The organism is Brenneria sp. hezel4-2-4 (assembly GCF_013155275.1).
Classification (GTDB): domain Bacteria; phylum Pseudomonadota; class Gammaproteobacteria; order Enterobacterales; family Enterobacteriaceae; genus Brenneria.
This window is the reverse complement of sequence record NZ_JABJXS010000016.1, coordinates 1-57,671: the sequence shown is the minus strand read 5'-3', so window position 1 is coordinate 57,671 and position 57,671 is coordinate 1. Positions and strand designations below refer to the sequence as shown.

The 57,671-nt window shown below is 54.3% G+C and carries 53 protein-coding genes, 2 tRNA genes, 2 rRNA genes and 2 pseudogenes (1 of these 59 running past the window's edge); 27 read left to right on the top strand and 32 right to left on the bottom strand.

Annotated elements, in window-relative coordinates; genetic code table 11:
* The 5 genes in view from tssG to tssB are tightly spaced (at most 32 nt apart) and all read right to left on the bottom strand, a layout consistent with a single transcriptional unit that may run on beyond the window.
* Positions 1–436, bottom strand: partial view of a type VI secretion system baseplate subunit TssG gene (gene tssG / locus HOY33_RS19305; RefSeq protein WP_172291691.1) — the 5' portion only. Its footprint begins 563 nt before the window's first position; 436 of the gene's 999 nt are visible here — the first part of the coding sequence; it begins with the start codon at positions 434–436; its stop codon lies beyond the left edge, outside the window.
* On the bottom strand, positions 400–2,166 hold the full coding sequence (gene tssF / locus HOY33_RS19300; protein WP_172291690.1) for a type VI secretion system baseplate subunit TssF: 1,767 nt from the start codon (positions 2,164–2,166) through the stop codon (positions 400–402). Before tssF ends, tssG begins: the two co-directional genes overlap by 37 nt.
* 2 nt (positions 2,167–2,168) lie before the next feature.
* Positions 2,169–2,600, bottom strand: a complete 432-nt coding sequence (gene tssE / locus HOY33_RS19295) for a type VI secretion system baseplate subunit TssE (protein WP_172291689.1) — start codon at positions 2,598–2,600, stop codon at positions 2,169–2,171.
* A gap of 5 nt (positions 2,601–2,605) precedes the next feature.
* Positions 2,606–4,084 (bottom strand): type VI secretion system contractile sheath large subunit, encoded by a 1,479-nt coding sequence (gene tssC, locus HOY33_RS19290; RefSeq protein WP_172291688.1) that lies wholly within the window; start codon positions 4,082–4,084, stop codon positions 2,606–2,608.
* A gap of 32 nt (positions 4,085–4,116) precedes the next feature.
* Positions 4,117–4,620 carry a type VI secretion system contractile sheath small subunit gene (gene tssB / locus HOY33_RS19285; RefSeq protein WP_172291687.1) on the bottom strand — a complete coding sequence of 168 codons (504 nt, stop codon included), beginning with the start codon at positions 4,618–4,620 and terminating at the stop codon, positions 4,117–4,119.
* 1,003 nt (positions 4,621–5,623) lie between these two features.
* Between tssB and HOY33_RS19280 the strand changes: the two are divergent.
* Positions 5,624–6,397 (top strand): annotated as a pseudogene (locus HOY33_RS19280) (PTS transporter subunit IIC); the annotation flags it as partial.
* 136 nt (positions 6,398–6,533) lie between these two features.
* The gene (locus HOY33_RS19275) at positions 6,534–7,106 is read left to right on the top strand and encodes a DUF1349 domain-containing protein (protein WP_172291686.1); all 573 of its coding nucleotides are present in this window, start codon (positions 6,534–6,536) and stop codon (positions 7,104–7,106) included.
* 95 nt (positions 7,107–7,201) lie between these two features.
* On the opposite strand, the pseudogene HOY33_RS19270 reads toward HOY33_RS19275, so the two are convergent.
* From HOY33_RS19270 to gpt, 7 genes and pseudogenes are all read right to left on the bottom strand, one after another.
* Positions 7,202–7,324: pseudogene (locus HOY33_RS19270) on the bottom strand (Arm DNA-binding domain-containing protein); the annotation flags it as partial.
* A gap of 175 nt (positions 7,325–7,499) precedes the next feature.
* A tRNA-Thr gene (locus tag HOY33_RS19265) sits at positions 7,500–7,575 on the bottom strand.
* A 190-nt stretch (positions 7,576–7,765) separates the two neighbouring features.
* Entirely contained in the window at positions 7,766–9,019 is a 1,254-nt protein-coding gene (proA, locus tag HOY33_RS19260; RefSeq protein ID WP_172291685.1) for a glutamate-5-semialdehyde dehydrogenase, read from the bottom strand.
* Positions 9,020–9,029: 10 nt separating this feature from the next.
* The gene (gene proB, locus HOY33_RS19255) at positions 9,030–10,133 is read right to left on the bottom strand and encodes a glutamate 5-kinase (protein ID WP_172291684.1); all 1,104 of its coding nucleotides are present in this window, start codon (positions 10,131–10,133) and stop codon (positions 9,030–9,032) included.
* Positions 10,134–10,258: 125 nt separating this feature from the next.
* Positions 10,259–10,633, bottom strand: coding sequence for a sigma factor-binding protein Crl (gene crl / locus HOY33_RS19250; RefSeq protein WP_172291683.1), 375 nt, complete (start codon positions 10,631–10,633; stop codon positions 10,259–10,261).
* Positions 10,634–10,692: 59 nt separating this feature from the next.
* Entirely contained in the window at positions 10,693–11,943 is a 1,251-nt protein-coding gene (gene frsA / locus HOY33_RS19245) for an esterase FrsA (RefSeq protein ID WP_172291682.1), read from the bottom strand.
* Between the two features lie 204 nt (positions 11,944–12,147).
* A complete protein-coding gene (gpt, locus tag HOY33_RS19240; protein ID WP_172291681.1) occupies positions 12,148–12,606 on the bottom strand; it encodes a xanthine phosphoribosyltransferase in 459 nt (152 codons plus the stop codon).
* 232 nt (positions 12,607–12,838) lie between these two features.
* Between gpt and HOY33_RS19235 the strand changes: the two genes are divergently transcribed.
* Complete coding sequence (locus HOY33_RS19235) at positions 12,839–13,201, top strand: hypothetical protein (RefSeq protein WP_172291680.1); 363 nt, start codon at positions 12,839–12,841, stop codon at positions 13,199–13,201.
* 274 nt (positions 13,202–13,475) lie between these two features.
* Positions 13,476–14,936, top strand: coding sequence for a beta-Ala-His dipeptidase (gene pepD / locus HOY33_RS19230; RefSeq protein ID WP_172291679.1), 1,461 nt, complete (start codon positions 13,476–13,478; stop codon positions 14,934–14,936).
* Positions 14,937–14,980: 44 nt separating this feature from the next.
* On the opposite strand, the gene dinB is transcribed toward pepD, so the two are convergent.
* Entirely contained in the window at positions 14,981–16,039 is a 1,059-nt protein-coding gene (gene dinB, locus HOY33_RS19225; protein WP_172291678.1) for a DNA polymerase IV, read from the bottom strand.
* A gap of 327 nt (positions 16,040–16,366) precedes the next feature.
* On the opposite strand from dinB, the gene dpaA reads away from it, so the two are divergent.
* Positions 16,367–17,098 carry a peptidoglycan meso-diaminopimelic acid protein amidase gene (gene dpaA, locus HOY33_RS19220; protein ID WP_172291677.1) on the top strand — a complete coding sequence of 244 codons (732 nt, stop codon included), beginning with the start codon at positions 16,367–16,369 and terminating at the stop codon, positions 17,096–17,098.
* Here the strand turns inward: dpaA and HOY33_RS19215 are convergent.
* Both HOY33_RS19215 and lpcA read right to left on the bottom strand, forming a co-directional pair.
* A complete protein-coding gene (locus tag HOY33_RS19215; RefSeq protein ID WP_172291676.1) occupies positions 17,069–17,836 on the bottom strand; it encodes a class II glutamine amidotransferase in 768 nt (255 codons plus the stop codon). The two genes, dpaA and HOY33_RS19215, sit on opposite strands and share 30 nt — an antisense overlap.
* A 41-nt stretch (positions 17,837–17,877) precedes the next feature.
* On the bottom strand, positions 17,878–18,465 hold the full coding sequence (lpcA, locus tag HOY33_RS19210) for a D-sedoheptulose 7-phosphate isomerase (RefSeq protein ID WP_172291675.1): 588 nt from the start codon (positions 18,463–18,465) through the stop codon (positions 17,878–17,880).
* A 302-nt stretch (positions 18,466–18,767) separates the two neighbouring features.
* Between lpcA and fadE the strand changes: the two genes are divergently transcribed.
* Both fadE and yajD read left to right on the top strand, forming a co-directional pair.
* Positions 18,768–21,218 carry an acyl-CoA dehydrogenase FadE gene (gene fadE / locus HOY33_RS19205; protein WP_172291674.1) on the top strand — a complete coding sequence of 817 codons (2,451 nt, stop codon included), beginning with the start codon at positions 18,768–18,770 and terminating at the stop codon, positions 21,216–21,218.
* A 145-nt stretch (positions 21,219–21,363) separates the two neighbouring features.
* Positions 21,364–21,714 (top strand): HNH nuclease YajD, encoded by a 351-nt coding sequence (gene yajD, locus HOY33_RS19200; protein WP_172291673.1) that lies wholly within the window; start codon positions 21,364–21,366, stop codon positions 21,712–21,714.
* A gap of 35 nt (positions 21,715–21,749) precedes the next feature.
* Here the strand turns inward: yajD and mtnK are convergent, their stop codons facing one another.
* The gene (mtnK, locus tag HOY33_RS19195) at positions 21,750–22,952 is read right to left on the bottom strand and encodes an S-methyl-5-thioribose kinase (protein ID WP_172291672.1); all 1,203 of its coding nucleotides are present in this window, start codon (positions 22,950–22,952) and stop codon (positions 21,750–21,752) included.
* Positions 22,953–23,095: 143 nt separating this feature from the next.
* Between mtnK and mtnA the strand changes: the two genes are divergently transcribed.
* A complete protein-coding gene (gene mtnA, locus HOY33_RS19190; protein WP_172291671.1) occupies positions 23,096–24,124 on the top strand; it encodes an S-methyl-5-thioribose-1-phosphate isomerase in 1,029 nt (342 codons plus the stop codon).
* 193 nt (positions 24,125–24,317) lie between these two features.
* Here the strand turns inward: mtnA and HOY33_RS19185 are convergent, their stop codons facing one another.
* The 3 genes from HOY33_RS19185 to HOY33_RS19175 are packed head-to-tail and all read right to left on the bottom strand — an operon-like array spanning position 24,318 to position 26,175.
* Positions 24,318–24,863 (bottom strand): acireductone dioxygenase, encoded by a 546-nt coding sequence (locus HOY33_RS19185; RefSeq protein WP_172291670.1) that lies wholly within the window; start codon positions 24,861–24,863, stop codon positions 24,318–24,320.
* On the bottom strand, positions 24,860–25,564 hold the full coding sequence (gene mtnC, locus HOY33_RS19180; protein WP_172291669.1) for an acireductone synthase: 705 nt from the start codon (positions 25,562–25,564) through the stop codon (positions 24,860–24,862). The genes HOY33_RS19185 and mtnC overlap by 4 nt, the downstream gene beginning before the upstream one ends.
* Positions 25,561–26,175 (bottom strand): methylthioribulose 1-phosphate dehydratase, encoded by a 615-nt coding sequence (locus tag HOY33_RS19175; RefSeq protein ID WP_172291668.1) that lies wholly within the window; start codon positions 26,173–26,175, stop codon positions 25,561–25,563. The genes mtnC and HOY33_RS19175 overlap by 4 nt, the downstream gene beginning before the upstream one ends.
* A 151-nt stretch (positions 26,176–26,326) precedes the next feature.
* Between HOY33_RS19175 and HOY33_RS19170 the strand changes: the two genes are divergently transcribed.
* Complete coding sequence (locus tag HOY33_RS19170; RefSeq protein ID WP_172291667.1) at positions 26,327–27,484, top strand: pyridoxal phosphate-dependent aminotransferase; 1,158 nt, start codon at positions 26,327–26,329, stop codon at positions 27,482–27,484.
* A complete protein-coding gene (locus HOY33_RS19165; RefSeq protein ID WP_172291666.1) occupies positions 27,472–28,239 on the top strand; it encodes an amidohydrolase in 768 nt (255 codons plus the stop codon). Before HOY33_RS19170 ends, HOY33_RS19165 begins: the two co-directional genes overlap by 13 nt.
* Here HOY33_RS19165 and hpxK read toward each other — a convergent pair.
* The 8 genes from hpxK to HOY33_RS19125 all read right to left on the bottom strand — a co-directional run bounded on the left by hpxK (position 28,229) and on the right by HOY33_RS19125 (position 34,915).
* A complete protein-coding gene (hpxK, locus tag HOY33_RS19160; protein ID WP_172291665.1) occupies positions 28,229–29,503 on the bottom strand; it encodes an allantoate amidohydrolase in 1,275 nt (424 codons plus the stop codon). The two genes, HOY33_RS19165 and hpxK, sit on opposite strands and share 11 nt — an antisense overlap.
* Positions 29,500–30,744, bottom strand: coding sequence for an alanine--glyoxylate aminotransferase family protein (locus HOY33_RS19155; RefSeq protein ID WP_172291664.1), 1,245 nt, complete (start codon positions 30,742–30,744; stop codon positions 29,500–29,502). Before HOY33_RS19155 ends, hpxK begins: the two co-directional genes overlap by 4 nt.
* A 175-nt stretch (positions 30,745–30,919) precedes the next feature.
* Positions 30,920–31,663 carry an amino acid ABC transporter ATP-binding protein gene (locus HOY33_RS19150; protein WP_172291663.1) on the bottom strand — a complete coding sequence of 248 codons (744 nt, stop codon included), beginning with the start codon at positions 31,661–31,663 and terminating at the stop codon, positions 30,920–30,922.
* Positions 31,644–32,297: an amino acid ABC transporter permease gene (locus HOY33_RS19145; protein ID WP_172291704.1), complete on the bottom strand. Its 654-nt coding sequence runs from the start codon at positions 32,295–32,297 to the stop codon at positions 31,644–31,646. Before HOY33_RS19145 ends, HOY33_RS19150 begins: the two co-directional genes overlap by 20 nt.
* On the bottom strand, positions 32,297–32,965 hold the full coding sequence (locus HOY33_RS19140; protein WP_172291662.1) for an amino acid ABC transporter permease: 669 nt from the start codon (positions 32,963–32,965) through the stop codon (positions 32,297–32,299). The genes HOY33_RS19145 and HOY33_RS19140 overlap by 1 nt, the downstream gene beginning before the upstream one ends.
* Positions 32,966–32,977: 12 nt before the next feature.
* Positions 32,978–33,763, bottom strand: coding sequence for a transporter substrate-binding domain-containing protein (locus HOY33_RS19135; protein WP_172291703.1), 786 nt, complete (start codon positions 33,761–33,763; stop codon positions 32,978–32,980).
* Complete coding sequence (locus HOY33_RS19130) at positions 33,705–34,076, bottom strand: hypothetical protein (protein WP_172291661.1); 372 nt, start codon at positions 34,074–34,076, stop codon at positions 33,705–33,707. The genes HOY33_RS19135 and HOY33_RS19130 overlap by 59 nt, the downstream gene beginning before the upstream one ends.
* The gene (locus HOY33_RS19125; RefSeq protein ID WP_172291660.1) at positions 34,076–34,915 is read right to left on the bottom strand and encodes a MurR/RpiR family transcriptional regulator; all 840 of its coding nucleotides are present in this window, start codon (positions 34,913–34,915) and stop codon (positions 34,076–34,078) included. Before HOY33_RS19125 ends, HOY33_RS19130 begins: the two co-directional genes overlap by 1 nt.
* A 228-nt stretch (positions 34,916–35,143) precedes the next feature.
* Between HOY33_RS19125 and HOY33_RS19120 the strand changes: the two genes are divergently transcribed.
* From HOY33_RS19120 to emrB, 13 genes are all read left to right on the top strand, one after another.
* Complete coding sequence (locus HOY33_RS19120; protein WP_172291659.1) at positions 35,144–36,730, top strand: gamma-glutamyltransferase family protein; 1,587 nt, start codon at positions 35,144–35,146, stop codon at positions 36,728–36,730.
* 24 nt (positions 36,731–36,754) lie between these two features.
* A complete protein-coding gene (hpxX, locus tag HOY33_RS19115) occupies positions 36,755–36,952 on the top strand; it encodes an oxalurate catabolism protein HpxX (protein ID WP_172291658.1) in 198 nt (65 codons plus the stop codon).
* A complete protein-coding gene (locus HOY33_RS19110) occupies positions 36,949–38,325 on the top strand; it encodes an AtzE family amidohydrolase (protein WP_172291657.1) in 1,377 nt (458 codons plus the stop codon). Before hpxX ends, HOY33_RS19110 begins: the two co-directional genes overlap by 4 nt.
* A gap of 27 nt (positions 38,326–38,352) precedes the next feature.
* Positions 38,353–38,739: an oxalurate catabolism protein HpxZ gene (hpxZ, locus tag HOY33_RS19105; RefSeq protein ID WP_172291656.1), complete on the top strand. Its 387-nt coding sequence runs from the start codon at positions 38,353–38,355 to the stop codon at positions 38,737–38,739.
* A gap of 774 nt (positions 38,740–39,513) precedes the next feature.
* Positions 39,514–40,716: a glycine betaine/L-proline ABC transporter ATP-binding protein ProV gene (gene proV, locus HOY33_RS19100; protein ID WP_172291655.1), complete on the top strand. Its 1,203-nt coding sequence runs from the start codon at positions 39,514–39,516 to the stop codon at positions 40,714–40,716.
* Complete coding sequence (gene proW / locus HOY33_RS19095) at positions 40,709–41,947, top strand: glycine betaine/L-proline ABC transporter permease ProW (RefSeq protein WP_172291654.1); 1,239 nt, start codon at positions 40,709–40,711, stop codon at positions 41,945–41,947. Before proV ends, proW begins: the two co-directional genes overlap by 8 nt.
* Before the next feature lie 97 nt (positions 41,948–42,044).
* A complete protein-coding gene (gene proX / locus HOY33_RS19090) occupies positions 42,045–43,049 on the top strand; it encodes a glycine betaine/L-proline ABC transporter substrate-binding protein ProX (protein ID WP_172291653.1) in 1,005 nt (334 codons plus the stop codon).
* A 357-nt stretch (positions 43,050–43,406) separates the two neighbouring features.
* On the top strand, positions 43,407–44,615 hold the full coding sequence (locus HOY33_RS19085; protein WP_172291652.1) for an MFS transporter: 1,209 nt from the start codon (positions 43,407–43,409) through the stop codon (positions 44,613–44,615).
* 99 nt (positions 44,616–44,714) lie between these two features.
* Complete coding sequence (locus tag HOY33_RS19080) at positions 44,715–45,464, top strand: AzlC family ABC transporter permease (RefSeq protein WP_371734394.1); 750 nt, start codon at positions 44,715–44,717, stop codon at positions 45,462–45,464.
* The gene (gene ygaH / locus HOY33_RS19075) at positions 45,461–45,790 is read left to right on the top strand and encodes an L-valine transporter subunit YgaH (protein ID WP_172291651.1); all 330 of its coding nucleotides are present in this window, start codon (positions 45,461–45,463) and stop codon (positions 45,788–45,790) included. The genes HOY33_RS19080 and ygaH overlap by 4 nt, the downstream gene beginning before the upstream one ends.
* A 188-nt stretch (positions 45,791–45,978) precedes the next feature.
* Positions 45,979–46,494, top strand: a complete 516-nt coding sequence (mprA, locus tag HOY33_RS19070) for a transcriptional repressor MprA (RefSeq protein ID WP_172291650.1) — start codon at positions 45,979–45,981, stop codon at positions 46,492–46,494.
* A 296-nt stretch (positions 46,495–46,790) separates the two neighbouring features.
* Entirely contained in the window at positions 46,791–47,966 is a 1,176-nt protein-coding gene (gene emrA / locus HOY33_RS19065) for a multidrug efflux MFS transporter periplasmic adaptor subunit EmrA (protein WP_172291649.1), read from the top strand.
* 17 nt (positions 47,967–47,983) lie between these two features.
* Positions 47,984–49,519 (top strand): multidrug efflux MFS transporter permease subunit EmrB, encoded by a 1,536-nt coding sequence (emrB, locus tag HOY33_RS19060; RefSeq protein ID WP_172291648.1) that lies wholly within the window; start codon positions 47,984–47,986, stop codon positions 49,517–49,519.
* A gap of 39 nt (positions 49,520–49,558) precedes the next feature.
* On the opposite strand, the gene HOY33_RS19055 is transcribed toward emrB, so the two are convergent.
* The gene (locus HOY33_RS19055) at positions 49,559–50,002 is read right to left on the bottom strand and encodes a DUF3574 domain-containing protein (protein WP_172291647.1); all 444 of its coding nucleotides are present in this window, start codon (positions 50,000–50,002) and stop codon (positions 49,559–49,561) included.
* A gap of 94 nt (positions 50,003–50,096) precedes the next feature.
* Positions 50,097–51,257, bottom strand: coding sequence for a tRNA/rRNA methyltransferase (locus tag HOY33_RS19050; protein WP_172291646.1), 1,161 nt, complete (start codon positions 51,255–51,257; stop codon positions 50,097–50,099).
* Positions 51,258–51,528: 271 nt separating this feature from the next.
* Between HOY33_RS19050 and trxC the strand changes: the two genes are divergently transcribed.
* From trxC to pssA, 4 genes are all read left to right on the top strand, one after another.
* A complete protein-coding gene (gene trxC, locus HOY33_RS19045; RefSeq protein WP_172291645.1) occupies positions 51,529–51,948 on the top strand; it encodes a thioredoxin TrxC in 420 nt (139 codons plus the stop codon).
* A gap of 127 nt (positions 51,949–52,075) precedes the next feature.
* Positions 52,076–52,774 carry a tRNA-uridine aminocarboxypropyltransferase gene (locus HOY33_RS19040; RefSeq protein WP_172291644.1) on the top strand — a complete coding sequence of 233 codons (699 nt, stop codon included), beginning with the start codon at positions 52,076–52,078 and terminating at the stop codon, positions 52,772–52,774.
* A gap of 50 nt (positions 52,775–52,824) precedes the next feature.
* Complete coding sequence (locus HOY33_RS19035) at positions 52,825–55,473, top strand: bifunctional acetate--CoA ligase family protein/GNAT family N-acetyltransferase (RefSeq protein WP_172291643.1); 2,649 nt, start codon at positions 52,825–52,827, stop codon at positions 55,471–55,473.
* 165 nt (positions 55,474–55,638) lie between these two features.
* Positions 55,639–56,994 (top strand): CDP-diacylglycerol--serine O-phosphatidyltransferase, encoded by a 1,356-nt coding sequence (pssA, locus tag HOY33_RS19030; RefSeq protein ID WP_172291642.1) that lies wholly within the window; start codon positions 55,639–55,641, stop codon positions 56,992–56,994.
* 170 nt (positions 56,995–57,164) lie between these two features.
* Here pssA and rrf (HOY33_RS19025) read toward each other — a convergent pair.
* From rrf (HOY33_RS19025) to rrf (HOY33_RS19015), 3 genes are all read right to left on the bottom strand, one after another.
* Positions 57,165–57,280 (bottom strand): 5S ribosomal RNA (gene rrf / locus HOY33_RS19025).
* Between the two features lie 38 nt (positions 57,281–57,318).
* Positions 57,319–57,394, bottom strand: a tRNA-Thr gene (locus HOY33_RS19020).
* 156 nt (positions 57,395–57,550) lie between these two features.
* Positions 57,551–57,666 (bottom strand): 5S ribosomal RNA (rrf, locus tag HOY33_RS19015).
* Positions 57,667–57,671 lie beyond the last annotated feature (5 nt).

The following is a 57,671-nucleotide window of genomic DNA, read 5'->3' as shown; positions in this document are numbered from 1 at the left end:
CTTCGCCATCATTCTGGAAACGAACGTGATAGCGATATTTGCGCCAGGCGCGATGAAGCAGCGTCAGTAATCGGTGGTGAAAGAAATCGAGAAACACCCCCAGCTTTTGCTCGCCTTGCGCATATTCCCAAGCCAGCTCTTCCAGGTAATAACCAGGCATCGGCGACTGACTGCCGTGCAGCCCCAGAAAAGCGACTTCCAGCTCCTGCCGACCGTCCTTATCGCTGCCCACCCGCAAAACATCGCTGGGATGGAAACCGATCGAGGCGGAGGATCGAAAACGCAACCGTTCCTGATCGGGCCGAAAATCCAGTTCCTGCTCCAGATCCACACCTTCCAATTGGTTAAGCAACTCCACCAGTTGGAAGAAGTTAAAATGCGAGACGTCCTGGCGGAACGTCACATCATCGAGTGCTGACCTATCTGCACCGGCCATCGGTAGCGCTCCTTGTTATCGATGTTAACCACCTCCAGCAGGTGGAAAGCGTTGACGCTGGCGTACAGCGAGAAGAAATGCGCCAGTACCGTGCTGAACAGATACAGTTCTCCTTCACTGGAAAAGGCCGATTGCCGAACCGACAATATCGATTTCAGACCGCGAACCGGCATCCCCCGCACCAGTCGATCAATCGGCGTGGTTTCAATAGATTCGATCCCCGCCAGCCGTTTGCGCGAGGCCTGCTCCGCCTGCTTGTCATGCAACGCCGGGAAATCATAGGTACGGAGGATCTGTACCAGCGCATCGCGGCGCAGTAGCGAAACATAGTTCAATGACAGGTTGGAAATCAGCGTCCAGTGCAGGCTACCGTCCATTGCGGGCCTCAGCGGACGCGTCGGCCGGGTCAGATTACGGAACGTGGCGAATGACGGAGAATTCCCGGTCGGCACGCAGATCGACCCAACCGGCAATTGCGCCGCGCGAGAACGATTGGTGCAGGTCAGACTGACGGAAATGGATTCATCCAGATCGATCGCTTCGCGTTCATCACCGCGCACGAAAGAGAGCAAGTGTTCAAAACCGTCGCCGTTGACGGCTTCCCTGACCCGAATGCGGTAATAAAGCGCCAGCCGCCCTTTGGCCCGCTCAATTTGATGCTGGAAGCTTTCAAACGGCTGGTAGACACGCGGAATACCGCGTGCGCGGCCCGCATGCCCCTCCACCCAGCCTTCCACGTGATCGACGGAAAAAATTTCGAATCCATCGGCCTGATGGTAACTGGCTTTTAACGGATACTCGGTCTGACGTCCGCTAAGATTGATCGGCTCACTGTCGTGTTGAAACAGATTGATTGCCGGGACGCAGTTGAGCATGAACGAGTCCGGCCGGATTTTCAGTTCCGCGGGCAGCGGCCGATCAAAACAGAAATGAAGACGGAATTCAGTCACCGTCAGCGGCAAATCAGGCCACGCGGCGCCGAAAAGCTGGAAAAACAGAAAACTTTCCGGAAAACAAAAATACTCTTGCAGAATACGGTAGCCGGAGTAAACGTTGCCGGGGTACGGCAGCAGGGCATCTTCACGTTCGAACCCGACCGTTTTCAGTATGCCGGCTTCCTGACGGAAGCGTTTACCCTCAATCTCCAGCTCAATGTGCGACAGCTGGCTGGCAATCCAGAAGTAAAGTTCGTAGGCGGTATAGGTATCGCCGCCAAGATAGAAACGCAGTTTGTCGAGTTGCAGATCGCCCAATGACAGCGGGCCGTGCAACCCGATATCCAGCGTAATGGTCGAAAGATCGTTGCCGCTTTGCACATTGATTTGCCGGATATCCGCCGGATAGATCCAGGCATCGTGACAGGTCTGAAAATGACAGACCACATCATCAATCGGCAGGCTATCCAGTTCGCAGCCTCGTGCGACAAATGCCGGTTGTGCGATCGCGCCGGGGAGTACCGAAAACTGCATAATCGTCATACTCGGCACCGGACGCAGGTAATTGGGCCACAACATGCCCAGCAGACCATGTGTCAGTTCCGGAAATTCATCCTCGATCTTCGCCCGCAGGCTCCCTGTCAAAAAGGCGAACCCTTCCAGCAGCCGCTCGACGTCCGGATCCGTGGTCTGTTCTGACAAAAATCGGGTAAGTTCAGGGTGCGCTTTGGCAAATTCGCGTCCTTGCAGGCGCAAATAGGTCAGTTCATCCCTGAAAAAATGTTCCAGTGACATAATCAGATCATTCTGTAATGGCGATGACTATCCATGTGAATATTGAAAGAGGCGATCTGCTCCAGCTCTTCCAACCTGACATGGGCGGTAACCTGAAACGACATCTCCAGCGGATTGGACGGATAATCCGACTCGCTGACGTCCACATGAACGATTCGAGGTTCAAAGCGACAGATACACTGTTTGATCGCTTCCCGGATTTTGCCCCGGATATCCGCGCCGCCCTGAGTCGCATCATTAAAATCAATTACGCCAAGCTCAGGTGCGCTGCGACAATTCCCGGGCCGGGTATTGAGCACGTTGTCCAGTTGACGCTTAACGGACGCAATCAGCGCTTCAACATCCGATTCAGGGGAAGTTCGTTGCTCTTCCCCCCGGATACGATCAAACAGGCTGGCCGCAGTTCCCCTTTCCCAGGCAGAAAGCGACGGCATCAGTCTTATTCCTTATCTAAACGCCCTACTAGAGACAGCTCAAAGTTGGCCCCCATGTACTTAAAGTGCGGGCGAACCGACATGGTGACCTGATACCAGCCCGGCTCACCTTCCACATCAAGCACGTTGATCTGGGCTGCGCGCAGTGGACGACGACTACGAACGTCCGCCGGCGGATTTTCCTGATCGGCGATGTACTGTTTAATCCAGCCATTAAGCTCACGCTCAAGATCCTGACGCTCTTTCCACGCACCAATCTGTTCGCGCTGCAACACTTTGATGTAGTGGGCCAAGCGGTTGATAATGAACATATACGGCAGCTGAGTACCCAACTTGTAGTTGGTTTCCGCCTCTTTACCCTCTTTGGTATTCGGGAACACTTTGGGTTTTTGTACCGAGTTGGCGGAGAAAAATGCGGCATTATCGCTGTCTTTACGCATCGTCAGCGTAATGAAACCCTCTTCGGCCATCTCGTATTCGCGGCGATCGGTAATCAGCACTTCGGTGGGGATTTTGGCCTGAAGCTGCCCCATTGCCTCATAAACATGCACCGGCAGGTCGGTGATCGCACCGCCGCTCTGCGGGCCGATGATGTTCGGGCACCAGCGATATTTGGCAAAACTGTCCGTCAAGGCGGTTCCCATCAGGTAAGCGGTATTGCCCCACAGATAGTGATCGTGGTTGGAGCTGATGTCCTCTTTGTAATTAAAACCCTTGATGGGGTTTTCAATCGGATCATAAGGCAGGCGCGCTAAAAAGCGCGGCGCGGTCAGCCCCAGATAACGGGCATCTTCAGATTCGCGCAGCGAGCGCCATTTGGTGTAGGCCGGGCCTTCAAACACCGATTTCAGATCTTTAATGGAAGGCAGGTCGGTAAAGCTGTCCACGCCAAAGAATGTCGGCGCGACGGAAGAGATAAACGGCGCATGGGCCATCGCGCCTACCGCGCTGACATACTGCATCAGCTTGATGTCCGGCGAACTTTGGGTCATCGCATAGTCGCCGATCACCCCGCCGATGGGCTGACCGCCAAACTGTCCGTAACCGCTGGAGTAAACGTGTTTGTAGAAACCGGACTGGGTGATTTCAGGCGCAAACTCGAAATCTTCCAGCAGTTCTTCTTTGGTGGCGTGCAACACCAACAGCTTGATGTTTTCACGAAAATCGGTGCGATCCACCATCAGTTTCAGAGAACGCCAGGAAGATTCCAGTTCCTGAAGTTCTTTCGCATGCAGAATAACGTCGATCTGTTTACTCAGTTTCTTGTCCAGTTCGACGATCATGCTGTCTACCAGCGCTTTATTCACTGGCTCTGCCGCGTTGCCGCTATCAAGAATGTTGGCAACCAGTGCGGCGATCCCCTGTTTGGCGACGCTATATCCTTCGTCCACCGGGGTAATGCGCGCCTGCGCCATAATTTCGTCAAGCAATGAACCAGAGGCACTGGCCGCCCCGCTCTGCGCCTGTTCTTCAACTATTGACATATTTGTTTCCCTATCTCGTCAGTAACCATCAATTATTCGGCGGGTTTTACCAGATCCAGCTCTTTGAGCAGCTGCTCTCTGGCCTCTTCGCTGGACAACAGATCCTGCAAACGATTACGGAAAGAAGGAATATTGCCAAGAGGACCTTTTAGCGCCACCAGCGCCTCGCGCAATTCCAATAACTTACGTAATTCAGGTACTTGTTGAGCAATACGATCGGGGGAGAAATCATTCAGAGAATCAATATTCAGTTTCACGGGCAAATCGTCCTGACTGTCTTCTTCAAGACGATTAGGCACGCTGAAATTCAGTTCCAGATTGGCTTCTTTCATCACTGAGGTAAAATTGTTCTTATCGATCGATACCGTCTGGCGCTCTTCGATAGGCGTTTCCTCTGTGCGTCCCTTCATATTTCCCACCACCATCAGCGTCAACGGCAGTTCTATTTCCGCCTGCTGACCACCGGTAGCCGGGACATATTTGATATTAATACGTTCTTTTGGTGCGACAGATGCACCATCAGTTCCTTTTGCCATATGTCTATACCAACGTAAGGGCGCTCTGGCCCGGATGAATAAAGTCGATTCCTATCGAAACCCTACCAAAATCCATAAATGGCAGACCATTCGACGAACAAATAGGTTATTTGTTTTTCGACCAGCGAGAGATAAAGAAATAACATCCGCATTTTTATGCGAACTCACTAAAGCTATTATTAAATCGGATGAAACATAGCCTGAATCGAACAAAAAAACATCATTCGATAAAGTATTTAATACAGCTATGTTTTGTCGTTGGATCATACACACAACGCTAATAAATGGTCAACGACTATATAGCCAAGTAAACACCCACAACAAAAAGACAGTAAAAACAAAATATTACAACCAGTTTTCGTAAAAAAAACAGGTAAAGCGTCTATGTTACCGTTATGACGCCTTCAATTTTAATTAAACAAAAAACGCTATATTTCGCGCGTTTTAATTTCATTAAAAAATAAATAATTAACATGCTAATAAATTTTAAATTGGATATCCCAAATTGAATTTTATTTTGTGTGATTTTTTTATCTATTTTTTTGAGTTTTGTCAGAGTTAATAACTGAAAAAATCAACTCAATAGAAAATATTGACATTGAAGATTACAATAATTATCACACCCTTGGTAAAATTATTAGATTTTTATATCAATAATTTATTTTAAATAATGATAATTAACTGAATCCAGCGCCTTGTAAACCAAAAGTGAATTTACAGCTTAACAAATGATAAAAATCATCCAACCCTTTATACAAAATAGGCTCAATATCGGTAACATCTCCGGTAACCAAACCACCATAGAAATCCCATGCAAAATTTCCCAAAAGCGTGGGTCACTTCACACAATAACGGTATAGTAACTGGGGAACGATAAACTGTAGGTTTATGAGTCAACGCAGGACGGGATTCTGCTTTGTCGATAAATTAACCTACAATAACCTCACTACGAAAATCTCCTAACCAGCCGGCATACTGTCGCACGACCGCTATGCTATCTTTTTACCTGATTATGGGTTCGGTGGTATACGCCGGAACCGGAAACTACTGGCTCTCCGTCGTAATCACTTTCGGTATATTTGTCTTAACCTTACTGGCGGCGGATTTAACCGCACCCTATTTACAAAAAAATTATAATCTCAAAGGGATTTCATTCCCCCATCTTACCTGTATAGCCTACGTGCCGTTTGGTATTGTCTGTAATTATATTATTGATAAGCTCCCACTGATCAATAAAATCAATTTTGCCCCGGAAAGTATTAATAAAAAGTTCGGCGTATTTGATGAACCGCTGATGCTGGGTTTTGTGCTGGGGCTGGGGCTGGGGCTGGGGCTGGGGCTGGGGCTGGGGCTGGGGCTGGGGCTGGGGCTGGGGCTGGCGTTCCTTGCCGGATACGACGCTTCGGCGGCGGTTTCGCTGGCGATTAAGGTCTCCGCCGCCATGCTGCTGCCGAAAATGATCGAGATACTGATGCAGGGGCCGTTAATTCCGGTGGCGGTGGTTCTGTCCATTATTCTACCGGGCAATCGCGTTCTGCCATTTGTCGATCTGGCCTCATTAATGTTTCTGCTGGCCATGGTAACGCCGTTCTGTAAGCGAAATATGTTCCGCATGTTCATTAGCGGTACGCTGATCGTGACCTGCATCTTATACATCGGGACGGACATTTTGCAGGAGTATACCCAGGCGGCGGTAAACTCCAACATTCCAGTACCGGAAGGGATGTCTGAAATTACCAATATGGTCGGAGGGGCCACCACACCAGTCGGATGCCTGCCGTCTTCAGTGCGCAACCGTTATCCGCTTTCCATGATCATCTATACTACTTCTGTGCGGTTTGAAATTTACGTTAATGATCTGGCCCAACTGACAGGCTGTAAGCGAATGCCTGTTTCCGTCCCCGGGAGAGACAATGCTCAACTCCTTTTACTGGATTAATGAACCTCAACAATGGCGGCTTGAGAACAGCACGCTAGCTGTTGTCACTGATGATAAAACCGATTTCTGGCAAAAAACCTGGTACGGGTTTAAACGTTTCTCAGGTCATATCTTCGCCACTGACGTAACCGGCGATTTCACTTTTCAGGTGAAAGTTTGCGCGGACTTCCACAAACTATATGACCAGGCAGGGATCATGCTTATGTCGGATGACCAGCACTGGCTTAAAGCAGGTATCGAGTTTAACGATGGCACGCCCGCCATCGGCAGCGTACTGACGCTGGAAAATTCAGACTGGGCAACCGGCATCTTTACAGGCAACCCACGGGAGTTCTGGCTTCGCCTGACCCGCAAAGGCGACAGCCTGAGATTACAGTACTCGACGAATAGTCAACACTGGCCACTGCTGCGCTTATGCTATTTTCCACGCGGCGTCGCAAAGATAGGGGTGATGTGCTGTACGCCTGAACGTCACGGGTTGTCAGTGGATTTTCGTGATATCACGCTGACCCCGCCGATGGATAAAGATCTGCATGACCTGAGTTAAACGTCAGAGACTGCGCGGTTCGATACGTATGGAAAGCGTCTCGACCACCTGATTGGGTGTTAATACTGATACACCGGAGGAGATATGTTTTCTTATTTCATGCGCCAGCTTTTGGTTCCGTTAGGGAATACCTTCAGATACATGCCCCCACCATCCGCTAACTTATAGGGTTTATCTTTAGGCTTGGCAGTCTCGACCTGTCTGGCATTGAGCTTCATCTGGGGGCATCTCCTTTAGACCGAACACGATATGCCCCCACCGATGCCCCCAACTCAGCGTAGATTTCTGTGAACGTGAGTAGACGAGCAGAGACAATAAGGGCCGTGAAACCGCGTATTATAAGGGTTTAAAGGGTATTTGAGTAGACTTGGGGAGACGTTAAAATAGGTAGGATGGTGCCGATAATAGGAGTCGAACCTACGACCTTCGCATTACGAATGCGCTGCTCTACCAACTGAGCTATATCGGCGTTGAGATCGTCTTGGCGAATGCATGACGATGATCTACGGGGTGACAAACTATTGAAAACGAAGCGGCAAGTCAAGCGTTTGGCTGCCGTCTGCTGGTTTTATAATCGTCGCGTCGGTGATAGGGAGCCTCTGATAATTTTCCAAACTAATAACAGAGTCCCCTATAACCTTCTGGATTAAAAAACGGCGTTATGGGCGAACCAGATCGTCACCGTAACCAATCCATTTATAGGTGGTCAGCGCTTCCAATCCCATCGGGCCTCGTGCATGCAGCTTTTGCGTACTGACCGCCACTTCCGCCCCCAGGCCGAACTGTCCGCCATCGGTAAAGCGCGTGCTGGCATTGACATAAACCGCCGAAGAATCCACTTCACGCACAAAGCGCTCCGCGTTGCTCAGCGAGCGGGTCAGGATGGCGTCTGAATGCTGTGTACCGTGCTGACGAATATGCGCCACCGCGTCATCCAGACCGTCCACCAGCTTGACGTTGAGATCGTTTGACAGCCATTCGTCATTATAGTCGGCTGCTTCTACAGCCACGACTTTCGCCGGACCGTCGGTCAGAAACCGCATTGCCGATGAACTGGCATGCAGGGTGACGCCCGCTGCCGCCATTTTCTGACTCAGCGCCGGCAGAAAGCGAGCCGCAATGTTCTGGTTAACCAGCAGCGTTTCCAGGCTGTTACAAGCGCTGGGGCGCTGAACTTTGGCGCTTTCGATCACCGTCAGGGCTTTGTCAAAATCGATACTCTCGTCGGCATAAATGTGGCATACCCCGATTCCGCCGGTGATGACCGGGATCGTCGAGTGTTCGCGGCACAGTTTGTGCAAACCCGCGCCGCCGCGGGGGATCAGCATGTCGATATAGCGATCCAGCTTCAATAACTGGTTCACCAGCTCACGGTCCGGGTTCTCAATGGCCTGAACCGCCGACTCAGGCAGGCCGCATTGCGCCAGCGCCTGCTGGATCACCTTCACCGTCGCGGCGTTGGTGCGATAAGTTTCCTTGCCGCCGCGCAGAATCACTGCGTTGCCGGTTTTCAGGCAGAGTGATGCAACATCAATGGTAACGTTAGGGCGCGCTTCATAAATCACGCCGACGACACCGAGCGGCACACGGCGGCGCTCCAGCTTGAGACCGTTATCCAGCATGCCGCCATCAATGACCCGACCAACCGGGTCAGTCAAACGACACACCTGACGTACATCGTTGGCAATCGCCGTCAACCGCGCCGGCGTCAGCAACAGCCGATCGAGCAATGCTTCGCTCATGCCATTCTGCCGCGCCTGGGCCACATCCTGCTCATTGGCCGCCAGGATCGCCGCGCTTTCTGATTCCAGCAAATCGGCAATCACCGCCAATGCGCGATCTTTCTCGGCCGTACTCAGCACCGCCAACTGATAAGAGGCTGCCTTTGCCGCTTTGCCCATCTGTTCAAGCATCGCGTACTCCTTAATTAATAATCATGTCGTCGCGGTGGACTGCCACCGGACCGTATTCGTAACCAAGAATGTCAGCGATCTGCTGAGAGTGGTGGCCGGCAATCATACGCAGCGCATCGCTGTTATAGCGGGTGACGGCATGCGCCAAATCGCGGCCCGTCAGGCTGCGGATACGGATGACTTCACCGCGGGAAAAATCCCCCATGACTTCACGGATCCCCTTGGGCAATAAAGAGCTGCCGCGTTCCAGGATCGCCGAGAGCGCGCCGTCATCCACGGTGATTTCACCAGCCGGGGGCGCTCCGAAGATCCAGCGTTTACGGTTTTCCAGCGGCGCTTCCAGCGCGTGAAAGCGCGTTCCCACGGAGATATCCGCAATCACATCGCCAATCACGCCGGGCTTATCGCCTGCGGCAATCACCACGTCGATACCGGCGCGACAGGCAACATCGGCGGCCTGCAATTTTGTCGACATCCCCCCCGTGCCTAAACCGGAAACGCTGTCGCCCGCAATGCTGCGCAACGCATCATTAATACCATTCACTTCGCGGATCAATTCCGCATCCGGGTTTTTACGCGGATCGGCGGTAAACAAGCCAGCCTGATCGGTCAGCAGCAGCAGTTTGTCGGCGTCGGCCAGAATGGCGGCCAGCGCAGAGAGGTTATCATTGTCGCCGACTTTGATTTCCAGCGTCGCTACCGCGTCATTTTCATTAATCACCGGCACGATATGGTTATCCAATAGCGCGTGCAGTGTGTCGCGCGCATTGAGAAAACGCTCGCGGTCTTCCAGATCGGCGCGAGTCAGCAACATCTGTCCGATATGAATGCCATAGATGGAAAACAGCTGTTCCCACAGTTGAATCAAGCGACTTTGCCCCACCGCCGCCAGCAGTTGTTTGCTGGCAACCGTCGGCGGAAGCTCCGGGTAGCCCAAATGTTCACGCCCGGCGGCAATCGCCCCTGAGGTTACGATAACAATCCGGTGCCCTGCCGCATGCTGCTGCGCGCACTGGCGCACCAGTTCAACAATATGGGCACGGTTCAGCCGGCGCGAACCGCCGGTCAGCACGCTGGTGCCTAGTTTCACAACCAAAGTCTGGCTGCCGCTCATAATTTTTCTGCCGTTGAAAGTCATCAAAAAAGACAAATAAGAAAACGTTGTAACAGGACAGGCGCGCTATGCCAACAGGCGCAACGCGAAAACCCGCGAATAAATCGGAAATCAGATAGGAAGCGTCACGGTCGTGCGGTTAATGCACAGGCTGGCTCCAACGATTGCAGGAGTTTTTCCAAACGAACATGGAAGGCTTTTTTAGTACTTTCCAGCTTATCCATCACGTCTTTATCTTTGATTTTTTCTTCACACCAATTACCATTTTTATCATATAAACCAAAGTGATATTCATAAGTAAAGGTTTGGTCTTGCGCTTCAAGCTTCAGCCACCATCCCCAGAATTCACGTTTTTCCGGGACAGGTTTGATATTGACGCATACCGCCAGACAGTCAAAGAAAAAATGGTCGTGCTCACACTGTGCTTCACGCAAATACGGCCCCAGGGAAGCAAAGTTTTTCATGAGTCTGCTTTTCGGGTGTCCACTCGGTAACATCATTCGGCAATCTCCTCGGTATGAACATTCTTTTTAGCAGAGAATGACAATTTATCAATGAACTAGGCTAATTTATGACTCAACCAATGACTGATTTGCTGTAACGCCTGGTGGAAGTTCTGATAGACCGGTGAAAAACTCACCGGCAGCAGTTTCCCTTGCTGTGATGAGTTGACGATCAGACATGCTTCTTCCTTCGGACTCATCAGGTCGTTATCCCAATATCCGGCCAGCATGGGCGTCGGACAACGCCGTCCCAGCAGACCTTGTGTTTTGAGAGAATAACGGCACAACTCTGTTTTCAGCGCCGCGTCGGTAGAAAACGGCATCCCCAGGCGGCTTGCCATCATGTCCATAAACATATCCGGCACCTGCTGCTGACGCTGCGCATCGCACAACAGATGGTGCACCACCGGCCCCAGACAGGCGACGCCGCGTAAACGCTGCGCATCGAGATAAGCCAACCGCACGGCGATATTGGCGCCGAAACGGAAACCAAACGCTCCCACGCGGCAATGATCCACCCAGGGTATATCCGGCAATGCCCGCAACACCTGCTGATGCAGAAAACTGGAATCCTGATGCAATTTCCAGCGCGAGGAAAAGCCGACCGACGGAACATCGATGGTCAGCATCGCCATCCCGGCCGGAGCCAGATAGTCGCGGAACAGACGGTAGTAATCGCTTTGCAGCATTTCCAGGCCGCCACACATCAGTATCGTCGGGAAAGGCGCTTTCCCTTTTTGCGGCAGGTGCAGAAATCCGGTCAGCGCCCCGCCGCCCTCAATCTGGAAAGTCAGTTCCTTTAACTCATAGGGAAGATACTTCGCGGCCTCTTCGTATGCCCGGTTGGCCAGCGTCTGCGCCTGTTCCGCCAGTTCATCGCCTTTAATATGGGGATAGGCCGCAATACTGTACAGATTCGCGGCATTCAGCCAATACTGACCGTTCTGTTCGGGGTTATCGTCGTCCATCGCCCGCTGCTGCCAGTTCGCTCCCTGCCTGACCCACTCATAAATCCAGTTTCCGCTGCGGTAGCCGATAACCGTATCCAGTAAATGCTCGGTGCTTCTTTCCGCCTTACTGACGGCAATACGCGCCAGCACCTCTTCAATGTCCCACGGATGAACGCCGCGCCAAATCCACAACAGACGATTAATCATCCGATACCAGCTACGGCTGTTTTCGCCTTCCAGAGCCGATTGCGTCCCCAATACGCTCTGGGTATGCGTCGCACGCTTCACTAACATAGACGTTTCAGGATGTTTAAAGGACGGTTTAAATAGGGTTTCAGACAGGTTAGCTTGAACCACAGCAGTCTCCGTTAATGTAAGCCGCCGTCAGCGACAACTAAACTTGATACCGAGTGTAACCAACTCATCACGGCGAAGACAAACCACAGAGCACAGAAACGCGCGATCGGATCAAATCAGCCGCGAATAGAAAAATAAAACAGGACAGGCATAAACGACAATGCCCGGCATAACCGGGCACAGGAGGGAATAAACCGGCGGCGATCAGCGGTCGGACAGCGGCGGGACAAATACCACGCCCATATCCCACGGCTGCTCGATCCAAGTATCCTGCGGGATGTCGACGATGTAGTCGTCAACCAGCGGCTTACCGGCAGGTTTAGCGAAAATAGTGACAAAGTGAGCTTTTGGATACATGTCGCGAATCGCTTTCGCGGTGCCGCCGGTATCGACTAAATCGTCCACCACGATGAAGCCTTCGCCATCACCTTCTGCGCGCTTAAGCACTTTCATTTCACGCTGGTTGTCGTGGTCATAGCTGGAGATGCAAACCGTATCCACATGACGGATACCCAGTTCACGCGCCAGCAGCGCGCCGGGCACCAATCCGCCGCGGCTAACGGCAATGATGCCTTTCCATTGTTCGGCAGGCAGTAAACGCTGCGCCAGTTTGCGGGCCTGAATTTGCAACATATCCCAGGTTACGACGTACTTTTCGCTCATAAAATATATCCCAGCCGAATAGAAATGGCTCACGTTGAGTCTGAGGGGGAAAAAGGTTGCGCGGGATTATAGATATCCGACAACACAAAAACCAGCGTTATAACTGAGTTTCCTCCGTCTCCGTGCAGTCTAAACAAAAATTTGGTGATAACTAAGCATAAAAAGAGATTGGACGCCTGCGGCGGAAAAATATATTAAACAAGACAACAGAAATCAGCCGGAGGAGACGCCCATGGCCGAATTTTATGTTCTGATTCAGGAACAGCTCACGACGATCAGCACGATTCTAATCATTGGATTAACGGCGTGGTTTGGTGTGGAATTAAATTCCAGCTTCCGTTTGCTGTGGAAAAAGCCGCAGGCGCTGCGGGGAAAAATTGTGCATCGCGCCTATCTACCCGCGCGAAAAACGCTGACGCTCATTGATAATTTTTATGGCTACGTCCCGGTGCATGTTATGGAAAGCGAACGCTTTATTCTGGATGTGGAGGCCAATGGCAAACGTTATCAGGTTGAAACCACCGCAGCGGAATACCGTGCGTTGTCCATTGGCGACAGCGTGGTCATTCACCACCATGCTGACGAGACGATTTAACGCATCGGCGCCTTGATTTTCCCGCCATAGCATTTTCCTATCGTACATTTTGTCCCATAAGGCCGGTTCATCCGGCCTTTTCACTGCTTATACCGCCTCTGGCCCAATGGATAAGGCGGTTTTTTGTTTTTAACAGCGACCTCCCCCACCTCCGGCGGAAAGTGATATTCTGTTTCGACACGCCATATTGGATGGCTGACCGTGATTAACTTTCAACCTGTAGCGCCTACGCGCCAGACGCGAAGACAGGCCTGCTGAAAAGGAGACTTTAATAGTGTCTGAATTGTCTCAACTGGCCCCGCAACCGCTGTGGGACATTTTTGCCAAGATCTGTTCCATTCCGCATCCTTCCTACCATGAAGAAGCGCTTGCCGCGCATATCCTTGAATGGGCGAAAGAGAAAGGCCTTTATGCCGAACGCGATCGGGTAGGCAATATTCTGCTGCGTAAAGCGGCAACCGCAGGCATGGAAAACCGCAAGCCCGTCGTTTTGCAGGCGCATCTGGATATGGTGCCGCAGAAGAATAACGACACCGTGCACGATTTCACCAAAGATCCCATTCAACCCTATATTGATGGCGAATGGATTAAAGCCCGCGGCACCACGCTGGGCGCGGATAACGGTATCGGCATGGCATCGGCGCTGGCGGTGCTGTCGGATAACAGCGTAAAGCACGGCCCGTTGGAAGTGTTGCTGACCATGACTGAGGAATCCGGCATGGATGGCGCGTTCGGTCTGCAACCTGACTGGTTGCAGGGTGAAATTCTGATCAATACCGACTCAGAACAAGAAGGCGAGATTTACATGGGCTGCGCGGGCGGAATCGACTTCATCACCCGCCTGCCGCTGGAGCGTGAAACGCCGCCGACCGGTTACCAAACGCTGACGCTAACCCTCAAAGGGCTGAAAGGCGGGCACTCCGGCTGCGATATCCATCTTGGTTTGGGTAATGCCAATAAACTGTTGGCGCGTTTTCTGTTTGAACAGGCCGATAAGCTGGATCTTCGTATTCTGGATCTGCATGGCGGTACGCTGCGCAACGCCATCCCGCGCGAGGCGTTTGCCACGCTGGCGGTGCCCGCGGCCAATGTCGAGCAGTTAAAGACGCTAAGTCAAGACTATCTGTCGGTGCTGAAAAATGAACTGTCGGCGGTGGAGAAAAATCTGACCGTGCTGGTGGAAAACAGCGACCGTCGGGCGCAAGCGCTGACCAAAGACTGCCGCGATCGCCTGCTGGCGCTGCTGAACGCCATGCCGAATGGCGTGATCCGCATGAGTGACGAAGTGAAAGGCGTGGTGGAGACCTCACTCAATATCGGCGTGGTGGCGCTGGACGACAAACACGCGGAGATTAATTGCCTGATCCGCTCTCTGATTGACAGCGGTAAGGACGCCGTCGTCGGTACGCTAACCGCGCTGGGTCAACTGGCCGGCGCCGACACGTCGCCGAAAGGCGGTTACCCCGGCTGGCAACCTGATGCCCACTCGCCGGTTATGCAACTGGTGCGCGAAACCTATCGGAAACTGTTTAACAAAACCCCCAGCATCATGGTGATTCATGCCGGTCTGGAATGCGGGTTGTTCAAGAAGCCGTATCCCGATATGGATATGGTTTCAATCGGGCCGACCATCACCGGGCCGCACTCGCCGGATGAACAGGTTCATATCGCCAGCGTCGGTCAATACTGGCAATTACTGACCGCGCTGCTGAAAGCCATTCCCGAACGCGCTTAACCTAATTAGCGGGCGGCTTGCCTGAGCCGCCTTTTTAAACCGGTTTATTCCCAGTCCAACACCAACTGCCGCTCAATTTGCGGATCGAGCAGCGTGACATGCAATCCCACCAGCCGAACGCCACGCTCCTCGCGTCTCTCCTTCCAGGTCTGTTGCGCCAGCGTTAGCAAATCCTGTTTATTCAATACCGGCCACACGTGTTCCTGCGTGGTCTGGCGGAAATCATCAAACTTCAGCTTTACCCCTTGCCGGGCAATATGCAGGTCGGGCTTTACCCGTTTTAAGCGCAGCTCCAGCTCCTGATAGAGCTGTTCGATTAAACCTTCGCATTCATGCCAGTGATGAATATCCTGCGCCAGCGTTTTTTCAACCCCGACAGATTTGCGTAATCGGTCTGGGGAAACAGCGCGTTCGTCAATTCCATGACAGCGCTCCCACAGGATACGACCAAATTTACCGAAGCTTTTCAATAGTTCTGCCAGTTCATAATTGCGCACATCGGCACAGGTAAGCAGCCCTTTCTCCGCCAGTCGTTTCGCCGTCACTTTCCCGACGCCGGGGATCTTGGCTAACGGCAATTGCAATATAAATGTATCGACCTGATCCGGCGGGATAACGAACTGACCGTTAGGTTTATTCAGTTCAGAGGCGACCTTGGCCAGAAATTTGATAGGCGCAACCCCGGCGGAAGCCGTCAGACTCAGCTCAGCAAAAATAGCCTGACGAATTTCCTCCGCCATCAGCGTTGCGGAACCATTGCAATAGGGGCTGTCCGTTACATCCAGATAGGCTTCATCAAGAGAAAGCGGCTCAATAAGCGCAGTATAACGGGCGAAAATTTCACGGATCTGCCGGGAAGCCGCTTTGTAGACATCCATCCGCCCCGAAAGCAATGTCAACTGCGGACACAGGCGCAGCGCGGTTGCCGTCGCCATCGCGCTGCGCACCCCATAACGGCGGGCCGGGTAATTTGCCGTACTGATCACCCCGCGGCGTTCGGCGCTGCCGCCAATGGCGATTGGAATATCGCGCAGTCGCGGATTATCACGCATTTCAATTGCAGCGTAGAAGCAATCCATATCGACATGAATAATTTTGCGCATACGCACCCCCGGCAAGACTGTATAAATATACAGCCTTGCCGCAACGCATACAAGTTTGGGAAGTGCGCTGGTTATTTTCGAGCGAGATCGCCGGCCCGTCCCCGAAGCTATCCCGTTAAACACCGCTTTTTGTCGCTAAAAGATCGGAAAAACCGTACTCCGATATACTTTCGCCATGAAAATAATTTTTTTATCGGTTTTCACTCTTGATTAAAATTAAGGCGATGATAATGTGACAACGTTTATATGCGCCTAAAGGCAGAGGAATACGGGACGATAATCGTTATACCGTATAGGTAGTACCGCTTCTATTCATCAGGATCCACAATGCAAAAAATCGCGCTGTCATTTGCGATGTTGTTTTTCTTGCCGTCTCTTGTTGTTACCAGCGCTGCCAGCGAACCCGCGCCGCTAACACCGATAAAAAAAGAATTAAAACAACAATTATTGGGCTCGCCGATTTATATTCAGATATTTAAGGAAGAGAGTGTATTAGAACTCTACGCCAAACTCGGAAATGAATATCGCTTATTGGAACAGTATCCTATTTGTAAATATTCGGGCGGTCTGGGGCCAAAACGAATTGAAGGTGATTTGAAAAGTCCGGAAGGTTTCTATCAGGTCGATTTGCGCCAGTTGAAACCGGACAGCCAATATTACCGGGCGATTAATATCGGTTTTCCTAATGAATATGATAAATCGCAAGGCTATTCGGGTCGCTATCTGATGATCCACGGCGAATGCGTGTCGGTCGGCTGCTATGCCATGACCAATAATTATATGGATGAGATTTATCGTTATGCGGAACAGGCGCTGCGCAACGGGCAGGTGAAAATCGATCTCGCCATTTACCCGTTCCGCATGACGGAACAGAATATGCAGCGCCACCGCAATTCCCGCTATTACAGTTTCTGGCGTCAGCTACAGCCGGGTTACGCCCATTTCAACCAACATAATCAGCCGCCGGCCATCACCGTATTTAACGGGCAATATGTCGTTAATCCACCGTTGATGACCAGTCAGCCTGAACTAAATTATGCGTTCACCGAAACAAAATAGCACGAATTCACCTGGCATGATTTGATGCCAGGTTTCATTTCCGGTCAGCGGTTGCGTCGCCAGCACCGTGACCACATCATTTGGCGTCGTCTGTTGCTGGAAATCGATTTCCACATCCTGATCCAATAAGGTCGCCTTACCAAACGGCGCGCGCCGGGTAATCCAATACAGTTTGCTGGAGCAATACCCCATAACAAAGCGCCCGTCGGACAGCAGCATGTTGAACACGCCTTTTTTGCGCAGCACATCGGCCTGCTCGGCAATATAGCGAAATACCGCCGGCCAGTTGCCCGGCGTACGCGGATAGCGCTGTGACAGCTGATACAGCAGCCAACAGAAAGCAAACTCACTGTCCGTCTGGCCGACGGGGCGGAATGTGCCGGTTTTTAACGAGCGATATCCCCTCAACTGCCCATTATGCGCGAACGTCCAGTTTCTGCCCCACAGCTCGCGGGTGAAAGGATGGGTGTTTTCCAGCGCCACGGCTCCCCGGTTCGCCTGGCGAATATGCGAAATCACCGCACAAGATTTAATGGGATTGTCCTGCACCAACCGGGCTATCGGCGAGTTATAGCTTGGCAGAGGATCCTTGAACGTCCGACAGCCATGCCCTTCATAAAAGGTAATTCCCCAACCATCCCGATGCGGCCCGGTCAGGCCGCCGCGTTGTATCAGCCCGGTAAAACTGAAGCAGATATCCGTCGGTACATTTGCGCTCATCCCAAGCAGTTCACACATCGTAAATCTCTTAACCTCTCTTGTGCACACGCAACGCGTTATCAGTTGGCGCTGGCGGCCATTTCTTTTTCAATCAGTTGGATCAGGATATGAATCGCTTTGATATGGATTTCCTGAATACGGTCGGCATAGCCGAAATGCGGCACGCGAATTTCCACATCCGCCGAACCGGCCATTTTGCCGCCGTCTTTACCCGTCAGCGTGATGACTTTCATGCCCTTTGCCTTGGCGGCGGCGATAGCCTTGATAATATTGCCGGAATTACCGGAGGTTGAGATCCCCAGCAGCACGTCGCCTTCTCGGCCCAACGACTCAATATAACGCGAGAAAACGAAGTCATAGCCAAAGTCATTACTGACGCAGGAAAGATGGCTGGGGTCAGAAATGGCAATCGCCGGGTAGCCCGGACGGTTTTCCCGGTAGCGCCCGGTCAACTCTTCGGCAAAATGCATTGCATCACAGTGCGAACCGCCGTTGCCGCAGGAAATCACTTTTCCGCCGGCTTTGAACGAATCAGCCAGTAATACCGCAGCATCTTGAATAGACTGAATATTCTTATCATCACTCAGAAACATATTCAACGTTTCCGCCGCTTCTTTCAATTCACTACGGATTAAGTCCTGATACATAGCATCCTCTCAATTTGTCCGGTGACATCATACTCTGTCATGCAGTGTAGCGGATTGCCGAAACAGCGAGAAGCGCGCAATGTCACGATCGCCAGGATCGCCGACGGCAATCAGAAAACACTGAACGGCCGCCCGGTTTGTGAGTTAAGTTGTAATTATGATGTAAATAAATTGATAAAAATAAGCGGATAAACTACAACAACTATAGACAAACAGGTCAGACCTCTTATGAGTTAACGCTGTCCATCGGGTATGAACGCCAGGCGGCCTTCTGAAGTCGACGACAACGCTGGAGATACATTATGGTTGCTGTCAGCATTCTTCTGCTATTGCTTATTATCGGTGCCCTATTTTACCACCGGCTCAATTTACTACTCAGCAGCGCAATCCTGCTGGCCTACTTCGCGGCCATGGCGGCCATGTTGCTGTGGCCGGTCTGGCTGCCGATCACGCTGGCTATTTTATTGATACCGTTCAACATCCTGCCGCTACGCCGCACGCTCTTTTCGTCTTCCGCGCTGCCGCTGTTCCAGAAAGTCATGCCGCCGATGTCGAATACGGAAAAAGAAGCCATTGACGCCGGCACCACCTGGTGGGAAGGCGATCTGTTCCGCGGCGCGCCGGACTGGAAAAAGCTGCATGACTACCCGCAGCCGCGGCTGACCGCCGAAGAACAGGCCTTTCTCGACGGGCCGGTCGAAGAAGCCTGCCGTATGGCCAACGACTTTGAAATCACCCATGAACGTGCCGATCTGCCGCCGGAACTGTGGGCGTTTCTGAAACAGCACCGGTTCTTCGCCATGATTATCAAAAAACAGTACGGCGGTCTGGAGTTTTCCGCCTACGCTCAGGCGCAGGTGCTGCAAAAACTGGCCGGCGTTTCCAGTATTTTGGCGATTACCGTCGGCGTGCCCAACTCACTCGGCCCGGGTGAACTGCTGCAACACTACGGCACTGACCAACAGAAAGATCACTACCTTCCCCGTCTGGCGCGCGGGCAGGAAATCCCCTGCTTTGCGTTGACCAGTCCGGAAGCCGGCTCAGATGCCGGTTCTATCCCGGATAGCGGCGTGGTGTGCTACAGCGACTGGCAGGGTGAACAGGTGCTGGGCATGCGTCTGACCTGGAATAAGCGCTATATCACTCTGGCCCCGGTGGCCACCGTACTCGGTTTGGCGTTTAAGCTGTATGACCCGGATCGCCTGCTGGGTGACACGGAAGATATCGGCATTACCTGCGCCCTTATCCCCACCGACACCGATGGCGTACAAATCGGTCGCCGCCATTTCCCGCTCAACGTTCCATTCCAGAACGGCCCGACACAGGGTGAAAATATTTTCGTTCCGCTGGATTACATCATCGGCGGCCCGAAAATGGCCGGACAAGGCTGGCGGATGCTGATGGAGTGCCTGTCCGTCGGGCGCGGCATCACGCTGCCGTCCAACTCCACCGGCGGCCTCAAATCCATCGCGCTGGGCGTCGGCGCCTATGCGCATATTCGCCGTCAGTTCAAAGTCTCCATCGGCAAGATGGAAGGGATTGAAGAGCCGCTGGCGCGGATCGCCGGGAACACCTATGTGATGGATGCCGCCGCCACGCTGATCGCCAGCGGGATTATGCAGGGCGAAAAACCGGCGGTGTTGTCCGCCATCGTCAAATATCACTGTACCCATCGCGGCCAGCGCGCGGTGATGGACGCCATGGACATCACCGGCGGGAAAGGCATCTGCCTTGGCCCATCCAATTTCCTGGCGCGCAGCTATCAAGGCTCCCCGATTGCCATCACCGTTGAGGGGGCCAACATTCTGACCCGCAGCATGATCATCTTCGGCCAGGGGGCGATTCGCTGCCATCCGTATGTGCTGGAAGAGATGGCGGCGGCACAAGCCAAAGACGTTGCGCGTTTTGACCGCGCCCTGTTCGGTCATATCGGTCATATTGGCGGCAGCGCGGTACGCAGCCTGTGGCTCGGGTTGACGAACGGACGCCTGAGCCGCTCGCCGGTCAATGACGCCACCCGTCATTATTATCAGCGTCTGAATCGCCTCAGCGCCAATATGGCGCTGCTGGCCGACGTCTCCATGGCGGTGCTGGGCGGTAGCCTGAAACGGCGCGAGCGGATTTCCGCCCGCCTGGGGGATATTCTCAGCCAGCTTTATCTGGCGTCCGCCACCCTGAAACGCTATGACGACGAAGGCCGCCAGCAAGCCGACCTGCCGCTGGTTCACTGGGGGGTTCAGGATTGCCTCCATCAGGCGGAGCAGGCGGTGGTCGATCTGTTGCGCAACTTTCCGAACCGCGCCGTCGCCGGTTTACTCACTTTCATCCTGCTGCCGTTGGGCCGCCGTTGCGATGCGCCGTCCGACCGCCTCGATCACCAGGTAGCGAAGCTGTTGCAAACGCCCTCGGCCACACGCAGCCGTCTGGGCCGGGGACAATATCTGGTCGCCAGCGAGCATAATCCTGTTGGCCTGCTGGAAGAAGCGCTACGGGACATTATCGCGGCCGAACCCATCTACCTGCGCCTGTCGAAAGCCAGCGGTAAGCACCTGCCCTTTATGCGCTTGGATCGGCTGGCGGAACAGGCGCTGGCGGAAGGCAATATAACCGCGGATGAAGCCAGGATATTGACCAGAGCGGAAGCCAGTCGTTTACGTTCGATCAATGTGGACGATTTTGCCGCGGATTCGCTGGCGGGCCAGCCACAGGAAACCGTCGCCGAAGCGCCGCAGAAGAAAACGCAGGCGGCATGATGCAGCCTATCAGGGCCGGTATTTGAACTATCCAGCGTTAGGGAACCGTTCACTTTCCGGCCTTTTATTTGCGCAAAACCCGTTTGCGCGCCCCATGACCTGCGCTAAACTGGGCGCTGTTCCCCTTTAAGACTGGCAATCTCCCATGGCATATATCCCGAAAAACTACGCGAAACTCGAAAGCGGCTATCGTGAAAAAGCCCTCAAACTTTTTCCCTGGGTTTGCGGTCGCTGTTCGCGCGAATTCGTTTATTCCAACCTGCGCGAATTAACCGTGCACCATATCGATCACGATCATAGCAATAACCCGGAAGATGGCAGCAACTGGGAAATGTTGTGCCTGTATTGCCACGATCATGAACATTCCAAATACACCGAGGCGGATACTTACGGCTCTACCGTGGTTGCAGGCGAAGACGCCCAGAAAGACGTGGGGCTTGCCACCCACAACCCTTTCGCCGATCTGAAAGCGATGCTGGAAAAAGGGAAAAAATAAGCATACGGGGCGACAATATGCCCCGCATCGGTATGTTACGCGCCGCTTTGACGCACGCGGGCCAGCAGTTCATCCTCGTTGGCGATGTGATCCGCGGCAAGGATTAACCTCCGGCCGAGGCTTAACGCCTGACGTTGGCATTCCGCCCGGGCGTCGTCATCCTGAATATTGTCAAGATCGGCGACGTGCGCCAGGCCGATGGTGCGCCGAATCAGTTCCGTGCCGCAATAGCCAACCGTATCCCGCCATACCTGCTGTAAAAAGATTTCGGCATAGCCTGATTCAGCCAAAGAAGGCTCGCGGCTATGACGCTGACTCAGCGATAAAAAGCGCACGGCGAAAGTATTCCACAACGTGCGGATATCTTCAAAACGCTGCTCGCGTCCCGCCGCCGCCTCACGCGGCGCCAACAGCCCCGGCAACCCACAGTAGTTCAGCAGCAGATTGCCCAATGCCGTTCCCACATCGAACCCTATCGGCCCGTAGAAACCAAACTCGGCATCAATCGCCTTTAAGCGCCCTTCCGCCACAAAGATTGAACCGCTGTGAATATCGCCGTGCAGCAATGCCTCGGCTTTGCTCAGAAAACGGTGCTTTAATCCCGCGACCGCCAGCTTCAGCGCCCGATCGTCACGCAACGCCTGCACATCGGGGGCCAGCACCGCGTCAAAGCGATTTCTTTGGTGCTCAATATAGGGATCGGTGAAAAACAAATCTTCGGTGATCTGACACAGCTCAGGGTTGGTGAACTGGCTGACGGACGCTTTTTTAACCTGCGGAGACTGATAAAAATCCGACGTATGAAACAAGGTCTGCGCCAGATATTCACCTAACTGCGCCGCCGCCTGTGGGTAGTGGCGTCCCTGAATCAACTCGCTGCGCCAGATGCGGTGATCGGAAAGATCTTCCTGCACCATCACCGCCAGTTCGGCGTCATGATGCAGAACGCTCACCGTATGCTGAGGGCAAAACTGCGCATGCGTCCGCAGCGTTTCAGCTTCTATACGGGCGCGATCCAGCGTCAACGGCCAGGATTCGCCGACGCAACGCACATAAGGTAAAGCCTGTTTGACAATCACCCGGCTAACGCCCTGCGTATCGCGAATTTTAAACACTAAATTCAGATTACCGTCGCCAATTTCCTCGGCAGCGACCAGCGAGTGCGGATCGCTTATCCCGCCATACCGGCGGGCGTATTCTACGGCATCGTCCGCCGTAAAGGTGCGGTAAAGTGACATTGCCAACCCCTTATTATTCTGCGCTCACCCGATGGTGAAAAATCATTTTTGGACATAAAAGCGTTTGGACGTCTATACATCCATTCAACATATTGGCAGAATAAGAAAATTGACGCAATAACGCAACATGGATTTAACCACTAATGCAGAGAATTAACACAACCAGTCTGAAAATTGTTGACGGCCAACTTTGGATCCTCGATCAGCAGGCGCTGCCACAGGAAAAACGCTGGTGTCCCTGCCCGGAGGTGGCGACACTGGTTGATCATATTCAGGCGTTACGCGTGCGTGGCGCGCCGCTGATTGGCTTATCCGCCAGTTTGTTGCTGGCGTTACTGGCGAAGCAAGGGCTAAGCCGGCCCGAACTGACGTCGGCGCTGGAGACGCTGCGTGCGGCGCGTCCCACCGCGGTGAATCTGATGAATAATCTGGATCGGATGAAACAGGCGCTGGCGCAGCCGGAATTTATCCCTGCGATGGAACAGGAAGCGCTGCGGCTGGTTGAAGAAGATCGGGCGCTGTGCGAACGTATTGCCGATCATGGCGCCACGCTGGTGCGCCCCGACAGCCAGTTGCTGACCCACTGCAACACCGGCGGACTGGCTACCGCCGGTATCGGCACCGCCATCGGCGTACTGCTGCGTGCGCACCAGCAGGGAAAAGTCGCCCGGGTCTGGGTTGATGAAACCCGGCCGTTGCTTCAGGGCGGGCGGCTAACCGCCTGGGAACTGGGCGAATTAGGTATTCCTTATCAACTGATTTGCGATTCGATGGCCGCCGGCCTGATGGCGCAAGGGAAAGTGGACGCGGTATGGGTCGGGGCCGATCGCATTGCCGCCAACGGCGATGTCGCCAACAAAATAGGCACCTACAGTCTGGCGGTGCTGGCGCACTACCATCAGATCCCCTTTTACGTCGCCGCGCCGCATACCACGCACGATCCGGCATGTCCGAACGGCGGCGCCATTCCCATTGAGCAACGGGCATCCGCCGAGGTGACGGGCGTATGCGGCAGCTTCGGTAGCTGCCAGTGGGCGCCGCAACACGCCCCGGTCTATAACCCGGCGTTTGACGTCACCCCGGCTCGGCTTATCAGCGGTTGGGTGCTGGATACCGGCATCGTGACGCCGCAGGCGGTGCAAGAGGGGATTTTTAACTCGGCGCTGAAATAAAAAACTGGCGCATCTGAGGTTGCTGACAAAGTCGTCTGTAAGCCTGAGATACCCGGGCCTACCGTACCGAGGGGCGCTCCGGCGGCTTACGCCGCTACGGCCCTCGCCACGCTCTCCCTAATAACAGGCTTTGTCAATGGTCTGAGATGCGCCAGTCAAGCTGGCGCAGCTCTTTTACAAAAATCCCTCAAATTCAACCCGCCAGTTTCGGATACCCATCGGCGATCTTGTCGCCGGTAAAATGCGCGATCCAGCCTTCCGGGTTATCGAACAGCCGAATCGCGGTGAAATGCGGTTTCGGGCCCATATCAAACCAATGCGCGGTTCCCGCGGGAACCGACAGCAGATCGTTTTTCTCGCACAGGATCTGGAAGATCTTGCCTTGCAAGTGCAGGCAGAACAGCCCGGCGCCTTCCACGAAGAAACGCACCTCATCCTCGTCGTGCGTGTGTTCGGACAGAAACTTGGCGCGCAGTTCCGCGCGCTGCGGATTATCCGCCCGGATACTGATCACATCACAGCTCTGATAGCCTTTTTCCGCCACTAGCCGGTCGATATCGTGCCGATAAGCCGCCAGCACTTCTTCAGAATCTGGGTTGGCGCTTAACGGCTGATTCGCCTGCCAGCGCTCAAACCGCACGCCGATGTCGGCCAGTTGCTGACGGATAGCCTCCGCATCCTGACTTTGCCAAATCGGCTGGCTTGCATCGCTATCGCTAAAAATAGTCAGTGCGCTCATTGGGAATACTCCTGTACGTCAATCTGGTCAAAACGTGTCACCTGACGGTGACGGCTCAAATCATCAGCATCGGTACGGATGAGCTGACAGGTATGCCACCCCGCTTGCTGCGCGGCGTCCAATTCCTGACGGATGTCCGACAGAAAAAGCAGCTGCCCGGGGGGCAAATCGATGGATTGCGCAATGGTCTGGTAAGACGCCGTTTCGCGCTTCGCGCCGACGCGGGTATCAAAATAGTCGCTGAACAACGGGCGTAAATCCCCCGCCTCACTGTAACCAAAAAGCAGTTGCTGCGCCTCAACCGACCCCGACGAATAGACATACAGACGAATGCCTTGCCGCCGCCAGTCAGCCAGTCGTTCGGCGACGTCCGGGTAAAGATGCCCGCGGAAATCGCCGTTATGATAACCGGTACGCCAGATAATGCCTTGCAACAGCTTGAGTGCGGTCGATTTACGATCTTCGTCCATAAACTGATGGAGCGCCGCGATTAACGTCTCTTCATCAGCGTCTGGCCAGGTCAACTCCTGACGCAAAAGCGTCAGCGCCTGAGCGATCTCCTGATTGCCTTCTCCCTGACGCACGGTATCCGCCAGACGTTCACGGGCATAGGGGAACAATACATTATGGACAAAACGAATATCGCTGGTGGTGCCTTCAATATCCGTCACTATCGCTTTAATTGCGCGGGCCTGGCTCATTTGGCCTCCAGCAGTCGACGTTGCAGTTCGCACTGAAACAGGAACTCCAGCCCTTCCAGATGACGGCGCGCCTCTTGTACGCTCTCCCCCCAGCAATAGAGGCCGTGTCCACGCACCAGAAAACCGTAGCGTAACGGCTCATGCCTGGCACGCGCCGCCACCCGCTCGGCCAGCGCCGGAATATCCTGGTCGTTATCGAAAATCGGGATCGCCACCCGATCCAGATGGCTTTTCTGCCCCGCCAGCGACTTCTGCATTTCATACCCTTGCAGCACCAGTTCCGGCCCGGTTTCCACTCTGGAGAGGACGGTCGCGTTGACCGAATGGGTATGCAGCACCGCGCCAACCTGCGGATACGTCCGGTACAGCAGCGTGTGCAGCCCGGTTTCCGCTGAAGGCGAACGCCCGCTGGGGACGTGATTGGTGGCGATATCCACCAGCAGGAAATCATCAGCCTGCAAGCTGCCTTTATCCTTGCCTGATTGAGTGATCAGGCACTGTTGTTCATCAAGGCGCACGGACATATTCCCCCCGGTCGCCGGACACCAGCCTTTTTGCCCTATCCAGCGGCAGGCGGCGAGCAGTGCCGTAAGTTGCAGGTTTTCTGGCATAAAACTTCCTATTTGTGAGTGCTTAGTACTTTTTGTTATGTCTTAGCATTTAAAAGCATTTAGCCGTTTAAACGTCCAAGCGTCTTGATTGCCAAATACTACATCGTGTTATATTGTCAAGCAATACAGGTTTGCAGGAGTCCAATCCGCCATGAGCGCCGCGCTTATTCCCGAAAGTAAACTACCGTCTCTGGGCACCACTATTTTTACGCAGATGAGCGCTCTGGCTCAGCAGCATCAGGCCATCAATCTATCACAAGGCTTCCCCGACTTTGACGGCCCCGACTATTTACAGCAGCGACTGGCCTATCACGTCAGTCAGGGGGCGAATCAATATGCGCCGATGACCGGGATGGCCCCGCTGCGTACCGTGATTGCCGAGAAAACCGCCGAGCTATATGGCTGGAAACCTGACGCCGATAGCGAAGTGACCGTCACCGCCGGCGCCACGGAAGCCCTGTTTGCCGCCATTACGGCGCTGGTGCGTCCCGGCGATGAAGTGATCTGTTTCGATCCCAGCTATGACAGCTACGCCCCTGCGGTGGCGTTGGCAGGCGGGGTGCTGAAGCGCCTTGCTCTGCAACCGCCCGCTTTTCGCGTTGACTGGGCTGAGTTCGCCGCACTGCTCAGCGAGCGTACCCGGCTGGTGATCCTGAATACGCCGCATAATCCCTCCGCCACCGTATGGAAGAAAGAAGATTTCCACCAGCTTTGGCAGGCCATTGCCGCGCATGAGATCTACGTGCTGAGCGATGAAGTGTATGAGCATATTTGTTTTGCCGAAGAAGGTCACGCCAGCGTGCTGGCGCACCCGTCGCTGCGTCAGCGGGCCATCGCCGTGTCCTCATTCGGCAAAACCTTTCATATGACCGGTTGGAAAGTCGGCTATTGCGTCGCACCCGCCGCGCTGAGCGCGGAAGTACGCAAGATCCATCAATACCTGACCTTTTCAGTCAACACGCCAGCCCAATTGGCGATTGCCGACATGTTGCGTGAACGGCCGCAGCACTGGCGCGAACTGCCGGATTTTTACCGCGCCCGCCGCGATCGCTTCGTCAATGCGCTGGCGAGCAGCCGTTTTGACATTCTGCCCTGCGAAGGCACCTATTTCCTGCTGGCGGATTACCGTGCGATTTCCGATCTGGATGATGTCAACTTCTGCCGCTGGTTGACCGAGCATGTGGGCGTGGCCGCCATTCCGCTTTCCGTATTCTGCGCCGATCCCTTTCCCCATAAATTAATTCGGCTATGCTTTGCCAAACAGGAACCTACATTAGATGCGGCCGCGGAGCGTTTATGTCGACTTTAAAAATTTCATTGCTGCAACAACCGCTGGTCTGGCTGGATAGCGCAGCCAACCTGAGCCACTTTGATACGCTATTGGCCGACCTTACGGGCCGCGATCTGATCGTGTTGCCCGAGATGTTTACCACCGGTTTCGCCATGGAGGCGGCAAAGAACAGTCTGGAACAGTCGGTTGTCGAGAAGTGGCTGCATCAATGGGCGCAGAAAAATAATGCCTTAATCGGCGGCAGCATTGCCGTGCGCACGCCCAAAGGCGCGGTGAACCGTTTCCTGCTGGTCGATCCGCATGGTGAGGTTTACCAGTACGATAAACGCCATTTATTCCGCATGGCAAACGAGCATCAATATTATCAGGCCGGCGTGGAGCGTTTGATTATTGAATGGCGCGGCTGGCGGATTTGCCCGCTGATTTGCTATGACCTGCGCTTTCCGGTGTGGTCGCGTAACCGCCAGGATTACGACCTGCTGCTGTACGTGGCTAACTGGCCCGCGCCGCGTTCACCGCACTGGCAAACGCTGTTGGCGGCGCGGGCGATTGAGAATCAGGCCTACGTCGCGGGGTGCAACCGCGTGGGAAGCGACGGCAATGGCCACAGCTACCGGGGCGACAGCCTGATCGTTAACGCGCAAGGAGAGATTCTGGCGTCGGCGCCCGCCAACCAACCTGCGCGTCTGGATGCCGAACTGTCGCTGGAAGTATTGCAAAGCTACCGGGAATCCTTCCCGGCATGGCGTGATGCGGACCGGTTTACGCTATAAACAAGCGCTCGCCCTGATAGCCAAGAACCGTACTTGACCACGCCCTCAGCGCCAGCGCCACATCCGCCGCCGTCACCGATTCGTCAGGGTGATGGCTGACCCCGCCCCGGCAGCGAACAAACAGCATCGCGACCGGCCAGCGTTCGGCGATGGCGATGGCGTCGTGCCCCGCGCCGCTGGGCAGCAACAGATTTCGTCCCTGAACCTGCATCACCGCCTCGCTCAAACGCTGTTGCAGCGCCGCGTCGCAGCGGGTGGCGGCAATCCGATAATACTCTTCGGCCGCAAACCGACACCCGCGTTCGCCGGCAATCTCGTTACCCAGCGCCAGCAGCTTTTGCAGCAACGCATCCAGCGCCACATCTTCCGGCCCGCGAATATCCAGCGTTAACCGCACTTCGCCGGGGATAACGTTGGCGGCCCCCGGCAAACATTGCAGCGTGCCGAATGTGGCGACCAGATAAGGATCGCTTTCTTTCGTCAGTCTTTCCGCCCGCACCATCCACTCGGCCGCGGCCGCCAACGCGTCGTGACGCTGCGTCATCGGCACCGTACCGGCATGTCCGGCCAGCCCGTGAAAGGTACAGTTCAAGCGTCGGGCGCCGTTAATCGCCGTCACCACGCCTAACGCCAAATCCTGTTGTTCCAGACAAGGCCCCTGCTCGATATGCAGTTCCAGATAGGCGACGATATCGCCGACCGGACGCGCCGCCTGCGCGATCGCCCGCGGATCCAGTCCGACATTTTTCAACGCCTGTTCAACGGTGATGCCCTGCGCGTCCTGACAGCCAAGCCAGCTGTCGGGCCAGGTGCCGGTCAGTCCCCGGCTGCCCAGCAGGGTAATGCCGAAACGGGTCCCCTCTTCATCGCCAAATCCGACGATTTCCAGCGCCACCGGCAGGCGAATCTGTTGCCGATGCAGAAAACGCACCGTTTCAATGGCGGTCAACACCCCGAGCATGCCGTCATAGCGCCCGGCATTACGCACCGTATCAAGATGCGACCCCATCAGCAGCGCGGGCGCATTCGGGGCAAGCCCCTCATAACGGCCGCAAATGTTGCCGACGCTATCCTGCCAGACCCGCATACCGGCCTCACGCATCCATTCGCCGACCAGCGCGTTGGCGCGCAATTGTTCCGGCGACAGATACACCCGCGTGAGCTGTCCGACGGTTTCACTGATTTCCGCCAGCGCATCGCAGCGCCTCATGACTTGCTCAGCAGCGGCCAGCGCGGCGGACTCCGACATCAGGGCATGACTCATGCACGGCCCTCATCGGTAGCGTAGCAATCCCAGGCAGCCTGTAGCGCCGCGCCCTGAACCGAACGGAAGCCCAGACGGTTCAACACCGCTTCCAGCGCGCTCAGCGTTTGCATCACGCAATCTTTACGGGCGTTGTAGCCCATGGTGCCGATACGCCAGATCTTGCCCTGCAACGGCCCGAACGAGGTGCCGATTTCAATGGCGAAATCATCCAGCAGCATCTTGCGAACCTGCTCGCCGTGGATCCCGGGCGGGATCGCCACGCCCAGCACGTTATTCATCTTGTTGTCCAGATCGCCGAAAGTGTCCAGTCCCATGCCCTGAATACCGGCAACCAGCGCCTTACCGTGTAATGCATGGCGGGCAATACTCCGATCCAACCCTTCCTCAACAATCACCCGGGCGCATTCGCGGGCGGCAAACAGCATGCTGGTGGCCTCCGTGTGGTGATTCAGGCGTTCCGGCCCCCAGTAATCCATCACCATGCCGAGATCGAAATAGTTGGAGTAGATCATTTCGTCATCGCCGTCCTGATGAGCGTCGGTGCGAATACCTTGTTCGATACACTTGCGACGGCGGATCACCGCTTCCATCTGCGGGCTAAGCGTAATCGGCGAGCTACCGGACGGCCCGCCCAGACATTTTTGCAGACCGGCGGAAACCGCATCCAGCCCCCAGGCATCGGTCTCCAGGGCATTGCCGCCGAACGAAGCGGTCGCATCGGTATAAAACAGCACGCCGTGGCGGCGGCAAATATCGCCCAGTTCGGCCAGCGGCTGCAACATGGTGGTCGAGGTATCGCCCTGCACCGTCAGCAGCAGGCGGGGGCGCACGGTTTTGATGGCGTCTTCTATTTGATCCGGCGTGAAGACTTCACCCCAGGGCACCTCAATGGTATGGACGTCGGCGCGGCAACGACGGGCAATCTCACACAGCAGATGACCAAAGCGCCCGAACACCGGCACCAGCACTTTGTCGCCGGGGCGGATCGCCGACAGCAGAATGGCTTCGATTCCGGCGCGCGATGTTCCGTCCACCAGCATCGTCCAGCGGTTTTCGGTACGAAACAGTTGGCGATACAGATCCATCACCTGATTCATATAGTTGGTCATCGCCGGGTCGTATTGCCCGATCAACTGACTGGCCATCGCCCGCAATACACGCGGATCGGCGTTGATTGGCCCCGGCCCCATCAACAGCCGATAAGGGGGATTGATTTGCGCGTACAGTTCATTGTTCATTGTGGCTTGCTCCTCACCGAGAGAACCTTAGCTCCCGTATTACTTAGAAAAACCATGTCGATTACGAGAAAATTTCGGACGTGATAAAGCGTGGTTTTTTATGCGCTTTTTTGCCACGCCCGACCAAAACCGAGAAATAATCCAACCAACTGAGATAACTATTTTTAATCGGGCTTTACGCTTCGGAAAGCCCGCGAACCGAGGCGATAAATTGCTTCAACTCAGCGGTCTGCGGGTTGGCGAACAAGGTTTTGCTGTCGCCCTGTTCCCAGACTTTTCCCTGATGCATAAACACCACCCGGTCGCCGACTTCACGGGCAAAGTTCATTTCATGCGTCACCAGAATCAGCGTCATGCCCTCGGCGGCAAGCTGTTCCAGCACTTTCAGCACTTCGCCCACCAGTTCGGGGTCAAGCGCCGAGGTAATTTCATCGCACAGCAACACTTTCGGGTTCATCGCCAGCGCCCGCGCAATCGCCACGCGCTGCTGCTGACCGCCGGACAGATTGCCGGGATAATAATCCATGCGCTCGCCCAGCCCGACTTTGTTCAGCACCTGCTCGCCCAGTTCACGGCATTCCGCGGCGCTTTTGCCCAGCACCCGACGCGGCGCCAGCATCACATTCTCCAGCGCGGTCATATGCGGAAACAGGTTAAAGTTCTGGAACACCATCCCCACCGAGCGGCTAATCTCACGCGCCTGCGAGTCGCGGTTAGTCACCGTCATGCCGCCCAGCTTGATGCTGCCTTCCTGATACCCTTCCAGGCCGTTCATGCAGCGCAGCAGGGTGCTTTTACCGGAGCCGCTGCGCCCGATGATGGAAATGACCTCGCCCATTTCAATATCCAGATCCACGCCTTTCAGGACATGGTTCTGACCGTAATACTTCTGAACCTGATTAATGGTGATGAGCGGCATTGAATTTCCTCTCCAGATAGCGGCTGTAATAAGAAAGCGGATAACACATCAGGAAATAACCCAGCGCCACCAGTCCAAAAACTTTAAACGGTTGATACGTCACGTTGTTCAACATGGTTCCCGCTTTCGTCAGCTCAATAAAACCGATAATCGACGCCAGCGCCGTTCCCTTTATCACCTGTACGGAAAAACCGACCGTCGGCGCGATGGCGATACGCATCGCCTGCGGCGCAATCACCCGGTAGAGCGTTTGTCTGAAGCTCAGCCCCAGACAGCGTGAAGCCTCCCACTGCCCTTTCGGCAATGCATCGACGCTGCCGCACCAGATATCCACCAAAAACGCGCTGGTAAACAGCGTCAGCGCCACCGCGGCGGCCGTCCAGGGGCTGACATCAATACCAAACAGCGCCAAACCGAAAAACGCCAGGAACAGTTGCATCAGCAACGGCGTACCCTGAAACAGTTCGGAATACAGACGGATAATACGCGTCGGCCATTTGCGTTTGGTCAAGCGCAGCAACATCAACGGCAATGTCACCAGCGCGCCGCCGATAAACGCCGTCAGCGACAGCAGAAGCGTCCAGCGCGCCGCGAGCAGCAGGTTGCGGACAATATCCCAGTCAGTAAATGTCATCATGGTTGCTGACTCCCCAGAAAACGCCGGCCCGCCAGCAGTAATAACTGGCGCATCAGGACGGACAACGCCAGATAACACAACGTAGTCACCAGATACACCTCGAAACTCAGAAACGTACGCGATTGGATCAGGTTGGCGGCAAAGGTCAGTTCCTCATAGGAAACCTGCGAGACCACCGACGATCCCAACATCACGATAATGCACTGGCTCACCAGCGCCGGGTAAATCCGCTGCAACGCCGGCGGCAGAATCACCCGAAAGAAGGTCTGGCTGCGCGTCAACCCGAGAACCCGGGCGGCTTCCCATTGGCCTTTCGGCGTCACCTGAATACCGGCGCGGATAATTTCCGTGCTGTAGGCGCCCAGGTTGATCAGCATCGCCAGCAACGCGGCCTCGCCGGCGGTCAATTTCCACCCCAGGCTCGGCAAACCAAACACGATAAAAAACAGCTGCACCACAAACGGCGTATTGCGTATCAACTCAACATACATACCCCACAGTTTGCTCAGCAGGGTGGGCTTGCCGCTACGCAAAGCCGCACCACAGATACCGATAGCAATACCGCCGATAGTCGCCATCGCCGTCAGCTCAATGGTCACCCGTAAACCCGCCAACAGCTCAGGCCAGAACGGCCATAGCGCGGTAAAATTAAGCTGATAGGTCATGGCAAACCCTCCTTATGCTTTGATGCTGTCTGGCAGCGGCGCTTTCAGCCATTTTTCAGACAGGCTATTGAGCGTGTTGTCTTTCAACGCCTGCTCAATCAATGCATCCACTTTCGCTTTCAGGGCCGGCTCGCCTTTTTTGAAGCCGATGTAGCACGGAGAATCTTGCAGCATGAATTTCGCCACCGGCGCCTTGGTCGGGTTCTGCTCGGCAAGCGCCGCCACCACCAGGTTGCCGGTGGCGATATATTCCACCTGACCGGACAGATAGGCGGACAGCGTGGTGTTGTTGTCTTCGTAACGCTTAATCTGCGCGTCTTTCGGCGCGATCTCCGTCAATACCATGTCTTCCACCGCCCCGCGCGTTACGCCGACGCTTTTACCCGGCAATGCTTCAGGCGAACTTAATTCGCTGCCCTGCGGGCCAAACACCCCCAGGAAGAACGGCGCATAGGCGCGGCTGAAGTCGATCACCTTTTCACGCTCGGCGTTTTTACCCAGGCTGGAAATCACCAGATCGACCTTATTGGTTTGCAAATAAGGCACGCGGTTGGCGCTGGTTACCGGCACCAACTGCAACTTCAGTTTCATCTCTTGCGCCAGATAACGCGCAATATCGATGTCATAACCCTGCGGTTGTAAATCCGTTCCTACCGATCCGAACGGCGGGAAATCTTGTGGTACGGCAACGCGCAATACGCCGCGCTGCTCGATATCCTTTAATTGATCGGCCATCACGCTACCGGCCTGAGTCAGTAACAGCGCTGCGCCTACTATCGCCAGCAAACATTTTTTGATGCTCATATTCTGCCCCCAGTTGGTTTTTTATTGAAACGAAAAATTCTCTAACAGCAAACGGTGAAACTATTGTTGCAATAAACCAAGCAAGGAACATGCCAGTCTCAAAGCGCGTGGATTTTGTGGCGCCGGCGCCGCGCCGTGGAAAGAGCGGGTCATCAAAAAGCAGCATTCGCTCGCGGTTCAGGGGATAAAATGCCCGCCAGCGCAGGCATGAGGAGAAAGGCGTACGACAGAAAAACGAAACAACAGGTGGGATAAATAGAACCTCAAAAGCACCAAAATAGTGCAAAGCACCATTTTTGCGCCCCATTATCGCTGTTCCAGCTCATCCAGCTCGGCGTAAAGATCGGCAATATGGTGAATACGCTGACGGCCGTCACGCAACATTTCATGCAACAACGCATTGCTCAGCAGATTGACCAGGCTCATGGCGGAAGCGTAGCTGTCAAAAGCGGAAACGCTATCCAGCGGCGCGCACAGCGACCACTTCGCCAGCGATAACAAGCTGTGCGCCTGCGGCTCGCACAACAGCAGCACCGGAACCTGCCGGGCATGCAATTCGGTCAACAAGGGCTGAATCAGCCGCGGACGGCGGCGGAACGCCACAACAATCACCACGTCCTGCGCGCCCAGATCCACCAGTTCTTCCGACAACGTTTGACCCGGCTGCGCCAGCAGCGTCACCTGCCGGCGGATCTGCAACAGTTGCTGGCGCAGATGCAACGCCACCGGATAACTGTTTCTTAACCCCATGATACACAAGCGTTTTGCTTGCATCATGGCGTCAATAACCGCCCTGAATCGCAACGGTTCAATCTGGTTAATCCACTGGGTAAGATTCGCCATTTCCTGCTTGTAATGCCGCGCCAACAGCGTGTTGCCCTGCACCGCGTCACGGTTATCCGCCAGCGGCATGCCGCTTTGACGCAACGTGCGCAGTTCTTCGCGCACGGCACGGTAGCTGGGATAGTCAAGACGTTTGAACAAACGACTGACCGTCGCTTTGGATACGCCGCTAAGCCGCGCCAGTTCAGCGCTGTTATAGCTGATCAGATCGTCGAAGTGATCGAAAATAAAATCAGCCACCCGCTGTTCCTGCGGAGAAAGCTCGCTATAACGGCCTCGCAATCGTTCATCAATCTGTTTCATAACGCTGTCACCTGTCGGCTGTAACTTTCGTTTCAGTTTTGTCTTTTGTTTCATCGCAACATAACATAAGCCAGTGATGATTAGACAGATAGAAAAACTGGAACAGCGTTTGCTTAAAACGACTGTTGCTTAACAAGGCGGTACTCGGCAACACAAAATAACGGCGCATGACGCAATAACGTCGTCTGACAACTCCCCTACCGCCGGACAAAAAAAAGGAACCTCGGCATGATGCAAAGTAATACCGCGCCACTGGGTATGGCAGTAACGCCACACCATTTAGCCAGCGCCAGTGCGCAAGCTATTCTCCGTGAAGGCGGCAATGCGATTGAAGCAATGGTGGCCGCGGCGTCGACTATCGCCGTGGTCTATCCCCACATGAACGGGCTAGGCGGCGATGGTTTTTGGCTAATTCTTCCCCCGGACGGAGAACCGATCGCCATTGATGCCAGCGGCGCGGCGGGTTCATTGGCGAACCGCGACTTTTATCAGGGAGAAAAGCAGATCCCGCACCGCGGCCCCAAAGCGGCATTGACCGTCGCCGGTACGGTGGGCGGGTGGCAGGAAGCGCTGGCCTTCTCGCAGGAACTGGGCGGAACCCCGCTGCCCCTCGCCCGTTTGCTCGCCGATGCGATTCGCTATGCCGCCGGCGGCATTCCTGTCACCCAGTCGCAGGAAGATGCCCTGACGCAACACCATCACGAATTGTCCTGCTTTGCGGAGTTTAGCCGGATCTTTATGCCGCAGGGCGCTATTCCCCGCGCGGGCGGGCGCTTCACCCAGCCGGATCTGGCCGAAACCCTAACCACGTTGATGCAGGAAGGATTGGACAGTTTTTATCGCGGTTCGCTGGCAGAGCGTTTTGCCGCTCAGATGGCGCGCTTAGGCATGCCGCTGACGTATGATGATTTGGCGAACTATCGCGCCAAACGCACCACGCCGTTGCGGCTGAAACATAGCAAGGGCGATATTTATAACCTCGCGCCTCCGACGCAAGGATTGGTTTCATTAGCGATCCTCGGCTTAACCGATCATCTTGGCATGGAAGATTTAAACGATAGCCAGACCATTCACCGTATCGTCGAATCCACCAAGCTGGCTTTCGGACTGCGCGATCGTTTTATTACCGACCCGAAAATGATGACGCAGGATGTTCAGGAACTGCTGGAGCCTGACCAACTTGGCGTATTGGCCCAGCGGATTAATACCCGGCAGGCCGCGCCGTGGGGAGCGGGAAAAGGCCCCGGCGACACGGTATGGATGGGCGTTTGCGATAGCAGCGGGCTGTGCGTGTCCTTTATTCAGAGTATCTACCACGAATTCGGCAGCGGCATGGTGCTGCCCGGAACCGGCGTACTGTGGCAGAACCGGGGCGCCTCTTTTAGCCTGGATCCCCAGCATTTACTGGCGCTGGAACCCGGCAAGCAACCGTTCCATACCTTGAATCCGGCGGCCGCGAGGTTGGCCGACGGTCGTACCATGGTGTATGGATCAATGGGAGGCGACGGACAGCCTCAGACACAGGCGGCGTTGTTTATCCGCCATATCCTTCAGGGCTTGCCCCTGCAACAGGCCATTACGGCCCCACGCTGGTTATTAGGCAGAACCTGGGGACAGTCTTCCGACACCTTAAAGCTTGAAGACCGTTTTAAACCCGCCACCCTCGACGCGCTGCGCGCATTAGGCCATGACGTCGAATTATTGAGCAGCTTCAGTGAAACCGTGGGTCACGCCGGGGCTATCGTCCGCCATACCAACGGTATGCTGGAAGGAGCATTTGATCCGCGCAGCAACGGCAGTGCGGCGGGCTTTTAATTCATCTCGCGGGAGAGAAAACCAATGAGTGCAAAATCAACCGATAACGCCGTACTGACGGCGTATCTGCAACAAATGGAAACCTTGCTGGCCTTGCCATTAACCGATGATCGACGTCAGGAGTTGTTGATCCAGTTCAGCCGAATTCATGCGATGGCGCAGCCGTTGATGGATTTTCCGCTCAATGAACGTCAGGAAATCGCCGGAGTCTACCAGCTATGAACGATCCTCAGCCCTTGTCCATCAGACAGATCCAACAGGCGCTGCTGGCGGGCGAACTCTCGGCCAGAGAGCTGGCGCAACGCACGCTGGACGCCATTGAGCAGACCAACCCCACAATCAATGCCTATACGCAGATAACCCGCCAGCGCATGCTGGACGAGGCCGAGACGCTCGATCGTCAGCGCCGGCGCGGCGAGCCGTTGCCCGCACTGGCCGGTGTGCCTTACGCCGTGAAAAATCTGTTTGACGTTGCGGGTGAAACCACGCTGGCAGGGGCGCAGTTATTCAGCCGGCGCCCGCCCGCATCGCAGGACGCGTTCGCCATACGGCAGTTAGCCCGTCAGGGGGCGCTTCTGTCCGGTATGCTCAATATGGATGCCTACGCCTACGGCTTCACCACGGAAAACAGTTATTACGGCGCAACGCGTAATCCGCTCGATAAACAGCGTATTGCCGGGGGATCGTCCGGCGGCTCCGCCGCGGCGGTGGCTGCCGGGCTGGTCAATTTCAGTCTGGGCAGCGACACCAACGGATCGATTCGGGTGCCCTCCTCGCTGTGCGGTATTTTCGGCCTGAAGCCCACTTTCGGCCGTTTGTCGCGCAGCGGCAGCCACCCGTTCGTCGCCAGCCTCGATCATATCGGCCCGATGGCCCGCTGCGCCGAAGATCTGTCGCTGGTTTTTGATGCGCTGCAAGGTCAGGATGAATCAGACCGCTTTCAGGCCGAAAGGCCGCCCCTGACATGTGCCGAACAATTAGCCGAAGGAAATACCGGCCTGCGCTGCGCCGTGCTGGATGGCTATTTCTCCGAGTGGAGCGGCAGCGAAGCCAAAACCGCGCTGCAACAGGTTGCTCGGGCGCTGAACGCCCAGGCCAGCGTGACCCTACCGGAAGCGGCCCTGGCGCGTACCGCGGCATTTATCCTTTCCGCCAGCGAAGGCGGGAATCAATATCTCCCCGCCCTGCGCGATACGCCGGAGCAGTTTGAACCCCACTCTCGTGAACGCCTGCTGGCCGGCGCCATGATCCCCGCCGCCTGGTATGTACAGGCGCAGCGTTTTCGCGACTATTTCCGTCAACAGGTTTTGCCGCTGTTCGAACACACCGACCTGCTGATTGCCCCGGCGACGCCCTGTTGTGCAACCCTTATCGGACAGGAAACGATGCGCATCAACGGCGTCGATCTGCCGGTACGCGCCAGCATGGGCATGCTTACCCAGCCGATTTCTTTCGTCGGCTTGCCGGTTGTCACCGTACCGATAAAGACCGCCGGCGGGCTGCCAATCGGTATTCAAATCATCGCCGCGCCCTGGCGCGAAGACCTCTGCCTGCGTGCCGCCTGGGCGCTGGAGCAGCAGGGCTGTTGTTTATAATGTTTGTTGTTCTAAGGAGTCTTACTGATGCTGCCTGATGACATTAATCAGCCCGACGTGTTGGCTGAAGTGACCGAGGCCTTTTATCGTTATGAGAAGGCCTTGACCGGTAACGATATCGACGTATTAGATGAACTGTTCTGGCATAGCAGTCTGACCGTTCGCTATGGCGCGAGTGAAAATCTGTACGGCATTGATGAAATTCGCGCGTTCCGCAATGCCCGCCCGTCCGCCGGTCTGGATCGGCAACTGCAAAATACGGTGATCACCACATATGGTCACGATATGGCGGTAGCCAGTACTGAATTCCGGCGGGAGGGCAGCGCCAAAACCGGCCGCCAGATGCAAACCTGGATGAAAATGCCTGAAGGATGGCGCATCATTGCCGCGCATGTCAGCCTGATGACCGAGTAATTTTAAATACATGGCCGCGATGACATCCTGCTACGCCTCTGGCGGATAGCGGTGTCATGGCGCCATTCATCTACTTACGCGCTTGCGGGCATATTGGCTGTCCGCCTCTTGAAATTCGTTGGGGATATCGTCTTACTTAAGACGTGGAAATAATGCTGATTATCCGCCTTGTCGGCCGTTCATTACGTACTGCCCCAGTCACCGCGATTGGCAAAAAATTATCCGCAGAGAAAGGATAATAGTGTTAGCTGAATCACACTATCGGCGCACACAATATTCGCCAGGATTAGCTGTACGCCACACATCCATTTACGCCACAAAATCATCTCGCCTATTTTTGCTATAATTATCGTCGCGGCGGCGATTTGCATAAATTATTGTGCACGGAAATCGACCTATTTCGCTGCCTGACAGGCAGAATCATTATTTTATATCGCTCCGTATTTTATTGATAAAACAAACAATAATCATCGATTTCCCGCTTATGAAAAGCGCTTATTTCACACCGGTGGAAATCACAACACAACAGCATGGTAATACATTGTTTTCAAAACATAAAAAAACAAACACCAGCAATATTCAAATCAAAAAATCTTATCCAGTTATATGAAAATAATAGTATTAAAAGCACACTAATCACCCTGTAGCGATTACAACCAATTCGGAGTGCGGGGGGTTGTCTCAGAATCTCATTATGGTAGGGTATGTGGCGTTTAATCATTACCAGGACAAACGTTATAGAATTATAAATGACCATAGGAAAACAACAATTTCATGGCAATTAAACTTGAAGTAAAGAATCTTTATAAGATATTTGGCGAGCATCCTAACCGGGCATTTAAACTGATTGATAAAGGTTTAACCAAAGATCAGATATTTGAAAAAACGGGTCTGACACTCGGTGTGAAAGATGCCAGTCTGGCCATTGAAGAAGGCGAGATATTTGTCATCATGGGATTATCCGGTTCCGGCAAATCAACCATGGTACGCCTTCTCAATCGTCTGATAGAACCCACTCGCGGTCAGGTTCTGATTGATGGCGAAGATATCGCTCAGATATCCGACGCAGCGCTGCGCGACGTGCGGCGTAAAAAAATCAGTATGGTGTTTCAGTCTTTTGCGTTAATGCCGCATCTGAATATTCTCAACAATACGGCGTTTGGCATGGAGTTGGCCGGAATACCGAAAGCCGAACGCGAACAGAAAGCGCTGGATGCGCTACAACAGGTGGGATTGGAGAATTACGCCAATTCATACCCGGACGAACTCTCCGGCGGGATGCGTCAGCGTGTCGGGCTGGCGCGGGCGCTAGCCAATAACCCGGATATCCTGCTGATGGATGAAGCTTTCTCCGCGCTCGATCCGCTTATTCGTACGGAAATGCAGGATGAACTGATCAAGCTTCAGTCACGTAACCAACGCACCATCGTGTTTATTTCGCACGATCTGGATGAAGCCATGCGCATCGGCGATCGTATCGCCATTATGCATGGCGGTGAAGTGATTCAGGTCGGCACGCCGGACGAGATTCTGAATAACCCGGCCAACGACTACGTTCGCACCTTTTTCCGCGGCGTGGATATTAGCCATGTTTTCAGCGCCAAGGATATCGCTCGCCGTCGTCCGGTCACGCTTATCCGTAAAACACCGGGCGTCGGGCCGCGTTCCGCGTTGAAAATACTGCAAGACGAAGACCGCGATTACGGCTACGTGCTGGAGCGAGGACAAAAATTTATCGGCGTCGTCTCCATCGACTCACTGAAACAGGCCTTGAAGGAACAACAGCCGCTGGAACATGCGTTGTTATCCGATCCGGCTCCTGTGCCCGCAGATATGTCGCTCAATGAACTGATCTCGCAGGTCGCGCAAGCCCCCTGCGCTGTCCCGGTGATCGGTGAAAACAACGAGTACATTGGCATCATTTCAAAAGGAATGCTGCTACAGGCGCTGGATAAGGAAGGAGTGACCAATGAGTAAATCAACCGCAAATCCATGGGAAAACAGCACCGCGCCTGAGCAAGGCGCCGATCAAGCCGTCGGCCAGCATGACGTTGCCGCGCAAAGCGATCCCTGGGCGGCAACGACGCCAAACGCCCCTCAGGGGGAAAATACCGCCGTACCTGATGCCGGCACGCAGAGCGATCCCTGGTCCACCGGTAGCGCCGCTCAGGATGCGCCCGCCAACGGCGCGGATGCCTGGAATGCCGCGCCGCCGGCACAGGGAGCGCCCGACGCGGCGCAGTCGGGCAGCGACTGGCTCAACAGCGCCCCGCCTGCCGAGCCGGAACATTTCAACCTGCTCGATCCATTCAAGGATACCCTCATCCCATTGGATCACTGGGTAACCAACGGGATCGACTGGGTGGTGCTGCACTTCAGACCCGTATTTCAGGGGATCCGTGTGCCGGTCGATTTTATTCTGAGCGGCTTTCAGCAACTGCTGCTCGGCATGCCCGCCCCGATCGCGATCCTGGTGTTCTCACTGATCGCCTGGCAGATGTCCAGCTTCAGCATGGGGATCGCCACGTTGATTTCACTGGTGGCCATTGGCGCTATTGGCGCATGGTCGCAGGCGATGGTGACGCTGGCATTGGTGCTGACCGCTCTGTTCTTCTGCATGCTGATTGGGCTACCGATGGGGATCTGGCTGGCGCGCAGCGAACGGGCCGCAAAAATCATCCGACCGCTGCTGGACGCCATGCAGACAACGCCGGCCTTTGTCTATCTGGTGCCGATCGTCATGTTATTCGGTATCGGTAATGTGCCGGGCGTGGTGGTGACCATCATCTTTGCCCTGCCGCCGATTATTCGTCTGACAATCCTGGGTATCCGTCAGGTGCCGGCCGACTTGATTGAAGCGGCCGAATCCTTTGGCGCCAGCCCTCGTCAAATGCTGTTCAAAGTCCAGTTGCCGCTGGCGATGCCAACCATTATGGCCGGCGTGAACCAGACCTTGATGCTGGCGCTGTCGATGGTGGTTATTGCCTCCATGATCGCGGTTGGCGGTTTAGGCCAAATGGTGCTACGCGGCATTGGCCGACTGGATATGGGACTGGCGGCCGTCGGTGGCGTCGGTATCGTTATTCTGGCCATTATCCTCGATCGTCTGACTCAATCTTTGGGTCGTGACAGACGCAGCAAAGGCAGTAAAAGCTGGTATACCGTCGGCCCGATCGGCCTGGTGACCCGTCCTTTCATCAAGCAGTAATTTATTTGCCCCAACGGTCTGGCAGCCGTCAGACCGTTGGCGGTATCAGACTTACGCAATATACCTACTTCACTAAAACAGAAAAGAGGGAAGAATTATGCGCACAACCAGAATCTGGGCCGCCGCCCTAACCACCGCGCTGCTAAGCGCGCCGCTTTACGCCGCACAAAGCGACCTGCCCGGTAAAGGCGTCACCGTTATCCCGGTGCAAAGCACCATCTCCGAAGAAACCTTCCAGACGATGCTGGTCAACAAAGCGTTGGAGAAACTGGGCTACGACGTTCAGCCGATCCGAGAAGTGGATTATAACGTGGCCTATACCTCGATCGCCTCCGGCGATGCCACCTTCATTGCCGTCAGTTGGGATCCGCTGCATGCCGATCAATACAGAGCCGCCGGCGGCGATGCGAAATTCTACCGTCAGGGCGAGTATGTTTCCGGCGCCGCCCAGGGTTATCTGATCGATAAAAAAACCGCCGATCAATACAAAATCACCAACATTGCACAGTTAAAAGATCCGAACATCGCCAAACTGTTTGATACCAATGGCGATGGTAAAGCGGATTTGACTGGCTGCACGCCGGGCTGGGGATGCGAGGCGGCGATTAATCACCATCTGCCGGCTTACGGCCTCTCGGCCACCGTGGAACACAATCAGGGTAACTATGCCGCGATGATCGCCGACACCATTACCCGCTATAAAGAAGGCAAACCGATTCTTTACTACACCTGGACGCCTTACTGGGTCAGCGATGTGCTGGTTCCGGGACGTGACGTGGTGTGGCTACAGGTGCCGTTCTCATCCCTACCGGGCGCTCAACAGGGTATAAGCACCAAATTACCCAATGGCGCCGACTACGGTTTCCCGGTCAACAGCATGAAGATCGCCGCCAATAAACAATGGGCCGAGAAAAATCCGGCGGCGGCGAAGCTGTTTTCCATCATGAAACTGCCGCTGGCCGATGTTAATGCGCAGAATCTGCGTATGCATGAAGGCGAAGGTTCTCAACAGAATATTGAACGGCATGTTGACGGCTGGATCAAAGCCCACCAGCAGTTGTTTGACGGTTGGGTCAAAACGGCGGCCGAAGCAGCCAAGTAAGTTATTTGCCACACACCTCAAAGGCGGCTTTGCCGCCTCAGACCGTTGACAAACCTATCACCCTTTATCGAACGGTGATAATGGAATGGAAGAGTAAAGCGTCCGCGCCAGGGATGGCGCGGTTCGAGCTTACAGGGACGTACTTGCAGCGTCTTTACGATCCATCCATTATCGCCGCTCACCAGGCTTTGTCAGCAACCTCAGGCGGCTTTGCCGCCTTTATTTTTCGGTCATCAGCTTTCCGTTCCCTGACCACATCCCGTCAGTACGCCAGCCGAACGCAATCGAATATTTTCTGGCATCTCTTCACTACCTGTCCGATACTGCCGTTTTATTAATATATAACCCGCGTTGAATATGCCGTCTCCCAAAGAACAATCGGGCCTGAGCCTGTCCCTGACGCTCATTATGTCAGTGGCCACCGGCCTTGCCGTCGCCAGCAACTACTACGCTCAACCCTTGCTGGATACCATCGCCAAAGCATTTGAGCTCTCGGTCAATCAGGCCGGTTTTATCGTTACGGCGGCACAGTTGGGCTATGCCGTCGGTCTGCTGTTTCTGGTGCCGCTCGGCGATATGTTTGAACGGCGGAGGCTGATTGTCGGCATGACATTACTCGCTGCGGGCGGTATGGTGATTACCGCCTCTTCCTCCACGTTGTGGCCGATGATCGCCGGAACCACGCTGACAGGTCTATTCTCGGTCGTTGCACAGCTCCTGGTTCCGTTAGCGGCCACGCTGGCCACTCCGGAAACCCGAGGGAAAGTGGTCGGAACCATTATGAGCGGCCTGCTGCTGGGCATTCTGCTGGCCCGAACCGTCGCCGGCGCGTTGGCTTCACTCGGCGACTGGCGTACGGTCTATTGGGTCGCCAGTACGTTGATGGTCATCATGGCATTGATACTTTGGCGTACCCTGCCGCGGATTCAACAGCAAAATACGCTTAATTATCCGCAGCTTTTATCCTCAATATTCAGCCTGTTCGCCGCCTCGCCGTTATTACGTACCCGCGCGCTGCTGGGCTGTTTCTCCTTTGCCAACTTCAGCATCCTGTGGACCTCCATCGCTTTTTTGCTGGCCGCTCCCCCTTACCATTATTCAGAAGGCGTTATCGGTCTGTTCGGGCTAGCCGGGGTCGCCGGCGCGCTGGCGGCTTCACGCGCGGGCCGTCTGGTCGATGAGGGCAAAGCCAGACAAACAACCAGCGTCGGCCTGATACTGTTGTTGCTGTCATGGCTGTTTGTGGCTTTTGGCATTCAGTCGGTGGCGCTGTTGTTAATCGGTATCATCGTACTGGATCTGGCCGTTCAGAGCGTACATGTAACCAACCAAAGCGTGATTTATCGCATGATGCCTGAGGCGCGTAACCGCCTGACGGCCGGTTATATGACCCTCCACTTTATCGGCGGCGCGCTCGGTTCGCTGATCTCGGCATCGGCCTATCAGCACTGGGGTTGGCTGGGCGTCTGTACGGCAGGCAGTATTACCAGCCTGTTAAACCTGCTGGTATGGTGGAAAGGACATCATTATGAACGTCAGCTAACGGCCGCCGCATCAGGCCATTAAAGCGTACTGATGCGCGTATCGGCCGACGAAAACGGAGCGTGAAATTTCCATCACGCTTTGATAAGGTTTTGCAAATCAGCCATCAACCCTGTGAGCACTGTGAACGCATCCGACCAACTGGCGCAGCCGACGTCATCCTCACTCGCTAGCGCCTCCTTTGGCGAAGGCGTGTTTGACAGCCTGCCCATTGTTATCGGCTATCTGCCGGTCGCCTTTGCCTTTGGCATGAATGCGGTCAAATTAGGTTTCACACCGCTGGAGGGGATTTTTCTATCCTGCATTATTTATGCCGGCGCCAGTCAGTTCGTCATCACGGCGCTGCTCAGCGCAGGCATGTCGATATGGATTGCGGCATTAACCGTGATGGCGATGGATGTGCGTCACGTCCTATATGGCCCGGCCTTGCGCCACCGTATTCTACAGCGCATTCCCACCGGCAAAACCGCGCTATGGGCTTTTGGTCTGACCGATGAAGTCTTTGCGGCGGCGGCGGCGCGACTGGCGCGCAATAACCGATGCTGGTCGGAAAACTGGATGCTGGGCGTCGCAGCTTCATCCTGGCTGTCATGGAGCCTGGGAACAGCCGTTGGCGCGCTATCCGGCAACGGCCCGCTGGAGGATTATCCCGCAGTGGAAGCTGCCCTTTCTTTCATGCTGCCGGCCCTGTTTCTAAGTTTCCTGCTGGCTTCATTCAAGCGGAGACAAAGTCTGGTGGTCATTTGTGCATTAGGGGGTGCGTTATTCGGTCTGTTGATCTCATCCATTCCGGCGGCGATTCTGATCGGCATCGGCGGTGGTTGTCTGGCCGCGCTTTTCCAACCCGCCTCATCTACCCAGGTAAACTCATGAGTACACAGATTATCCTTATCGGACTGATCGTCGGTCTGGTGAATTACCTTTTCCGTTACTTGCCGCTGAAGCTGGGTTCTTCCCGGGCCTCCGGCTCTTTGCAGCGCGGCAAAACCGCGCTGCTGCTGGACAGCATCGGTATTGCCTCGATCTGTGCGCTACTGATCGTTTCCAGCGTACCGGACATCCTCAAACACCATGAGAAACTGCTGCCTACGCTGGTCGGATTCATCGTACTGACCGGTTGCTTCTATAAAACCCGCAGTATCGTATTTTCGACCTTGCTTGGTGCATTTTGCTACGGACTCGCAATCAAATTTTTCTGATTTCTCCGCGCGCCATCATTCTCTACCATCACGATATTCTCTTTCCCCCCACCGGGTATTGTTCCGATTTCCAACCGTTCGTTGTTTACTTTCTGTCACAGAATAGGCGAGCTTATCTAACATAAGGTCATTTACCCAAGTAGTAACTTTAGTTACTATGCAGACCGTGATTACTGAGGTTAATACAAATGGATAGTTCGTTTGCACCAATAGAAAAAATGTTAAACCTGCGCGCTTCACGCAAGCCGGATTTTCCACGCCAGGAGGTTCTGCTGTTGCGTTTATGTATGCATATGCAGAGCAAGATACTGGAACACAGAAATAAAATCCTTAAAGACCAAGGTATTAATGAAACCTTGTTCATGGCGTTAATTACTCTGGAATCACAGGAATCTTACAGTATTCAACCTTCAGAACTCAGTGCCGCGCTGGGATCATCACGAACCAATGCCACCCGCATTGCCGATGATCTGGAAAAAAGAGGTTGGATAGAAAGGCGAGAAAGCCATAGCGATAGACGTTGCCTTCACCTGCATATGACAGAAGAAGGTAAGGCTTTCCTTGACCAGCTCATTCCCCCGCAGCATAAAAGCCTGCATTTTCTCTGGTCCACCCTCAATATCGATGAGCAAAAACAGCTTGAAACATTAATGCGAAAACTGCTGACCCGATTGGATGAAATGGACGAGCTCGAAAACTCATAACCGATTAATTTAAAAAATAATAATATCACCACCCTCGTTGTAGCCGACATTCCCCTTTGTTCATTTCATTGGGGCGTCCATGTTTACCACGGACAATGCCGTTTACTTTTCAGTAGCCGGTCATGCCGTCGCTTAACGATGCGTCGCGGTTGAATATCACTACCGGTCGGTCACCTGAGAACTACCGATGTGTCACCTGCGGAGCGATTCGACATCGCCATCCATGACGGCGTTGTTGTCAGGAACAAACATATCTTGATGCCAGGTAAGAAAAGAATAAGAAGAGAGAGAACACAATGAGTGAAAACGTAGAAAATCAGGCCCCACTGCCAGTACGGAAAAACAAGAAAAGACAGCGCAAACGGATACTGATGCTACTGACCTTTATCTTTATCGTCCTCGGCTGCATCTGGTTTATTTACTGGTTCCTGATCCTCAGACATCACCAGCACACGGATGATGCGTATGTCGCCGGTAATCAAATTCAGGTTATGGCGCAGGTGACAGGCAGCGTCACGCGCGTGAATGTTGACAATACTGATTTTGTTACACAAGGCGATGTGCTGGTCGAACTGGATCCGACCGATGCGCAACAAGCCTTTGAACGCGCCAAGACCGCACTCGCCAGCAGCGTGCGCCAAACGCATCAGCTCATTATTAACAGCAAACAGTATCAGGCCAATATTGAATTACGTCAGACCGAGCTGAATAAAGCCCTGAGCGACTTAAACCGTCGTGAAACACTGGGCAACGCGAATGCCATCGGTCGTGAAGAAGTCCAGCACGCACGGGATGCCGTAGCGGGCGCCAGAGCGTCTCTGGAGGTTGCCAAACAACAGTATCAGGCCAATCAGGCCATGATCCTGAACACGCCGTTAGAGCAGCAACCCGCGGTACAACAGGCGGCGGCGGAAATGCGTGACGCCTGGCTGGCGTTGCAACGGACAAAAATCGTCAGCCCGGTAAATGGCTATATTTCACGCCGCAGCGTTCAGGTCGGCGCCAGAATTTCCGCCACCTCGGCACTAATGGCCGTTGTGCCCGCCGATCATCTGTGGGTTGACGCCAACTTTAAAGAAACCCAGTTGGCCAATATGCGCATTGGTCAGCCAGCAACCGTCATTTCCGATATCTATGGTGATGATGTGGTTTATCAAGGCAAAGTCGTCGGTCTGGATATGGGCACCGGCAGCGCGTTTTCACTGCTCCCGGCCCAGAATGCCACCGGTAACTGGATAAAGGTCGTGCAACGTTTGCCTGTGCGTATTGAGCTGGATCCACAGCAGATTGCCGAACATCCCTTGCGTATCGGCCTGTCCGCCTTGGTTAACGTAGATACCGCGAATACCGAGGGTAAAGCGCTGGCCGAAACCTCGCGCAGCACGCCGGCTTATCAAAGCGACGCGCTGGCGTTGGATCTCGCCCCGGTCAACCAGATGATTGGCGACATCATTCAGGCTAATGCCGGTTAATCTGTCAGGAGAGCAGCGTGCAGAGAACACCGCTTAAGGGCGCCAGCCTAGCCTGGATGACTGTTGCTTTATCATTGGCGACATTTATGCAGGTTCTGGACTCCACAATCGCCAACGTGGCCATCCCGACGATTGCCGGTAACCTGGGGGCGTCCAATTCGCAGGGAACCTGGGTAATCACCTCTTTCGGGGTTGCCAACGCCATCTCTATTCCCATCACCGGCTGGCTGGCCAAACGCTTCGGGGAAGTCCGTCTTTTCCTGTTGTCTACCATTTTATTTGCCTTCACCTCCTGGCTGTGCGGCGTTTCCACCAGTCTGGAGATGTTGATTTTCGCCCGCGTGCTACAGGGGATTGTCGCCGGACCGCTGATCCCGCTGTCGCAAAGCCTGTTGCTCAATAATTACCCGCCAGCCAAGCGCAGCATCGCGCTGGCGCTGTGGTCCATGACCGTGGTGGTCGCCCCGATTTGCGGGCCGATTCTGGGGGGCTGGATTAGCGATAATTACCACTGGGGCTGGATATTCTTTATCAACGTTCCGCTGGGTGTGGCGGTCGTGATCATTACCCTGCAAACCTTGCGCGGGCGGGAAACTAAAACCGAAATCAAGCCCATTGACACCATCGGTCTGGCATTGTTGATTGTCGGTATCGGCAGTCTCCAGATGATGCTGGATCGGGGGAAAGAACTGGACTGGTTTAACTCCCGTGAGATTATTGTCCTCACGGTGGTTGCCGTCATATCACTGGCGTTTTTGATCGTCTGGGAGTTGACCGACGACCACCCGGTGGTGGATTTGTCCCTGTTTAAATCCCGCAACTTCACCATTGGCTGTTTGTGCCTCAGCCTGGCCTATATGTTTTATTTCGGCGCAATCGTTCTGTTGCCGCAGCTATTACAGACGGTCTTTGGCTACACAGCAACCTGGGCGGGACTGGCTTCCGCGCCCGTCGGCTTGATGCCCGTGCTGTTGTCGCCGATTATCGGTCGCTTCGCCCCGCGTCTGGATATGCGTCAACTGGTCACATTCAGCTTCATTATGTATGCCGTCTGTTTTTACTGGCGCGCTTACACTTTTGAACCGGGAATGGACTTTGGCGCCTCCGCGTGGCCGCAGTTTGTACAGGGAATTGCCGTAGCCTGTTTCTTTATGCCGCTGACCACCATTACGTTATCCGGTCTCCCGCCGGAACGCATGGCGGCGGCGTCCAGTTTGTCCAATTTTACCCGGACGCTGGCGGGCTCTATCGGCACCTCCATCACCACCACATTATGGGCGCAGCGTGAATCACTACACCATGAGCACCTCGCGGAATCGGTGACGCCTTATAATCCGCTAGCTCAGGAAACCTATCAGCAGCTACAGGCGCTGGGAATGAGCCAGTCGCAGGCCTCGGCGTATATCGCTAAAGAAATTACCGCACAGGGATTGATTATTTCCGCCAACGAAATCTTCTGGGCCGCGGCGGGCATATTTCTTGTGCTGATGGTGCTGGTGTGGTTTGCGCGTCCGCCGTTCACCTCGGGTGGTAAAGGCGGCGGCGCGCACTAGTTTTTCCCGTCCCTCCCGCTACGGGGGGGACGGGAAACATCAAAATGCGACGCAAACCGGCGCATCAACCCGCATTACGGACTCCTGCGCAAAACGCGCCTTGTAGCGCGTGCGCAGCGTTTCTATGTCGTTTTCGTGGTCGGGTCCATGGATAAGCAGTAACGCTTTACTGTTTTCCCGGACAATCTTCCCATCCTGCCCTAACCACTGTCCGTTGGCGTCGAACACGGTCAAGCCGGCTTTAAAGCGCGGCGTGACGTCGTTATCCACAAAGGCTTTCCATTCCACATCGGAAACCGGCGGGCCGGAAGGACGGTTGAGGCCGAAATACAGCGTGGTTTGCACCTGCCTATCTCCGATATGGCAGGCCTGGGACGACGAGCGAGCGGTATCGGGAACATGCGGCGTCTGAGTACAGCCGCTGATAAAAAACGCCCCCAGGAGCAACGATGTCGCTGTGTGAATTGATTTTTTCCGTGTCATCAAAGAACATCCCATATTCATCATCGCAAATTTACGGCTAAAGGCGCGGCATCGACTTTCTCCCGCAACCCTAGCGTAAGCGACTTTTCTTTTATCAGGCGTGATTCTGTCGCCACCATTCGGACAGCAAAATCCCCGTCGCCACAGAAATGTTCAGGCTTTCAACCTTACCGGTTCCTTCAATCGAGATCTTGACGTCGCCCTGTTGCCAGGCGCTATCCGACAGACCGCCGCCTTCCTGCCCGAGAACAATCACGGTTTTGGCCGGGAATGAGTTTTTTGATAACGCCGTCCCTTTATGGCTGGAGGTGGTCACGATGGTGTACCCGGCCTTGCGGAACTCGGCCAGCACAGAGAGGAAATCATCAGCATTGATGGCTTTCACATGCTCGGCGCCGCCTTCAGCGGTACGCACCGCCGCCCCGGACTCCAACAACGCCGCATCCTGAACCAGCACGCCGTTCACGCCAAAGTGCGCACAGCTTCGCATAATGCCGCCGAGGTTATGCGGATTACCCACATCTTCCAATGCCAGTACGCAATCACTTTCGCCGGCCGTTTGCAGGTATTCACTCACATCCAGCCCCTGACGTTTTTTAATCAGGAAGCAAACGCCGCCGTGGTGCTCAGTGCCGGACGCTTTGATCAGTTCATCATCTTCAACAACATGATAAGCCTTGCGGTTAGCCGCCATCCAGCGCAACGCTTCACGAAAACGCGGCGTAACCTCCTGCAAAAACCAGGCGCGAACAATCGCGTCCGGACGACTTTTAAACAACGCATGACAGGCATTTTCACCATAAACGCGCGTTTCTTCCTGACGCTGACGACGGATCTGCGCGGGATCTATCTGGCTTTTACCGCTGATACCGCCATGATCGGGTTCAGCCTCTTCACTCGGAGGACGAGACACGGTCTTCCACGGTGAATCCGCATAGCCGCCCTCTTCGCTGCGAGGACGACGCGGGCGCTCAGCGCCGCGATCGTTGCGCTCTTTGCCCCACGGACTTTTTTCACGGGCATCGCCTTCACGGGAAGGGTTCTCGCGGGCATGACGCGGGTTCTTATCGCGCGGATTCTGAGGTTTGCCGCGGCTATCCCGCGAACCGCCGCCTTCACGCTGACCGCGTCCGCTTTCACTGCGACGATCTTTATCTGCCGGACGTTTGTTTTTATTCTCTTTATCGCCCTCGTCATCGCTACGGACGTACATCACGCGGACTTTGCCGCTTTTACTATTAAATGAATCGCTCATCGTTCTCTCCACCTACGCGCTGGGCGCGAAGATTACCTTATGTACACCCGCTTAGCTACCTGCTTGTCATAAAAGCCAAAAACTATCGTAGCTATTGAGTAAACCACGTTGTTGACTACTGACCTGCCCGCCATACTTAATCAACCAATAAGTAACATATTGCTTAAGTAATACTCTATTTATTTAACATGCTGTCGACATCTAATTGCCTACCCGCAACGGTTTTCATCAACAGCACATTATTTAGCCCTTTTTTATCTGAGGCCTCGTTATGAATACGGTATGTGCATCTTGCCACACAACAAACCGTCTGCCCGAAGAACATATTAATGACCACGCAAAATGCGGCCGCTGTGGAGAATCTCTGTTCACGGGCGAGGTTATCAATGCCACCGAAGCGACACTGGATAAACTGCTACTGGATGATCTGCCCGTCGTCGTCGACTTCTGGGCGCCATGGTGTGGTCCCTGCGTCAACTTTGCGCCAGTGTTTGAAAGTGTCGCACAGGAACGCAGCGAAAAAATACGCTTTATTAAAGTTAATACAGAATCGGAACCTGCGCTCAACGCGCGTTTCCGCATCCGCACGATTCCAACACTGATGCTGTTTAAACAAGGACAACTGGTCGACATGCTCAACGGCGCGCTGCCTAAAGCCCCCTTTGAAAGCTGGTTGGACGAGTCACTGTAAACGCGCCTTTTGGTCAGGCGGCATCTCGATTAGAATAACGCCTTTCAGAGCCTGTTTCTGCGGATATTCCCTAAAGCCGCAGGTCGTAAACAGGCTCCTGGCAGAATACTGAGATGCTCAATATTTCATGATCAACAATGCCGTTCTTCGTCTGCGCCAGCAGCGTCTTGAGCAATCAACCAAACCGTTCCGCGCCCGCGGCTGCCGTGTGGTACGGTGTCAGCGTTGCCTGCTGCCGGCTACAGCCTGTCTGTGCCATACCATCCGGCCGCAGGATTCCCACAGTCGTTTCTGTCTGGTGATGTTCGATACCGAACCGCTGAAACCAAGCAACACCGGGCGATTGATCGCCGATATCCTGCCGGATACGCAGGCATTTCTCTGGTCCCGCACATCGCCCGATCCGCAGTTGCTCGCCGCCTTAAAAAATTCGGACTATCAACCTTATCTGGTTTTTTTAGCCGACGACGCCGAACCAGGGCGTCAGGTGTTCCGCCAATTGCCCGCCTCGGGGAAACCGCCTTTGTTTGTCTTGCTTGACGGCACCTGGCCGGAAGCGCGGAAAATGTTCCGCAAAAGCCCCGATCTGGATGGATTACCCATTCTGTCACTGAATGTCGATGCGCTTTCCCGCTATCAACTACGGGAAGCCAGCCACGCCGGACAACATTGCACCGCTGAAATTGCGATAGCCCTGCTTGCACAAGCCGGAGACGATACCGCCGCCGCGTCGCTCTCCGTTCATTTCGATCGCTTCCGCGAACGCTATCTGGCCGGGAAGCCACATCATACCTTACGGGAAATTCTACCCATCATCACAGCATAAACCGCCGAAAACGTTTAGTATCAAATCGTCTTCTTCTAAAAAGGTGACTTATGAGCCAGCGCGGATTGGAAGCACTATTACGTCCCAAGTCGATAGCGGTTCTGGGCGCGTCAGAAAAACCGGGACGGGCGGGTTTTCTGATGATGCGGAATTTGCTGGATGGGAACTTCAACGGGCCGGTGCTCCCCATCACCCCGAAATATCGCGCCGTCTGCGGCGTGCTGGCCTATCCGAATGTCGCCAGCCTGCCCATGACACCCGATCTTGCGGTTATCTGTACCAACGCCGAGCGCAATCTGGCGTTGCTGGAAGATCTCGGGCTGCGCGGTTGTAAAACCGTCATTATCTTATCGGCCCAGCCCGCTCAATTCAGTGAATTAAAAGCCTGTGCGGTGCGTTATCACATGCGTTTATTAGGCCCTAACAGTCTTGGGCTGCTCGCCCCCTGGCAGGGACTTAACGCCAGCTTTTCGCCCGTTCCCATTATGAAAGGCAAACTGGCGTTTATTTCTCAATCCGCAGCCGTATCCAACACGATTCTGGACTGGGCGCAGCAGCGGGGTATTGGCTTCTCCTATTTTATTGCATTGGGCGACAGCCTGGATATTGATATTGACGACCTGCTGGATTTCCTGGCTCGCGATGGCAAAACCAGCGCGATCCTGTTACACCTCGAGCATATCAGCGATGCCCGTCGTTTCCTTTCGGCGGCCCGGAGCGCCTCAAGAAACAAACCGATTCTGGTGATAAAAAGCGGACGCAGCCAGCAGGCGCAACAATTGTTCAACAGCCGGCATCAGGGATTAGACGCCGCCTACGACGCCGCAATCCAACGCGCGGGCCTCTTGCGGGTACGTGACACGCATGAACTGTTTTCGGCAGTAGAAACCCTTAGCCATCTGCGTCCGTTGCGTGGCGAACGTTTGCTGCTCGTCAGCAACGGCGCTGCGCCGGCGGCACAGGCTCTCGATCGGTTGCTGAGCAGACAGGGAAAACTGGCGATCCTCAGTGAAACCACGCAGCAAATGCTGCGGGAAAAATTACCGCGACACATCGCTATTGGTAACCCGCTTAATCTGCGTGAGGACGCAACAACCGCATCCTATCTGGCCGCGGTTACTGTTTTACTGGATAGCGATGACATTGATGCGCTGCTTATCATTTATGCTCCCAGCGCCGCCGCACCCGGCACCGAAAGCGCCGAACAACTGATTACGCTTTTCCGGCAACACCCGCGCGGCAAACGTATTACGCTGCTGACAAACTGGTGCGGCGAGTTTTCGTCACAGGAAGCGCGCCGCTTATTCAACGAGGCGGGCATCCCCACCTACCGCACGCCGGAAGGCGCGGTGACGGCATTTATGCACATCGTTGAATATCGCCGTAACCAGAAGCAACTGATGGAAACCCCCGCGCTGCCGCAGGATTTAACCGTCAATGCCAGCCAGGCCCATACGCTGATTCACCAGGCGCTGGCCGATGGCGTCACTCAGTTGGATACTCATGAAGTCCAGCCTATCCTACAGGCTTACGGTTTAAACACCCTGCCAACCTGGATCGCCAATGACAGCACTGAAGCGGTATACATCGCCGAGCAGATAGGCTATCCGGTCGCCATTAAGCTACGCTCGCCGGATATTCCCCATAAGTCGGAAGTTCAGGGCGTCATGCTTTACTTACGAACGGCCAGAGAAGTTCAGCAGGCCGCCGATGCGATTCTCGATCGGGTAAAACAGACCTATCCCCAAGCGCGCATTCACGGTCTGTTGGTACAGAGCATGGCGAACCGGGCCGGAGCTCAGGAGCTACGGATCGCTGTCGAACAGGATCCGGTATTTGGGCCGTTAATCATGCTGGGGGAAGGCGGCGTTGAATGGCGGGAGAAACAGGCCGCCGTGGCGCTGCCGCCGCTGAATATGACGCTGGCCCGCTATCTGGTGTTGCAGGCGGTAAAAGGGGGGAAAATTCGTAGCCGCAGCGCGCTGCGTCCTTTGGATATTCCGGCGCTCAGCCGTTTACTGGTACAGGTTTCAAACCTGATTCTCGATTGCCCGGAAATATCCCGGCTGGATATCCATCCTCTGTTGGCCTCCGGGGATGAATTTACCTTACTGGACGTCACTCTCCATCTGACGCCGTTTAGCGGAGATCCACAGTCAAGGTTGGCTATCCGCCCTTACCCGCAGGAGCTGGAAGAAACCGTCACGCTTAAAAACAACGCTATCTGCCTATTCCGCCCTATCCTGCCCGAAGATGAACCTTTGCTGAGTAAATTTATCGCCAAAGTCACCAAGGAAGACCTGTATTACCGTTATTTCAGCGAAATTAATGAATTTAATCACGAAGACTTAGCCAATATGACCCAGATTGACTACGATCGGGAAATGGCGTTTGTTGCCGTACGCCAGTCGGAAGAAGGCGCGGAGATTATTGGCGTTACGCGAGCCATTTCCGATCCCGATAATACCAGCGCTGAATTCGCCGTTTTGGTTCGTTCCGATTTAAAGGGATTAGGTCTGGGCCGGCGCCTGTTGGAAAAGCTCATCCAGTATGCCAGATTACATGGGCTGGGGAGGCTGAATGGCATCACCATGCCGCATAATCAGGGAATGATTACGCTGGCGAAGAAACTTGGCTTTAGTGTCGACGTCCAATTGGAAGAAGGGATCGTCACGCTGGAACTACCGCTGGAAAATTAATCACCATACGTGATATAGCTCCCGCATCAAGAGACGATCTGGCTGTCAATGGCAAAACTTGCTCACAACCGCAGGCAACTAATGGTATTATCGCCGATTCAGCAATTCCTTAACTTTTGATGATGGCCTGCGGGTCATAACTGATGAGAGAAGAAACGCACTGTGATGTTGTCAAAATTTAAACGCAATAAATACCAACAACACCTTGCACAATTACCCAAAATCCCTCAGACAGCTGATGACGTTCAGACACTTCATTCTCCTGAACGCTTCCGCACCGCGCTGGTCAATGCCATTCTGAATGCCAGAAAACGTATTTACCTTGTGGCATTGTATCTGGAGCATGACGATGGCGGAATGGGTATATTGTCTGCGTTATATGAGGCTAAACGGCAGCATCCCGAACTTGATACCCGTATCCTGGTAGACTGGCATCGCGCTCAACGCGGGCGGATAGGCGCAGCGGCAGAAAATACCAATGCCGACTGGTATTGCGATATGGCGCGGAAATATCCTGATACGCGCTTCCCTATCTACGGTATCCCCGTAAACACGCGTGAGGCGCTGGGCGTTCTGCATCTAAAAGGCTTTATCATTGACGACACCGTGATCTACAGCGGAGCAAGCCTGAACGATGTCTACCTGCATCAACACGATAAATACCGCTATGATCGTTATCAGATAATTCATAATCCAATACTGGCTGATACTATGGCCGAGTATATTCAAAATATACTGTCGGCCCCGGCGATCAACCGGTTAGATCGTACCGATCGGCCTAAAAGCCTGGAAATCAAAAACGAAACCCGGCAATTCCGCCAGGCATTGCGTACGGCAACCTATCACACGCCTGACTGCGGCGACGTTAACGATCAACTGACCGTTACGCCATTGGTCGGGTTAGGCAAACAGAGTCCACTGAATAAAACCATCCATCATCTGATGTATTGCACAGATGAGCACCTGGTGATGTGTACACCTTATTTTAACCTGCCCGCTCTGCTGGTTCGCAATATCATCCGGTTATTACGGGAAGGAAAGAAAGTAGAAATCATCATCGGTGATAAAACCGCGAATGATTTTTATATTCCGGAAGATCAGCCATTCAAGATCATCGGCGCACTGCCTTATCTCTATGAAATCAACCTGCGTCGGTTCCTGAGCCGATTACAGCGCTATATTGATAATCAGCAGCTCGTCGTTCGCTTGTGGAAAGATGGCGACAACAGTTTCCACCTGAAAGGTATGTGGATTGATAATAAATGGCAGCTACTGACGGGAAACAACCTTAATCCTCGCGCCTGGCGTCTGGATCTGGAAAACGCCATATTAATTCACGATCCCAAACAGGTTCTGTTAGCACAGCGATTGGAAGAGTTGGACAATATCAAAGTCCATACCCAGGTCGTCACAAGTTATATGGAACTGGAAAGCATTGCGCAATATCCGGTAAAAGTCCGCAAGCTCATTCGACGTTTGCGCCGCATTCGTATCGACAGACTGATCAGCCGTATTCTTTAATCCCGCCATTATAAACTTGAACAGCTCCGAATCATCTCGAGGCTGTTCCAGTTTATATTCCGAAAAATTGCTATGCGGCACGGTATATTACCGCTGTTCCAGGCGAATTTTATAAAGACAAGATAAACAAAAGGCCAACCTGTAAAGGCTGGCCTTATGTCTTAATTGAAACCTGGCAGTTCCCTACTCTCACATGGGGAGACCCCACACTACCATCGGCGCTACGGCGTTTCACTGCTGAGTTCGGCATGGGGTCAGGTGGGACCACCGCGCTATCGCCGCCAGGTAAATTCTTTTTAAACCGAAAACGTTAACCTAAATTACTGGTGCTGATACCCAGAGTCGAACTGGGGACCTCACCCTTACCAAGGGTGCGCTCTACCAACTGAGCCATATCAGCGCACCTGAATATTTGATGCCTGGCAGTTTATGAACCATTTCATGGTTCACCCTTCGGGCCGTTGCTCCGCAACGTTTAAAAGCCTGCGGCTTTTTTCCTACTCTCTATCGAGTAGAGAACCGCCCCGAGGATTTCACTGCAACTTCTTAATTTGATGCCTGGCAGTTCCCTACTCTCACATGGGGAGACCCCACACTACCATCGGCGCTACGGCGTTTCACTGCTGAGTTCGGCATGGGGTCAGGTGGGACCACCGCGCTATCGCCGCCAGGCAAAT

Excerpts from the sequence above, each read along its gene's own strand:
- proX (WP_172291653.1), top strand. The coding sequence starts at position 42,045 with ATGCGCACAACCAGAATCTGGGCCGCCGCCCTAACCACCGCGCTGCTA.
- pssA (WP_172291642.1), top strand. The coding sequence starts at position 55,639 with ATGTTGTCAAAATTTAAACGCAATAAATACCAACAACACCTTGCACAA.
- proB (WP_172291684.1), bottom strand. The coding sequence starts at position 10,133 with ATGAGCGGCAGCCAGACTTTGGTTGTGAAACTAGGCACCAGCGTGCTG.
- HOY33_RS19050 (WP_172291646.1), bottom strand. The coding sequence starts at position 51,257 with ATGAGCGATTCATTTAATAGTAAAAGCGGCAAAGTCCGCGTGATGTAC.
- mtnA (WP_172291671.1), top strand. The coding sequence starts at position 23,096 with ATGCAGAGAATTAACACAACCAGTCTGAAAATTGTTGACGGCCAACTT.
- HOY33_RS19215 (WP_172291676.1), bottom strand. The coding sequence starts at position 17,836 with ATGTGTGAACTGCTTGGGATGAGCGCAAATGTACCGACGGATATCTGC.
- crl (WP_172291683.1), bottom strand. The coding sequence starts at position 10,633 with ATGATGTTACCGAGTGGACACCCGAAAAGCAGACTCATGAAAAACTTT.
- HOY33_RS19120 (WP_172291659.1), top strand. The coding sequence starts at position 35,144 with ATGATGCAAAGTAATACCGCGCCACTGGGTATGGCAGTAACGCCACAC.
- HOY33_RS19235 (WP_172291680.1), top strand. The coding sequence starts at position 12,839 with ATGGCCGAATTTTATGTTCTGATTCAGGAACAGCTCACGACGATCAGC.
- proW (WP_172291654.1), top strand. The coding sequence starts at position 40,709 with ATGAGTAAATCAACCGCAAATCCATGGGAAAACAGCACCGCGCCTGAG.
- tssE (WP_172291689.1), bottom strand. The coding sequence starts at position 2,600 with ATGCCGTCGCTTTCTGCCTGGGAAAGGGGAACTGCGGCCAGCCTGTTT.
- trxC (WP_172291645.1), top strand. The coding sequence starts at position 51,529 with ATGAATACGGTATGTGCATCTTGCCACACAACAAACCGTCTGCCCGAA.
- HOY33_RS19035 (WP_172291643.1), top strand. The coding sequence starts at position 52,825 with ATGAGCCAGCGCGGATTGGAAGCACTATTACGTCCCAAGTCGATAGCG.
- proA (WP_172291685.1), bottom strand. The coding sequence starts at position 9,019 with ATGCTTGAACAGATGGGCAAAGCGGCAAAGGCAGCCTCTTATCAGTTG.
- emrA (WP_172291649.1), top strand. The coding sequence starts at position 46,791 with ATGAGTGAAAACGTAGAAAATCAGGCCCCACTGCCAGTACGGAAAAAC.
- HOY33_RS19085 (WP_172291652.1), top strand. The coding sequence starts at position 43,407 with ATGCCGTCTCCCAAAGAACAATCGGGCCTGAGCCTGTCCCTGACGCTC.
- HOY33_RS19170 (WP_172291667.1), top strand. The coding sequence starts at position 26,327 with ATGAGCGCCGCGCTTATTCCCGAAAGTAAACTACCGTCTCTGGGCACC.
- HOY33_RS19155 (WP_172291664.1), bottom strand. The coding sequence starts at position 30,744 with ATGAACAATGAACTGTACGCGCAAATCAATCCCCCTTATCGGCTGTTG.
- hpxZ (WP_172291656.1), top strand. The coding sequence starts at position 38,353 with ATGCTGCCTGATGACATTAATCAGCCCGACGTGTTGGCTGAAGTGACC.
- dpaA (WP_172291677.1), top strand. The coding sequence starts at position 16,367 with ATGCAAAAAATCGCGCTGTCATTTGCGATGTTGTTTTTCTTGCCGTCT.
- HOY33_RS19125 (WP_172291660.1), bottom strand. The coding sequence starts at position 34,915 with ATGAAACAGATTGATGAACGATTGCGAGGCCGTTATAGCGAGCTTTCT.
- fadE (WP_172291674.1), top strand. The coding sequence starts at position 18,768 with ATGGTTGCTGTCAGCATTCTTCTGCTATTGCTTATTATCGGTGCCCTA.
- HOY33_RS19175 (WP_172291668.1), bottom strand. The coding sequence starts at position 26,175 with ATGCCAGAAAACCTGCAACTTACGGCACTGCTCGCCGCCTGCCGCTGG.
- HOY33_RS19130 (WP_172291661.1), bottom strand. The coding sequence starts at position 34,076 with ATGGGGCGCAAAAATGGTGCTTTGCACTATTTTGGTGCTTTTGAGGTT.
- HOY33_RS19110 (WP_172291657.1), top strand. The coding sequence starts at position 36,949 with ATGAACGATCCTCAGCCCTTGTCCATCAGACAGATCCAACAGGCGCTG.
- tssF (WP_172291690.1), bottom strand. The coding sequence starts at position 2,166 with ATGTCACTGGAACATTTTTTCAGGGATGAACTGACCTATTTGCGCCTG.
- HOY33_RS19140 (WP_172291662.1), bottom strand. The coding sequence starts at position 32,965 with ATGACCTATCAGCTTAATTTTACCGCGCTATGGCCGTTCTGGCCTGAG.
- HOY33_RS19185 (WP_172291670.1), bottom strand. The coding sequence starts at position 24,863 with ATGAGCGCACTGACTATTTTTAGCGATAGCGATGCAAGCCAGCCGATT.
- tssB (WP_172291687.1), bottom strand. The coding sequence starts at position 4,620 with ATGGCAAAAGGAACTGATGGTGCATCTGTCGCACCAAAAGAACGTATT.
- dinB (WP_172291678.1), bottom strand. The coding sequence starts at position 16,039 with ATGCGCAAAATTATTCATGTCGATATGGATTGCTTCTACGCTGCAATT.
- HOY33_RS19145 (WP_172291704.1), bottom strand. The coding sequence starts at position 32,297 with ATGACATTTACTGACTGGGATATTGTCCGCAACCTGCTGCTCGCGGCG.
- ygaH (WP_172291651.1), top strand. The coding sequence starts at position 45,461 with ATGAGTACACAGATTATCCTTATCGGACTGATCGTCGGTCTGGTGAAT.
- HOY33_RS19275 (WP_172291686.1), top strand. The coding sequence starts at position 6,534 with ATGCTCAACTCCTTTTACTGGATTAATGAACCTCAACAATGGCGGCTT.
- HOY33_RS19150 (WP_172291663.1), bottom strand. The coding sequence starts at position 31,663 with ATGCCGCTCATCACCATTAATCAGGTTCAGAAGTATTACGGTCAGAAC.
- mprA (WP_172291650.1), top strand. The coding sequence starts at position 45,979 with ATGGATAGTTCGTTTGCACCAATAGAAAAAATGTTAAACCTGCGCGCT.
- HOY33_RS19055 (WP_172291647.1), bottom strand. The coding sequence starts at position 50,002 with ATGACACGGAAAAAATCAATTCACACAGCGACATCGTTGCTCCTGGGG.
- proV (WP_172291655.1), top strand. The coding sequence starts at position 39,514 with ATGGCAATTAAACTTGAAGTAAAGAATCTTTATAAGATATTTGGCGAG.
- HOY33_RS19040 (WP_172291644.1), top strand. The coding sequence starts at position 52,076 with ATGATCAACAATGCCGTTCTTCGTCTGCGCCAGCAGCGTCTTGAGCAA.
- mtnK (WP_172291672.1), bottom strand. The coding sequence starts at position 22,952 with ATGTCACTTTACCGCACCTTTACGGCGGACGATGCCGTAGAATACGCC.
- mtnC (WP_172291669.1), bottom strand. The coding sequence starts at position 25,564 with ATGAGCCAGGCCCGCGCAATTAAAGCGATAGTGACGGATATTGAAGGC.
- hpxX (WP_172291658.1), top strand. The coding sequence starts at position 36,755 with ATGAGTGCAAAATCAACCGATAACGCCGTACTGACGGCGTATCTGCAA.
- yajD (WP_172291673.1), top strand. The coding sequence starts at position 21,364 with ATGGCATATATCCCGAAAAACTACGCGAAACTCGAAAGCGGCTATCGT.
- hpxK (WP_172291665.1), bottom strand. The coding sequence starts at position 29,503 with ATGAGTCATGCCCTGATGTCGGAGTCCGCCGCGCTGGCCGCTGCTGAG.
- tssC (WP_172291688.1), bottom strand. The coding sequence starts at position 4,084 with ATGTCAATAGTTGAAGAACAGGCGCAGAGCGGGGCGGCCAGTGCCTCT.
- lpcA (WP_172291675.1), bottom strand. The coding sequence starts at position 18,465 with ATGTATCAGGACTTAATCCGTAGTGAATTGAAAGAAGCGGCGGAAACG.
- gpt (WP_172291681.1), bottom strand. The coding sequence starts at position 12,606 with ATGAGCGAAAAGTACGTCGTAACCTGGGATATGTTGCAAATTCAGGCC.
- HOY33_RS19165 (WP_172291666.1), top strand. The coding sequence starts at position 27,472 with ATGTCGACTTTAAAAATTTCATTGCTGCAACAACCGCTGGTCTGGCTG.